The following is a 57671-nucleotide window of genomic DNA, read 5'->3' as shown; positions in this document are numbered from 1 at the left end:
GATTGCCTGTGTCTCGGGCACGTTTTGCGCGTTCCATACCTCCCGGATGGAAGCGCTGGAAGCGGCAAGAAACTTCAGCTGCTTCACTTGTCTGGTCGTTTCCAGGTTCCAGTGGGTGTGACCACTGAACAGAATGACGTTCGGGTGCGCATCGAGCAGCGCCCGCAGCTCCTCGTGCTGGACGACGCCCAGCTCCAGATCCGTGCCATCCAGCGTCTGCGGCAGCGGCTGGTGGAGGAATACGAACACGGGCTTGCCGGCATCCGCCGAGCCCGCGGCCGTTAGCCGCTCGCGCAGCCAGCTGAGCTGCTCGGGCGAGAGGAACGCATTCTCACCGTAGGATGCGTTCACGTCCCTGTACGCTTCCCCGCTAAGGAATAGGAAGCGGTAGCCCTCCACGATAAGCTCGTGATACGGCTTATCGTAGCCCATCATGCGGTCGAATAACGCGACCGCTTGCTTGCTCGACCATGTTGGATTCATCTTCGATGTATCCAACCCACCCTCCGTCGTGCGCCACACGCCGTAGTAATCGTGGTTGCCCATGGTCGCATGCACAGGGGCATGGTGCTGGCGGCCGAGCAGCGCCAGCAAGCTGCGATAGTCGGCCTCACTCCCATTCGTGAGGTCGCCGTTCAAGACGAGCAGCTTGCTGTCGGGGCGGAGCGCGTGATGATCGGCCAGCGCTTGACTCAGCCTCAGCTGAGCGACTTGATCGTAGGACGTGATGTGAACATCGCTCATCACGGAGAACGAAAACAAAGGCGCAGCCAGAGGCTGTTCAACCTTGCCACTAGCCAAGGTTGTGCCTCGCAACGGGGTCAATAATAGAAGAAAACTAAGGATAAGTATTCGCAGCTTTAATGATTTCATCTCGGATTCACCTTCCAATTAGACTTATCGATTGTCCTTATTTAGCTTGCTTAGCGATGATTGTACTGGTTGAGATTGTGGAAACATTCAAGCTCATATAGCGAATGATTTTCTTTCAGGCAATGGATTTTCTAGTTTTTATTTGAGAGTGAGTGGAGTAGAAGCCTTCGAATCTGTCAGTTCCCGCCTTTGTAATAAGGGAAAGTTGTACGGTGTACAACATTTTTGTCCAATTTTTCTCACCAAGCTGTAATTGTTGTAGTTTGTACAACAATACAGCTTTATTTCTGGTTATTTGGCTGTTTTTGGGCTAAATTGTTGTATTTTTTACATCATTCGCCGAAAACTCTCGGATTCGCTCACATAATGTTGTACAGAGTACAACTTTGCTAACCGTGGGAGTAAGATGGGGGTGCTTACAGCAAGCACGCACCCTAGTGGTATTCCCAGTTCCAAGGGAATTTATTTATTTTGCTGCCCAGCCCAAATATCAGTTTAAGTGTTGACTTTTAAGTCAGTTGGTTGTATGGTTAATTACATGAGTAACTAACCAATGTGGTGGTGAGAGAAATGGGACTAATGATGGACGATAGCCGCCCGATTTTTGTACAAATTGCAGAACGTATTGAAGACGACATCATTGAGTCAAGAATGCCAGAGGAATCGCAAGTGCCTTCTACGAATCAGTTTGCATCCTTTTATCAAATTAATCCGGCGACAGCAGCGAAAGGTGTTAATTTGTTGGTAGACCAAGGGATTTTGTACAAGAAACGAGGAATTGGCATGTTTGTAGCGGAGGGAGCGCGAACGAAGCTGATGGAGAAGCGGAAAGAACTATTTTATGAGCAATATGTGGTGACGATGGTGAAAGAAGCCGAGAAGCTCGGGATTACCGTAGAGCAATTGACGGAAATGGTGCGCAGAGGGGAGAAAGCGTGATGACCAACATTGTGGAAGTGAAAGGACTAACCAAGACCTATGGCCAAATGATGGCAGTAGATCATGTTAGTTTCACGATTGAAGCGAACAAAATCTATGGCTTGCTAGGCAGAAACGGAGCAGGTAAAACAACGATCATGCACATGATCTCGTCTCAACAGTTTGCTACAAGCGGCGAGTTGAAGGTATTTGGGGAAGAACCTTACGAGAATAGCCGAGTGCTCAATCAAATTTGCTTCATTAAAGAGAGCCAGAAGTACCCAGATAGTTTCCGTGTCATAGATGTAATCGAGGTTGCGAGAACGCTTTTCCCGAACTGGGATCATGCTTATGCGCATGCTTTAATTGAAGATTTCCGTCTGCCTTTGAAAAGAAAAATAAAAAAGCTATCCAGAGGGATGCTTTCTTCTGTTGGTATTGTGGTTGGTCTGGCTAGTCGAGCGCCATTAACCATCTTTGATGAGCCCTATTTGGGTCTGGATGCTGTGGCAAGAATCCTATTCTATGATCGCTTGCTTGAAGACTATGCTGAGTTTCCGCGGACCGTTATCCTCTCCACGCATCTCATCGACGAAGTAAGCCGTTTACTCGAGCACGTGCTGGTTATCGATAACGGCAAATTGATTATGAATGAAAATGCGGATGCTCTTCGCGGTCGTGCTTGCACGGTGTCCGGTCTAGCAACAGCGGTGGATTCATTCACACGAGGCAAAGAATTGCTTGAACGCACGGCGATTGGTGCGGCTGCATCGGCTACATTTCTAGGTGTTCTAAGTGAGCGGGATCGGAAGGAAGCAGAGACGTTAGGACTTGAATTCACACCGGTATCTATGCAGCAGCTTATCGTTCATCTGACGCGCACACCATCAATCGCGGGGAAGGGGACTGAGGAATAATGAATCGAGTAAACCAGGTAGTAAAGCTCCATTTGAGGAACAAAATGACATGGTTCGCTATCCCATGGTTCATTGTCGGTGCAAACTTTTTGATCAATTTGATTATTGCGACCTCGCTGGGAGTAAATGAGTCCATAAACACGGGAGCGATTATTTCGATTTTCATCTACACCCTTGTAGCAGGAACGGTCACTATTAAAGAAACCTTCCCATTTGCCTTGGGACTGAGTATTCGAAGGAAGGATTACTTCTTTGGAACGGCTGTGACAGCTATTATTGTCAATGCTTGCTCAGCCCTGGTACTTGCCATCCTGTCGATGATTGAAGAGGCCACCCATGGCTGGGGGGTTCGATTGCACCTTTTTAATGTTCAATTTCTAAACGATCTTTCACTGATAGGCACGTGGGGTATTTATCTCATCGTACTTCTTCATATGTATTTCCTCGGGTTCGCGATATCCAGCTTACACCGTCGTTTCGGCAGCGCTTCGATGTATATCTTTTTTGCATCCCTGCTTTTGATTGGTACCGTAGTTTCCTATACCTTCACCCACTTTGGGTTATGGGGCGGTATCTTGGATTGGATCATCCACAGTTATATGGATATATTCTGGTGGATGGTACCTATGGTTGTCGTGTATTTGGTGGCAGCTTATGGATTGCTTCGTAGAGCGACGGTTTAGAACTAAGAATAAGCCTGCTGCAGCTGCAGTGGGCTTATTTTGTTAGTTTCCTAATCGAGATCCGAGCCACGTATGCGGGTTGCCTGCCCAGCAACAGCCCAGCTTTGGCTTGCCGGCGCTAATCCATAAAGTGGTCACTTTGCGGTCGCCGCAGCTAGAAGCGAGAAGAGAGAAACCGTTATTTTTCTGTAAAATATCCGGGAAATGAGTAATCAAGCTCGCATACGCCTCAAGCAAAAACGCCACCCAAGCAACATACCTGAATCGGCAAGTGCTGCTAAAGTGGCGCAAAAAACATCTTTTAAACCGGCAAAAACGCTTATACGACTTTGGCTAAGTATGCATCGAGCTGATCGAACGTTCCGCCGAAGCCTTGTTTCATGGAATCATACATGCCCTCAAAGAACCTAAGTTCTTCCTCAGTTGCATTGATAGGCCCTCCGCGCATGATCAGTGTAGTTTTTCCTTCATTTTCAGTAAAAGATAACTTATTCATTATTTCTAGTGGAAAGCTTTCACTGAATGGTGCTCTGATAATGTTAGCCTCTGCATCAGAGAAGGAATTCACGAAGACGAGTTTCTCAGGTGAATTAATTTCATGGTAGACAAACTTACCCCACATTTCAAAGCCTTCAGCTGATTTCATGCTGTAGTGGAAGATGCCACCTGGGCGTAGATCTAAGGTGTGTACGCTTAATTCGAATCCTGTTGGTCCCCACCAGCGAGCTAAATGTTCAGCCTCAGTCCACGTTTTGAAGACGAGTTCACGTGGTGCGTTGAAGGTACGAGTAAGAACCAATTCGCCTCCTTCTACGGTGACATTGAAGTTGTTCCCTGCTTTTTCTTGAGTCATGTCTAATCCTCCAAATCAAATTGTTTTTTCTTTTCCTTCTCTAACATTAGCTGCAAATAATCGTCCAAACGATCAAATCTCTCTTCCCACATGCGGCGGAAAGAGTCTAGCCAGCCATCCAACTCTTTGAGCGACTGAAACTGCAGGTTATAGATTCTTTTATTCGCAGACGGTTGTACCTCGACAAGTTCTGCATCACTAAGCACGCGGAGATGTTTGGATACTTGCGGCTGCTGGAGCTCAAGCCGATCCGCTATTTCCCCGACGGTAAGAGGGCCGTCACGCAGAAGCTCGACAATGTGCAAGCGGTTTGGCTCGGCAAGAGCACTGAAAGTCTTATTCATAGACATAATATACTCCGAATGGAATATTCCTGTCAAGGAATATTTGTTAATGCAATCGCAATTTGTTGAAAAGCAAAAAGACTGCCACACCGGCAGTCTTTCCTTCTTTCACGTTCTTTCACATGTTTTAGTTTAAGCCAAGATTCGTTTTGTATACTACTTTATGCCTTCTTATTTCTTTACCCATTTTTTCTGTAGTAAATCGATAGACCATTTTTACTCGGTTTATAAGTTTTCATAGGGATCTTGCTCACTTCTTTTTGGATACTAGTACTATATGTTTCTCTTACGAGAGGGATTGTGTAGTTGTCCACATGTCTATCAAAATGAAAAAATTAATACGAGACGTATATAAATCATAGAATTGGACGAATCTAGTAGCTATAACTCTATTATTTTTTAAGAGGAGGAGATACTATGTTTCGTAAAATTCTTTATGTTACTTTGACGCTTCCGTTGCTGCTTTGTTTGTGGCAGGTGCAACCCGCCTATTCGTACCCTGAAAGTGAAGATGGGGGGGAATTACCTCCTACGTATAGTATGGCAAGAAATGCAGCTCCTGTGGAAGAAGCCGCTCAAGCTGAGCTTGTTCAGCCTAAGACGCAGTACCAAGTGGACCGCGGAGATACACTGTTCAAAATTGCACGTGATTTTGGCGTAACCGTAGATGACCTTATCAGCTCTAACAATATTCAAAATCCGAACCAGCTAACGATTGGTCAAAGTTTAACGATTCCGAAGACTGAATCAGAGATTGGTTTACCAAATGGTCAAAAGAAAATTATCAAAAAAGTGTTGAACACAACCCTTACAGCTTATACGGCTGGTGTTGAATCAACAGGTAAAAAGGCTTCCCATCCCATGTACGGCATCACATTTAGTGGTCTTAAAGCCAAAGAAGGACGTACGATCGCCGTGGACCCGGCTGTTATCCCTTTAGGATCTACAGTGTTCATTGACGGTATAGGTATTCGTAAAGCAGAGGATATAGGTTCGGCTATTCGCGGTTCGAGAATTGATGTATTCATGAATGATCTAAATGACGCTCAAGAATTCGGCGTAAAGAAGAATGTGAAAGTCTATCTGCTAGATAGAGAGAATATTTAAGTCAGAAATTTATCAGGGCAAAGGTCAACCGGGACATAAGGTTGGCCTTTTTTGTGTGATATCACACACTTTGTGCATGTATTTCCTCTTTTTTGTAGAAAAGTGTTGAATTTTGAAAAAACGTGGATTAATATGGAAAACAGTCAGTTCTATATAACTAGTTCCAATGAGTAAAAATACCTAAAAACCAAGCGATAATGAACAAAGGCAAATCCATCGAAAGGTGGAGACGCAAAGCCACGGGTCTAAGCCATGAGTCACGTTTCATGGGACGATAGCCGGGTTGCTCTATTGAGCTTGGTTTTTTGTGTTATTTTAACATGGAGATTGAGAAGGAGCGAGTGCGTGTGGGGTTTATAGGAAAGAAATTATGGGTGCTTATCTTGATGGTTGTCATCGGTGCAGGGTCTTTAGTTTTACTGCCAAAAAGCGCCTTCGCGGAGTTATTCACCTCAACGGACAAGCTTACCGAGTACACGCTACCTGAGTCTGAAGCGAAGATCACAGGCAATCAGATGGTGTACATAGGCAAAGATAATATAGGTTGGGAGCAGGTATTCAGTCGCAACCTAGAGACCGGAGAATTGAAGCAACTTACTGACACCAAGAAGTTTAAGAAATACTTATCTGCAGGAGGAGGCTACGCTGTCTATTTGGAGGACCAAAAGCATGTTATGCTTGTCAATCTTCTAACCGGTGAAGTAACCGAGACTGAAATCCCTCCATATCCCTATGATCAATTTGCCACTGATGGGAAATATGTTGTTTTCTACAAACCGCTTGAAGGGACGTTCAGGGCTTATAACTTAGAAACTAAAGTAATCAAAGAAATCGGAAAAGGCAGAAGGGCTTTAATTGAAAATGGTATTGTCGTCTATATTAGCGAGAAGGGAAGCTTAGAACGCTATAACGCAACGGATGGATTGTCCAGAACATTGTACAAGCCAACAGAAGGTTATATCAGGAATGATAAGAAATTTGCATTTGACGGCAAAAACGTTATCTGGATACATGCATTTACTTCCAAGCCAGATTATGAGACAAGGATGCTGAATGTCGAGGATATCGACACCGTACCAAAGGTACTAAGCACCTTCAAGGAATTAGGAGATCTTTTCTCGCAAGTATCCATTGGTACTGGTATAGCGGCATGGCCGGAGTTCAAAAATGGAGCTAACCATATTGTCGCTGCCGATCTTACTTCAAAACAAACGGGCATTGTTGGAGACAACGAGATCCTCGTTGGCATCTACAACGACCAGCTTGTACTGAGAATGAAGGACGAAACCATCCAACTTCGCCAGCTCAAAAAGACAGGTGAAGGTCAGGTAGCAGACACGCTTGTTTCGGCTGTTCCTTATTTCTATAGTGTCCCTACTGGTGTCAGAGAAAGTATCGGGAAATTGGGTTATATTAAAAAACTGTCTACACAGGACGATAGCGTAACCGTATACTCACCGAAAGACCCGGAATCTGATTTTTATGAAGCTGTCACAATTGACTTCAAGGATGATAAAGATTTAGCGCTTACCAAAGCACTTAAGCCTGGCCAAAAAATGGTCAGCTACCCGTGGGCTGTGTCCTATGAGTCGAGGGATGACGTCTTGAAGCTCTCGATGACTTATATGAAGGAAAGAGTTCCTGCAGGAGGTCTGAACAAACTGGGGATTTATCGACTAGATTCCGGCGTGTGGACTTACATGGGCGCTCTGCTAGAGGAGAATAACACACGGTTATTTACGGACATTTCTCAGTCAGGTGTTTATGCTGTGCTTTACTTCGATGTTCCGAATGAGTTTGTTCGTGATTATTGGATACAGAAGCGAATTGAACAATTAAATGCAGATAAACCGATTCGTGTTTTCTTGGACGGAGAAGAAGTGGTCTTCCATCAGTCCCCTGTACTGAAGGATGGATCAACGACGGTTGAATTTAGACCTATTTTCGAAAAACTGGGTTTAGACATTGAATGGAACGACTCCAAACAAAGTGTAACAGGAACGAATCAGGGTAAGTCGCTCTCCCTCATATTAGGACAGGATGAAGCGAACGTGAATGGCAGTACTACCTCAATGCCTACCGCTCCTTTTCTAAATCAGGGTTACACCTTCGTACCGCTGCGCTTTGTTGGCGAAGCAACGGGGCGCAAGGTGCTGTGGGATGCTAATCTGAAATCCGTTTATATCTACGATCCTGCAACTGAAGGAAAGCTGTACGGTGACAACGGCGCACTTCTATATGAAGGTCAAGTCAAGAATGGCCAAATGAACGGCAAAGGAAAGCTATACCGCGATAATGGCTCAGTTTGGTATGATGCCGTGTTCCATGATAATGAAGTCGTTGGACCAGGCGTCATCTATTTTTCAGGTAACCAATACGGTCGCGACCGAACAGGTGAAATTGCGATTGCGCAGAAGTTCGAGGACGGTCGTCAGACAGGCTATGTTATCAATATTGACGATAGTAGTTTCGTAGCTTACGAAGGTGAAACTAAATTAGGGGTTTTTCAAGGGAAAGGTAAGTTTTACATCGTAGATAAGCTTGTCTACGATGGCGAGTTTAAAGACAATTTGTATGACGGTTATGGCAAGTATTTTATAAATGGAATTCTTCGATACGAAGGCAATTGGGTTAAGAACATCCCTAATGGATACGGTAAGACTTATGAAAAATCTGAAGACAAGGTTTATCTCTATGAAGAGGGACAATATGCTGACGGAATGCTTAACGGGAAGGGAACTCAATATTATTCATCAGGTGCCAAATATTACGAAGGAAATTTCGTGAAAGGAGGTACGAGCAACGGCACCTACTATTACGAAGATGGAAAATCATGGATAGAACTCGCGCTTAAAGAAAATGGAACCTATTTCGGGACGATCTATTACAAAAATGGCGAACGTTATGTTGGCGAATATTCGAAAACTTACATGACACGTCATGGCCAAGGAACTACATACGATAAGGATGGTAAAGTAATCTTCCAGGGTAAATATAAGATTGACGTACCCCAGCCTTAAAAATCTACCAAAGCGGCTTGCTTGCATTTGGACTCAATTCCCGCAGCCCGCTTAGTGATTGAAACAGAGAGAATTCACAGTGGATTAACGGCAGGCAAAATAAGCGAATGGTTTTGCGAAGGTTTTTTGTTTTACTAAATTTCTAGGAGGTCCAAGATGGAAAAGTTAGTCTTTAAGGTGCAAGTTAAAAAAAAGATAGCTTCTGTTCTTATATTATTCTTACTATTCTTCACCATGAGTAATGTATTTTACCGTTCTACTAGCCATGCATCAACAACAACTATCAGTAATGTACTGAATAAAAGTGTTATTGACTGGAAGCTCGATGAGTCAGCTGGTTACATTTATGCGATTACAAGCGATACGAATGAGCTGCTGTTTATCCGTACAAGTGATCTTCAGGTTGTTAAACAATTGCCGATAGGTTCCGGCCCATCTGGAATTGCCATGGATAATGGGAAGTTGTACATTCCCTTATCGGGGGCGACGCAAATTAAGGTTGTCGACATCGCCTCACAAGCCATTTCATCGACGATTAACACAGCGGGCGGCCGATCTCCATTTCGTGTAGCTGTTGATGGGACTAAACTTTACTATGTAGTTAAGGACAACTCTAGTTTTATATACGATATTAATTTAACTTCCAATCAAGAGACACAAGTTGACGTATACCCAAATGATTACTATATGGCTGATCTCGTTGTGGATACAACAACTCACACGTTGTATGTGGGCGAAAGTGGTTTATCAGGTACCGATCTAGCTGCTTATAGTACCCAGACAGACACTTTAATACCTAATAATCAATCTACCTATTATGAAGGCTATGGCTTCTCCTACCCAAACCGTAAAGTTATCCTAGATGGTAACGACGTGTTTTTTGCAGGGCATAAATTAGATAAGAATAATTTAAAAATCATACATGGGGACTACAAAGATGGTTACTATGAGAATAAACTTCATTATGTAAAAGGTAGTTATGTATTTTCAGATTCCGCAGTGTATGATCGAGAGAACTTTACTAAAATTACGAACCTGCCATATACAACAGAAAGAGTACTGATGGATAGTGCGGATGCAGTTTATTTGTTCAATACGTTAACAAAGACGGTTGATAAGGTATCACTCAATCTGACACCTACAAATACGATTACGCAAGCAACCTATTTGGATAATAAATTAAGCTTTACTGTACCGATAACTGATATGGTATTCAGTCAAGAAACTGGTCTCGTATATGCCGTATCCCAAGATACGAATAAACTTCTATATATTAATCCTGCTACGCTTTCTATTGAGCATGAGATGTTCATAGGCTCAAAGCCAACAGATATTGATATTTATAATGGGAAGCTTTATGTGGCTTTGTTCGGTAGTACTAAAATTGCTGTGACCGATACTCAATACACAGGCGCCATTGCAAATCTGATCGTTAATGAACCACCATTCCATATCGCAATTAGCCCGGACACGATCTATTATTTACCGGAATACGGGGGAAGTGGTAATCGTAATTTGTATACGTATGATGTTGCTTCCGGGGTAGCTAAAAAGGTTGCGTTCAGTGATCAAATCAACACATCGTTTTATCAAGGTGACCTTATCTATAGTTCTGAATTAAACAAACTTTATATTGGGGAATCGCAGTCATCTCCTTCTTATTTATCGTTGGTAGGACCAGATCCCGCAAATGTTGGGAAATACAAAACATATGACAAATCAAACGGTTATTCACCTTCATCCAGACCTTTGGTGAAAGATGAAGCAGAAATCTTTTTTGCAGGGAAGAAGCTGGATGCGGGTAATTTGATGTCAATAAATGCCTCGTACGGAGAGCAGGTCATTTTTGCCCGAAATCAATATGTCTTCTCGAAGAAAGCCGTCTATGATCGAACCAATGCCAACAAGCTATTCGACCTTCCTTTTACAATTGATCACGTAACGATGGCAGATGACGGCAGTGTAGTACTCTATAGTCTAGCTAAAAATGGTATCTATCGTTACACAAGTGTTGAGGAGATTAAGATCCCTAGGGAAATTCCCAAAAGCTCAAGCTTTACTGACACGAACTACACATCCGGGCAAATACAGGGCAGCTTGAAATGGGCAGTACCGGATGATCAATCCTATATTACAAGCTATACTGCTTACTATTTGGATGCTCAAGGCAATAAGCTAGGTATGATAGGCGAACTAGCAAAAGGCGGTGCCAATGCCATCTCTGTGGCCAGCACAGCCATACCTGCTAATGCCAAGCAAATGGGTGTTTTCTCTAAAAATGCTTATGCGGAAAGCGTCAAATATACGGCATCACCTATTTATGATTCACCGAATTTCTTGGCCGGAAAGTTATCGTTCACTGAGGCCAATACTTCCACTGGATTATATAATGGCTCCCTACAGTGGTCGCCAGGCGATGAAACAGGAATTACAGGCTACGCAGTTTATTTTCTAGATGCAAATTTACAGGCCGTTGGTAATGCGATCACTAAGGTAAATGCTGGAACAGTTACGTATGGTGTTTACAATATCCAAACCGTGCCCAGTAATGCTGTAAATATTGGAGTTGTAGCTCTCAATCATTTGCAGCAGGAACTGAATATGATCAGTTTAATTAATGTTTGGGATAATATCTCTGCTGTGCCTGTAACAGTAGCCAATTCTGTTTATCTCCCAGCTCCTGGTGCAATATCCTTTACAAGCACGGAAACGGATACTGGCAAAGTGGGAGGCGCTCTTTCATGGAAAGCTGCTATTGATCAGTCGCAACTGACTGGATATAAAGTGTTTTTCTTGAACGCTAATAATGAAAAAGTGGGAAATTTAGCTATAGTTAAAAAAACAACAGGAAGTTCTTATCGAATTACGATTCCTAATGGAACTGTACTACCTTCTGGTGCTGTCAAAATCGCAATAGCAGCTGTGAATACATCCGGAGAAAGCAAAAATCTATCGGTATTGGAGAGTATTGAGACTATAGGGACTCCAGATCAGGGAACAGATCCAATTCATGTTCCAGATCCAAATCCAAATCCAAATCCAAATCCAGGTTCAGGATCAGATTCAGGTTCAGGTTCAGGTTCAGGTTCAGGAACGGTACCAGATTCAACTGTACCAAAAGTGGAGATAAGTACTAACGATAAGGGACAAATTGTAGTCAAGCTTACATTTACAAATAAACAATTGGCTGAAATCATTGCTAAGCAATTACTGAGTCAAGTGGATTCTTTGATTAAAACGGTTGTTATAGAGATTCAAGGACAAGGGGACTTTGCTCAAACGGAGTTAAGTGCATCTGCAATCACACAAGCAGCCTCCTTGAATGCCGAAACTATGATTCACGTTCAATCTTCAATAGGGGAAGTAAAGTTTAGTGCGGATTCGATCAAACAAGCAGTTGAACAACAAGGTCTAGCTATAGATACTACAAAAATCACAGTATCTTTAAGCAAAATTGATGCCGAGTTAGAAAAGTCTTTTGGTATCCTGCTTCAAAAATCCTCTGTAGAGCAAGTATTAAAACCAATTGATTTTACAATACAAGCGGTGTCTGGGGATAAACAAACCGAGATAACCACAGTAAACTCTTACATTCAGCATTCCCTATTGGTTCCTGGGCTGACGAACATTACTGCTATCAAGAATTTGGCTGGTGTGGTATTTGATCCCATTACAAATACTTACTATCCAGTTCCAACGTTTTTCACGGTTAGTGAAGATGGAACACTGCAAGCAAATATGATACGTAAGGGTAATTCCATTTATTCCTTAGTGAAGAATGTAAAAACTTTTGAAGATGTACCTTCGTCTCATTTTGCCAAGGAAGCAATTGAAACCCTGGCATCTAAATTCATTGTTTCTGGTTATGATAACGGTTCTTTTGGATATGATAGTCCAGTTACACGTGCTGAATTTGCTGCCTTACTCATAAGAGGGCTTGGCATTCAGCCAAAGAGTGGATTGCCTGCAAAATTTAATGATGTACAAACAAACGCATGGTATGCTGCGCCCGTATATGCTGCTGTTGAGGCTGGTTTAGTAAGTGGATATGAGGATGGTACCTTTAAACCAAACCAACCGATTACCCGTCAGGAAATGATGAAAATGGTTCACAGTATGCTGCAAGCAGGCGGATACACAAAACAATTAACGGAAACGGAAAAGAACGCGGCTATTAACAAATTTGGAGATCAATTGAGCATTCAGCCATGGGCAAGAGAGGCAGTTGCAGTTGGTATACAGGAAGGCATTGTTAATGGTCTTACCGATTCAACCTTCTCCCCTGCAACACCTGCGGATCGAGGACAAAGTGCTAAGATACTGTATCAATCTTTGAAAGTTTTAAAATTTATTAATTAAATGTAGCAGGCGAATTTGGCGACCGTACCCTAGTTGGGACGGTCGTTTCTTATTTGGAGGATGGATATCAGTACGATGGTAGGGTATGAATGTAGAAGGGCGTAACGCCAAGAACATTGTTCTACCTAAACTTTTTTGTATGAAATCACACACTTTGTGTACGGATTCCCTCTCTTTTGTAGAAATATGTTGAATTTCATTATTTTATGGAATACCATGGAAATAGATAGTTCTTTACAACTAGAAATAATCACTGAAACACACCTAATATCAAGCAATAATGAACAAAGGCAAATCCATCGAAAGGTGGAGACGCAAAGCCACGGGTCTAAGCCATGAGTCACATGTCATGGGATGATAGCCGGGATACTCTTTAGGGGCTTGTTTTTTTATTGCCAAAAAAGAAAGGAGGGTCCCAAAATGGCAACATATCTTATGCTGATTAAAGTATTCGACGATGCCGAAAAGGTCATATACAAATTTGGTCCAACAGAAGAAAGTTTGGGTGAAATTGAATTTAATCTAGTTCAAGAAGAATTTCGGCAGCTAGAGAGAGTCCCGGGTACAACCAAAGACCATATGTTCATGAAGGCTGCTTCAGCTATTGCAAGATGTTATGCAGAGGGAGACGGTTTTCCGGATAAAACTTTTTTTGCTTCATAGCAATAATTGAATTTGATAGAAAAAACAATGTATAGGCGATCTATTCTCTGGATTATCGGGGAATGGACGCCTATTTCTTTTAATCGTGCAGTCGAGACCAGTAATGTAATAATGTCTTTAGTCCGACAATCGTCTGTAAAATATGTCGAAATATAAGATAAAATATCTTTAAATAATTAAATTCAGCATCTATAATAAGAATAATAGGTATAAAGTCCTGAAATGAAATTAAAAGACTAAAAACACCATAAGGAGCTAAACTACGTGAAATTAACCCCGAAAAACAAAGCTGTTGTTGCTACCATGTTACTGTCAGCCGCTATGAGCCAGACTACTGTTTTCGCTGAGCAGCCTAACAAAGATTTGAAGTACATAGATGAAGTGAAAAATGATGGTGTGCTAAGCGCATTACAACGTGGACTCATGGATGGTTATGAGAATCAATCATTTCAATCGGATAAGAATCTTAGCCGTGCTGAATTTGCTGCGCTAATTACGAGAATTTTCCATATTGAAGTGAAGGCAAAAGGAACAAGTTCATTTAAGGATGTTGTGGCTTCTTCCTGGGCGTCTCCGTACATTGAAGCCCTCTATGAGAAAGGTTGGATGACAGGTACAGGTAATTCGTTTCAACCGAATGAGTCGATAACCAAAGAACAAGTGGCTGTTGTATTAACCAGAGCGTTGGGCCTAAAATCAGAACATACAGGCGTAACGACGCCAAGCGATTTATCTACTGCAAGTAGTTGGGCACGAGAAAGTCTGCTCGAAGCTATTCAAGCTGGAATCATAAAGACGGATAATGGTAACGTTCACCCACAGAGCGGATTGATCCGACAGGAAGCAGCATCAATTGCCGTATTTGTTTCTAACCTGCTGCCTCTTGTGATTGAAGACATCACAGATAGCGGACAAATTAAAGTATCCGGTATAAGCTATACAGCTAAAGATGAAGTGAAAGGTATTTTTGCTGCGAAAAATCGCAACGTATTACGTGGTGCCAAGCTGACAGCAGTCATCCGTGATCATCAAATTCAGTCCATCCAACAGCTTGAGTTAGTTGCCCCTGGACAAGCAGCTTCACAGGGAAGCGCAGAATTCAGCGCAAACCTTAAGTTAGATGGCGATAATGCGACGATAGGTCATTTAAAGGTGAATGCTGACTATGTATCTGTAGTCAATGTTAAAGTGAACGGTGATTTGGAAATAGGTACCGGGCTGCAGCACGACTTCTATTCGAATGGTCTAGTGGTTGGAGGAATCACACGCGTTCTTGGCGGGGATGACAATACCGTAGTGTTTGATAATGCTAACTTGAAAAATGTTGTAGTGAATAAACCTGACGTTCGCGTAGAAGCAAAAGGGAAAACAACAATCGGCGAAGTTACGGTTAACAGTAATGCAACCATTGAAGCTAATGCTGAAGTCATTATTCCTAAACTTACAATCGGTGAAGGTGTGGCAAAAGTTCAAATTAACTCGAACGTTGAAACGCTTGAAATTCTAGGAAGCAAATCTTCCCTTACACTTGGAAGCAGTGTAAAGGTTCAGAACGTGAAACTTCCTACAGGCGGAAATATCAAAGATATTATTTCGAATTTTGACCAAGTAACGGGTAGTATTTTAATGATCAACAATGTACAGAATCAGAGCTCGTCTTCTTCGTCTTCATCTAATTCATACACATCGCCTTCGGTGTCAGCGGATAAAGCTGAGCTATATGATAAAATCGGAGAAGCAAATACACTATTAGCGGGAGCTACAATTGGCACAAACTTGGGTCAATATCCGCAATCAGCAGCAGTTACCTTAACATCAGCTATTTCTGTCGCTCAGGATGTATATGCAGATGTATCCGTGTCGCAAACTAATGTAAATGGAGCCGTTGTTAAGTTAAACCAAGCTCTTGTCACTTTTAAACAATCTATCATTGTGGACAAAGGCACTCTCTATACACAAATCGGTGCTGCATCTGATTTGTTACAAACATCCGTAATTGGGTGGGATGTAGGTCAGTATCTACAATCGCAAGCAACGATATTAGGGGATTCAATTACAGTGGCTCAAGCTGTGTACGATAATACGACTGTTTCACAAGTCAACATAACTACAGCAGTTACTGACTTAAACCAAGCTATTGTCACTTTCCAGCAGTCCGTTATTGGAAATAAAGACACCTTATATGCACGGATTGGTCTTGCATCTACTACATTACAAAATGCCTCAATTGGAACAGGTTATTTTCAATACCCGCAATCGGCAGTAGATGCCTTAACAATTTCAATTGGAGTAGCACAATCTGTTTACGGAACTGTTTATGCATCGCAAAGCGTTTTAGATAGTGCCGTTATTACATTAGATCAAGCTGTCTCAAGTTTCCAATCGTCAGTCATGATGCCGCCATTCAAAACATTACCAACAATTACAGCCTACAAGCAAGATTTTAAAAAGCCGGAATCTCTACAATACGATGAGATCACAGATACATTCATTCGAATTGTTTAGTTTTACAGACATCATGAACTAGGAGTTGGCAGTGGGTATGGCAGAAATTATAGAAGTAAAAGAGTCGGCATTAGCATTTCTGCCATTAGTCTCCCCACATGTCGCGCATTTGCTTGATCCACTGCCTGCAGGATTCATCGCGTTAGCAGCAATGGCAGACGGCACCCGCGCTGGTTTTGCCTTGGCGAATGTGAATGCGGTGCGTAAGGAAGGGATTGTTCATGCTCTGCATGTGATGGAGCCCTTTCACAATCTTGGGATAGGTACACGCTTATTAATGGCTTTAGAAGTTCGATTAAGGGAAAAAGGTTGTATAACGATTATCATAGATGTCGTTGAAGAACCTAGTGCCGTGGAGTCCAATTCTTTTCTTAAAAACCGTGGTTTTTCATTGCAATCCGCGATGTATCGAATGTTTGCGATACGGTTGCCAATGATAATGCAGGAACCATGGCTCGATCTTCTCCAAATGTCTGAAAGTTTCACCCTGTTTCCATGGGGCGAGCTTGGCAAAGAAGAACGAGAGAAAATTCTATTAAGCCAGAGCTATCCAGATGAGCTTTCCCCTTTTGTAGAAGAAGGAATGATTGATCCCACTTACAGTACGGGATTAAGATATGGCGACGAGATCATAGGCTGGCTAATAGTACAGAAGTTAGCAAGCAATACGATTCTTTTCAAAAGCTTGTTCGTAAAAGCTGAATTTCAACATACCGGAAGAAGTATTGCGCTAGCTGCTGAAGTCATTTGTAAGCATTCTTTAGCTGACAAGTATCCTTACTTGATGCTAAATGTAAACAATAGGAACAGGACGATGCTTCGTTTTGTTGAGAAGCGGTTATCCAATTCCTTACTACGCACTAAGGATTTTGTTCGATTACAAAAATTACTCTAAATAGTATCGTATTTTTATAATAGAACATTGTATAAAAATGCTCATTCTACCTTGCGTTCTCGCTTGGTAGTTTTTTATTTTCCCTCATAATGTTTCACAAATACCGGCTCAATCCACCTCTGCTCCGAATGCTCACGCCCCTGAATCACAATACGGTCCGTATAAACGTCCACAACGATGCTCTGGCTAGCCGCGCTGCCTTCAGGCTCATTATTCGAATTCCAAATTTCGTGGACAGCGGCACTAGATACCGCAAGGAACTCCAGCTGTTTAATCTGCTTAGTAGTCTCCAAATTCCAGTGGGTATGTCCACTGAAGAACACAACATTCGGATATGCATTCACAATCGCCCTAAGCTCTTCATGCTGGACAACTCCGAGCTCTTGATCCGAGCCGTCCACGGTATGAACGAGCGGTTGATGCAGGAAGACGAAAATAGGCTTGTCCGGCGCTGCAGCCGCAGCTGCCTTCAATTTTTCCTGAAGCCAAGTAAGTTGTTCGGTGGATAGATAGGCATCTTCTTTCACGTTAGGATCCACATCGCGATAAAATTCACCTCCAAGAAATAGAAAGTGATAATCCTCCATTACGAGCTCATGGTAGGGCTTTTCATAGTTAAACATTTGATGGAATAGGTCAATTGCCTTTTGGCTTGTCCAATTCGGATTCAGATTGCTGGTATCCTGACCGCCATTCTCCGTTTGCCACATTCCATAATACTCATGATTACCAATCGTTGCATGAACGGGAGGCAAGGCGTGTTCGCTCATAATGCTGACTAGACTACGATTATCTGCTTCATTGCCATTGCTGAGGTCACCATTCAGTACCATAAGTTTGCTTTCAGGTCGGATGAGATGATGATCGGCTAAAGCCGCACGGAAGCGCTTTTTTGAATCTTCGTCTTCTGCACCAACATGTACATCACTCAGCACGGAAAAAGAAAAGAGGGGTTCGTCACTTGCTGTTGACGTTTTTTTGGGAATAGTACGAAAGAGTTTTACCATAGGCAGTGGCTCTTTATTAGGAAACGCCATAATTGATTCCGAAACAGGCGCTATCGCCGTTGCTTCCCAAGCATAGGTAGGGAGTAATAGAAGGAATAAAGCAGATAACAGGATGCGTATAGTTAACGTTTGTTTCCGTTGTTTCATATAAGTTAAACCTTCCTTTTCCCATGATAAAAGCGTGGGTTACCAAGTTTGTTAAGTATTTAACCAAAACGTCTGTCGTATAAACACTGTTTTTTGCCTGACACAGGTCTTAGATGCGCCCCGACTAAGGTCTAGGAACAAATACCGTCGTTAGTCCGTTTTGGAAAGCTTCGTTTTTACCTAAAATAAAGACATGAACAAGAGCACAGCAAACAACATAGCAAACAACGAAAGGCGGTGACGAAACGATGAAAAGAAATACGGGCTTAGCCGCTCTGCTAATCGCATTCGGTGCACTGATTCTGTTAAATAAGCTAGGCGTTCACATGGGACCATTTATTGGCTCGGTGATGGGATACTTGATTCCAATAGGAATGGTTGGCCTTGGTTATGTAGGCATACAGAACGGCAGCAAAATCGGTTGGATTATTGCAGGGCTTGGCGCTATCATCCTGATTGGTAAGTTAGCTGGTTGGATCATCATTTTACTGGCGATTGGGTTGATAGGTTACGGAGTTTCGATGTTGACAAGAAGAACGGTGTAATGAATTGAAACGAATACAGAGAGTGAAAAAGGTGGTATGAGAGATGAGCCTATTTAGGCGAATGAGAGACATTACCGTAGCGACACTGAATGAACATCTGGAACGATCGGAAGACCCGGTCCGCTTGATTGACCAGTACTTAGCAGCGCAGCGTGAGCAGCTTCAACAGTCAGAGAGACTGTACCAGCAATGCGTCACTCATGCAGCGTCCCTCCGGCAGCAATATCTGACGGCGCTGGAAACCAAAGAGAAGCGCGAGCATCAAGCGCTGCTGGCTCTGAAGGCCGGCGAAGAACATATGGCAAGGATCGTGCTTCAAGAGAAGCTGCAAGCCGAAGAGAAAAGCGAGCAGTATCATGAATTGTACGAACAAGCGAAGCAGTCCATCCTTGATCTGGATGAAGAGCTGCAGCAGCTCAAAGCCGATTACAAAGAAGTGGCAGACAAACGCAGCTACTACTTAGCGCGAATGGAGTCCGCAAGGTTACAGCAAAGATTGCATGCTCGCAGCAGTGTGGCGCAGGATGCGACACCACGGATGTTCGGTCGCTTGGAAGAGCGCGTATCCGATATGGAGCTTCATGCCAGAACGCTCCGCGATGTAAGACGAATGGGGCGCGAAAGCTACTATAGCGGGGGCAACCCGGCCGTAGATGCTGAAATGGAAGCTCTGAGAAACAGACTGCAGCAGGAGGGAGCCAAGTAATCATGAGCAAACTATACCGCTCACGAAGAGATAAGAAAGTTACTGGTCTGTGCGGCGGACTCGCCGAGGCCATGAATGTAGATGCAACGTTATTACGTTTGTTAGTGGTAATCACCACAATCTTCACTGGAGGAACGGTCATTTTCATCTACTTTGTAGCTGCACTTGTTATTCCGAAGGAACCTGGGTATGATCAGCCTCCATTTGATCCTTATGCTGGCTCATATGGCCGTCAAGGCTATAATGGCGGGGCATGGAACGCTCACAAGCCGCACCACCCTAACCATGCGCCACAACATACGGGCTACAATGCTCCGTACGACGCTGGGAAAGTAAACAACATCGATGAGATGATGAAAGACATTGAAAAGAAAGCTCTGCAAAGAGAAGTAGAAGAACTGAGAGCCAAAGTCGCTCGCTTTGAACAACAACCAATTGATATTAAAAAAGGAGACGTGTAAACCATGGGAGTATTTACAAGAATGAAGGATATGACAAAAGCATCAATTCACGAGGTATTGGATAAAATTGAGGATCCGATTGTTATGTTGAATCAATATTTGCGGGATATGGAGCAAGAAATTGCGCAAGCTGAAGTTACTGTTGCTAGACAAATCGCGAATGAGCGCAAGCTGAAGCAGCGTTTGGAAGAGTCTGTTCGTCTTGTGGCTGACCGCGAAGCTAAAGCTTCCGCAGCGATCAAAAATGGCCAAGAGGCTATCGCTCGCCAAGCCGTTGAAGAAAAATTGTACCACGAAGATAAAATTGTTGAGTACACAGATCTATATGCCGCTTCCAAAGCACATGCTGATGAGCTAACACAGCAGCTGCACGAAATGAAAGATGAGTTCTACAAACTGCGTAACAAACGCAACGAGCTTGTGTCCCGTGCTCAACTGGCTAAAGCCAAAAAACAAATGGCACAAGTATCCTACAATGGTGTAATCGAGAGCGGCAACGCATCCCGCGGCTTCCAACGTATGGAAGAGAAAATTATCCAACTGGAAGTTGAAGCGGAAATCGCTCGCAAGCCGTACGTGCCAGCAGGTTCAGTAGGCAGCTACACACCTGTTGATGTTGCAAAGCAAGCTAAAGTTGATGAGCAGTTGAATCTGCTGAAAGAGAAATTAAACGGTAAAGAAGCCGAGTAACGAACTTTGTTTGATCGAGAAGCCCCTCCTTGTGAGGGGCTTTTTTGTGTTTGCAATTCGGGGACTGATTCGACTTATTAGTTTGGAATTAGGAGGTGTGGTGGGAAAGTTGTACAACGTACAACAATTTCGGTGCTTTTTTCTCGCCAAACTATAGATGTTGTATGATGTACAACAATTTATCCTTATTTCATCCAATAGCGCTGTTTTTGGCTGAAATTGTTGTATTTTTTGCAACAATCGCGGGGATTACGCTGATTTGTCTGCATAATGTTGCACAAAATACAACTCGATTTGGAACAAGCGTTTTTTCTCAGGACCGTTTATGATTTTTCAAAATCATAAGATTTTCAACTTTTTTGAAGAGATTTATCCACTCTTTTTCCAGCAGATTGCAGATAGAATAAGCACATGAGCACGAAGGTTAAAACAAAGCACGAAATGTTAAAACGAACACGAGGTGAGGTTATGAGTGAAGCTCTGGTCCGGATGGAAGGAATTGAGAAGCATTTTCCTGGTGTGCATGCCCTCCATCAATGTCGTCTGGAGTTGGCAGCCGGTGAAGTGCACGCGCTTGTTGGCGAGAACGGTGCCGGAAAATCCACGTTAATGAAAATTGCCACGGGTGTCTATCAGAAAGATGAAGGAAGAATCATCCTTAAAGGCAAGGAAGTGAACATTCCCAATACGAGAGCAGCTCAGCAGCTTGGTATCTCGATGATTCATCAAGAACTGAACTTAATGCCGGATTTGACGATTGCCCAAAATATATTTATTGGGCGCGAGCCGAGGAAGGGAATCAAGCTGTTCGTCGATGATCGGAAACTGAACGAGCAGGCGCAGCAGCTGCTGAACGAAATGAACCTCCAGCTCGATCCACGCACAAAGGTGTCGGAACTGACAGTCGCCAAGCAGCAAATGGTGGAAATCGCTAAGGCATTATCATTTCAATCCGAAGTGCTCATCATGGATGAGCCGACGGCGGCACTTACCAACGCGGAAATCGAGGAGCTGTTTCGGATCATTGAACAGCTGCGCGGGCGTGGTGTAGGCATCGTTTATATTTCTCACCGGATGGAAGAGTTGAAGCGAATTACCGATCGCATCACCGTCATGCGTGACGGTCGTTATATCGATACTGTGCAGACGAAAGATACGACCATTGATCAGATCATTGCGATGATGGTTGGTCGCGAACTCTATGTCAGTACGCAGCAGATTACCGTCGATGCTTCAGAGACAAGAGTGCTCGAGGTTACGAATCTGAACCGCGGATCTTCGGTGAAAGATGTCTCCTTTCATTTGGCAAAAGGCGAGATTCTTGGCTTCGCCGGTCTTATGGGAGCCGGTCGTACCGAAGTGGCGAGGGCCATTTTCGGTGCAGATGCAATTGACTCGGGCGACATACGCATCCACGGGCACAAGGTCCAGATCAAAGCCCCGCATGATGCCGTGAAGCATGGAATCGGTTATTTATCCGAGGATCGTAAACGTTATGGGCTCATGGTGGATATGGACGTGAAGACGAATATCGCCGTTGCCTCTTATCGCAAAGCGAGACGTCTACTCGGGTGGATGCATGACGGCAAAATTGATCAGTCAGCCTCCCACTATGTGGAAGCGCTTCAAATTAAGACGCCGAGCATTCATCAGCAAGTTAAATTTCTTTCAGGTGGCAATCAGCAAAAGGTCGTAATCGGTAAATGGCTGCTGCGGGACTGCGACATTCTCATCTTTGATGAGCCCACACGAGGTATCGATGTTGGCGCGAAGACGGAGATTTATAAGCTGCTGGATGAGCTAGCCGCACAGGGGAAATCGATCATTATGATTTCGTCCGAGCTGCCCGAAATATTACGAATGAGCCATCGCATCATGGTCATGTGCGAAGGGCGCATTACCGGTGAGCTTCGTCAACAGGACGCCACCCAGGAAGCGATTATGAAATACGCTACGATGCGAATCAGTTAGCGGATGTTTAGGAGGAATCATGATGTCAACATGGCTTGTACGTAAAAAAATAGTGCCCACGATGTCGAGTCAAACTGGCGCGGCACAGAAGCTGCTGGCATTCGCCAGCTTGATTATGCTGGTTATTATCTTCTCGGTATCTTCCAGCAATTTTTTTCAATTCAATAACATCGTAGCCATTATGCTCTCAACGGCCGTTATCGGCGTGCTTGCTCTAGGTTCAACGTTCGTTATCATCACCTCGGGAATTGATCTAGCCGTCGGAACCGTTATGACCTTCTCCTCGGTGATGGCGGGAGTGATCATCACAACGTGGCATTTACCAATGCCGCTTGGCATTATCGGAGGTATTGCTACTGGAGCCGTTTGCGGTCTCATCAGCGGGCTTCTCGTAGCGAAGATGAAAATTCCACCATTCATTGCAACACTAGCTATGATGATGGTGACCAAAGGTCTTTCTCTCGTCATCTCTGGGACGAAGCCGATCTATTTTAACGATACGCCCGCATTCTCGCAGATTTCGATGGGGTCCATTCTTAATTCAATCATTCCTGGCTTCGAAATTCCGAATGCCATTCTCGTCTTCTTCGGCGCTGCGATCATTGCCAGCATTATTTTATCGAGGACGATCATTGGACGTTATAACTTTGCCCTAGGAAGCAATGAAGAATCCACAAGGCTCTCCGGCGTTAATGTAGACTATTGGAAAATTGTCATCTACTCGCTGACTGGCGTGTTCAGCGGTATCGCCGGCATTATGATGGCCTCCCGTCTCAATTCGGCTCAACCCGCGCTCGGCTCTGGCTATGAGCTGGAAGCGATTGCGGCTGTGGTCATCGGCGGCACTTCCTTAAGTGGTGGCAAAGGATCCATTCTCGGAACTGTCATCGGTGCCCTCATTATGAGCGTGCTCACGAACGGGCTGCGAATCTTATCAGTTAAACAAGAATGGCAGACGGTTATTGTAGGTGTTGTCGTTGTACTGGCGGTCTACGCGGATATGATCCGACGCCGTAAGACATAAACTTCGGTATTCACTCCAAGTCGGAGTCACATACAACAAACTATAAGTAAGGGGAGATTAGATTGCATAAACGGACAAAGAAATTTGCGGTAGCATCATCGCTATTATTATTAACGACGATAGTACTTGGGGCATGCGGTGCCAAAACGACGGATACGAAAACAGCGGCGACAACGGCTGCGCCAGCAGCATCAACAACTGCGGCGCCTGCGGCGGCCAAATCGGATAAAATTTATATTCCGGTCATCTCAAAAGGATTCCAGCACCAATTCTGGCAAGCTGTTAAACAGGGCGCTGAGAAAGCCGCCAAAGAATTTAATGTAGAGATTACGTTCGAAGGTCCAGAGACGGAGACGCAAGTGGATAAGCAAATTGAAATGCTGCAAGCTGCATTAGGTAAAAAGCCAGCAGCCATTGCATTCGCTGCACTGGACAGCAAAGCTGCTACGCCGCTGCTGGAGAAGGCAAAAGCAGGCAAAATCCCCGTCATCGGCTTTGACTCCGGTGTAGACAGCGACATTCCGGTGACGACGGCCGCCACCGATAACAAAGCTGCCGCCGCGCTGGCAGCGGACAAAATGGCATCGCTCATCGGCAACGAGGGTGAGATCGCCCTTGTCGTACACGACCAAACGAGCCGTACGGGCATTGATCGCCGGGATGGCTTCACGAATCGGATCAAAGAGAAATATCCGAATATCAAAATTGTTGATACGCAGTACGGCGGAGGCGATCAACTCAAATCCACAGATTTGGCCAAAGCCATTATCCAAGCACATCCGAGTATTAAAGGTTTCTTCGGTGCGAACGAAGGATCCGCAATCGGTGTTATCAATGCCGTGACAGAGCTGAAAAAAGATGGAAAGATCACTGTCATTGGCTACGACTCCGGCAAGCAGCAAACGGATGCGATCCGCAGCGGTAAGATGGCTGGTGCCATTACACAGGATCCGATCGGCATCGGTTACTGGTCAGTGAAAGCAGCCGTTCAATCGATTAAAGGAGAGACTGTTCCTAAATCGATCGATACAGGCTTCCACTGGTACGACAAAACGAACATTGATGCTGCTGATATCAAGCCGCTGCTCTACGAATAAGTATGAAGAGGCTGCGCCAATACGGGCAGTCTCTATTGTCATTTAATGAAACTGCTGTGTACAATACACATAGAGCTAAATTCGATTTCGCCAGAGGTGACCCATAATGTACAAAATCATCATGATTGACGATGAAGATGAAGTCAGAGAAGGCATCAAGCGGAAAACGAATTGGGAGGCGTGCGGCTTCCAACTAGTTGGAGATTTCGATAATGGCAGAGATGCCTATGAGGCGCTGGAGAGTCTGCAGCCGGATGCCGTCATTACAGATATTTGCATGCCGTTCATGGATGGCCTTCAACTGACAGAGCTCATTGCCGCGAATTACCGGGATGTTAAAGTTATTATTGTAACCGGTTACGAGGATTTTGATTATGCGAAGCAGGCGATCAAACTCAAGGTCAAAGATTATTTACTGAAGCCGATCAACGCCGCAGAATTCACCGAATTTCTTCATAAGTTAAGGATAGAGCTGGATGAGGAGCGCAAACAAAGGGAAGATGTCACCTTTCTCCGTCATCAGTTTCACGAAAGCATGCCGCTTCTTCGAGAGCGATTTCTTGAACGGTTAGTTACTTCCTGTATGAGAAAAGATGAAATTGATCGCAAGTTCCAGATGTTTGGACTGTCTTTAGGCGGTCCTAGTTTTACGGTACTTGCTCTTGATATTGATGAATTTCACCGTGAGTTCCACAGTGACCCAGTGGCTGAGGAGGAGCTGATACGCTTTGCAGCCTACAACATTTTTCATGAAATTATGGAGAAAGAACAAGGCGGCATCGTATTCCGAACGCGTGATGACAAGCTTGTCGCACTGCTTTCTGGCGATTCGGAAAGGATCGAATTGACCTGTCAAACGCTTGCCGAACATGTGAGGCACAGTATCGAGAAATATTTGAGCATGACGGTAACGATGGGAATTGGTCGCACTTACAGCGATCTGCGAGACCTGCCAAAAGCATTTCAGGAAGCGCTTTCTGCGTTAGATTACCGTTTTTTGCTCGGGAAGAACCGGATTATTTCGATTGGGGATATGGAATTTGGGAGCAGCCTGGACAATCTTAGTTACATCCATATGGAGAAGAAGCTGATTTCTGCCATTAAAACAGGTGAAAAGACAGTCGTAACGCTTACGCTGCAGGATTGGATCAATGAAATGAAGAAGGGCTCCTGCTCGATGGACAAATGCTACGGCAAACTGAATAAACTGCTTGTCGCCTTAATGAACGTATTGGTGGAGACTGGTTTCGAAGAAGCTGCGGTGCTTGGCGATCATTCTTTTATGCAGTTATATGCGAGGAAAACCTTAGATGATGTGCGGTTCTGGTTAGAGGAAATTTGTCTAGCGCTCGTGGACTTGCTGGCTGAGAAACGAACCAAAGTGTCTCAAGCCCAGATGGAAGCCGCGGTCGCCTATATTCATGCGAATTATGCGGACGAACAGCTCTCGCTTCAGCAGGTGTGCAATCATATTTATATGAGCATGAGCTACTTCAGTGCCTTGTTCAAACCGCATACGGGCGAGACTTTCGTCGAGTACGTGACCCGTTACCGTTTGGATAAAGCCAAAGAAATGCTCGCTGCTTCGCAGCTAAAAACCTATGAGTTGGCCGCCAAGGTTGGCTACAGTGATCCGCAATATTTTAGTGTTATTTTCAAAAGAAATACAGGCATGACCCCCAAAGAATTCCGAGCAGCGCACAAAGGTCAGCCGAGCCTATGAGAATCTGGCAGCGTCCTATTCAATTCAAAAGCATTCATACGAAGATTGCACTGGCGTTTTCATGCTTAATCCTTTGCACGACCATCATCCTAAGCTACAGCGCTTACCGACTCTCTACAGTGGCTGTTACGGATACTTCATTGGAATACACCAAGCAGCTTATCGAGCAGGTAAACAAAAATATCCAAACCTACATTGGTAACATGGAAAGTATATCTGCGCTATCGCTGAGCAATGCTGATTTGAAAAGATACTTGGCGTTGAATAACCCGAAGGGAACAGAGGGAGTGCAGCTAGCGAGTCAGATCAGCAGTTATTTTCATGCCATTGTTGCTTCACGGAACGATATCGCTTCCATCGTATTTGCGGGCTCCAATGGAGCCGTCGTATCGGAACGCATGGATGCAAATTTCAAATCGTATGCCGAGTTAATTGCGCAAGAATGGTACAGCAAGGCTAGTAAAGTCAATGGCGACGTGGCCATTTCTCCCTCACACGTTCAGCACCTATATAAGGATGAGTACAAATGGGTCGTATCGATCAGTAAGCAAATGCCTAATCCATTGCCTGGTGCAGCAAGCGGTGTTCTGTTGGTCGATTTGAATTATAACGTCATTAATGATCTATGCAATCAAATTCAGCTTGGGCAAAGAGGGTACGTGTTCATACTCGACCAAGCAGGCGATCTGATTTATCATCCTCAGCAGCAGCTTATCTACTCAGGGCTGAAATCAGAGGATATTCCTACACTTTTGCAGGCGAAGGACAGCACTTTCCATACGCAAGAAAAAGAGCAAAGTAAAATCTACACCGTCCGTACTACGAAATTTGGCTGGAAAATTGTTGGGGTTACCTACGCTGGAGATCTAAGCGGAAATAAGAAGGGCATGCAGCTCACTTCTGCGATGTGGGGCGGCATCTCGTTAATCATTGCCTTAGCGATTTCCATTTTGTTATCGGTCACCCTAACCAAGCCGATTAAACAACTGGAAGTCCATATGAAGCAGGTGGAAAAAGGCAACTTCGACATTCGCGTCGATGTAGAGGGTGCGAATGAGATCAGTAAACTGTCACGTACCTTTAATCTAATGATCAGCAAAATCAAAGAGCTCATGAACCAAACTTTGAAAGATCAGGAAGTCAAACGAATCAGTGAGCTGAAAGCATTACAGGCGCAGATTCAGCCCCATTTTCTGTACAATACACTGGATTCTATCATTTGGATGGCTGAAATGGGTAAGGTGGATGAGGTGGTTACGATGACTTCGGCCTTGTCCAAACTCCTCCGTTCGAGCATTAGCAAAGGGGAAGAACTCATACCAATTGCGGTTGAATTGGAGCACATTCAGAACTATTTGACGATTCAGAACATCCGTTATCGGAATAAATTTACGTACGAAGTTGAAGTAGAATCGGACATTCTCAGCTGTCGAATATTGAAGATTATTTTGCAGCCTCTGGTTGAAAATGCCATATATCATGGAATGAAGCATCTACCTGAACGCGGTCATATAAGAATTACGGGACGTAGGATCGAAGGAGATATTGAGCTCAAGGTCATGGATAACGGTGTTGGGATGGGCGAAGAGAAATTGAAAATGTTGATGCTCAAAACACGTCAAACAGAGTCAGGCAAAGGCTTCGGCTTGCATAACGTGAATCATCGCATCCAGCTTTATTTCGGGGAGCTGTACGGATTGCAATTTGAGAGTGAGCTGGAAGAGGGCACGACGGTAACTGTACGTATTCCGGCAATACCCCCAATCCATTTCGATAATGAGAATTGAGGTGTGAGGTTGAAAATTAGAGCAAGCTACGTAACGATTGCAGTCATACTGGTCCTGCTCATGACGACTGCGTACCTCGTCGTGTCAAAGGGCATGGAGGCAAAGGATAGGCCGCTTATCCTCATTCCAAAGACGATCGATCCTCATGTGGAATTTTGGCGGGTTTTGAACCAAGGAGTGACTACGGCGGCCAAAGAGTACAATACAGAGGTGATAGTGATGGGTACGCCGTCCGAATCCGACATTGACGAGCAGATAAAGTTGGTGGAAGAGGCGATCGCATTGAAGCCAAAAGCCATCATTTTGGCGGCAACGGATTATAACCGGTTGGTGCCAGTTGCTCAAAGAGTAATAAGTTCCGGCATTAAGCTAATTACCGTAGACTCGGGTCTAGAGGGCAGTGTTTCTACCAGTTTGATTGCAACTGATAACTATGCAGCAGGGAGCAAAGCAGTTGAAGCAATGAATCGCTATGTACAGGGACCTGCTACCTATGCAATCGTTAGTTTTGTCAAGAGATCCACAACCCAGCTGGATAGGGAGAATGGGGTGCGAGACCATTTGAAGAATGATCCTTCCGTGCAGATTTTAGACACTTTATATAGTAATGGTTATGAAGACAAAGCGTATGAGCAAACGAAACAGCTCCTTGCCGAACATTCGGATATTCGCGGCATTTTCGGATTGAATGAAGTATCTACGGTAGGGGCTGCGAGGGCGTTAAAAGAGCTTGATCCGGAGCATAACATTAAGCTGGTCGGCTTCGATAGCTCAATGAATGAAATAGCTTTTCTGGAGGCTGGGATCCTGCAAGCGACTATTGTGCAAAAGCCTTTTAACATGGGATATTTAGCGGTGAAAACAGCACTTCAGGTTTATAGTGGGGAAAACGTCAAGGCGTCAATAGATACTGGCTCTGAGGTTATCACGAAAGAAAATATGTACACAAGAGAAAATCAAAAGCTGCTGTTTCCATTCGTTGAGAAATAAAAAGTGTGAGTCGTCTTATGAAGAAGCTCCTCCTTGTGGGGGGCTTTTTCGACACTCTGCCGACGAGCTTCAGCTCAAATAGCTCTCGCTGTAAGCGCGGTTTTCGCGCTTATTTATGTTATTTAGACGAAGAAAACAGCACTTTTACAAATTTCCCGGGAAATATTGGGTTTAATGTCGAAAGCAAAGGAAGCCATAATAAGAACGGATTCTAATGGAGCGACTATTCGCGATGGAGAAGAGAGTTTCAGATCCAACAGGGGGGAACTTGAATGGGTAACATGATTCGGATAACAGGTGTACTTGTAACGATGTTTCTGAGTGGATCTAGCTTAATTGGATGCTCGACGCCCGAATTACATAAAGGGAAGGAACCGAAATCAGTATCCATCGAGACATTTCCACTTTTACCAAATGGACCAGAGAAGACATCCACGGCTTCCACAGCGACTTACGTAGACGACGAAATCGTGGAAACGCAGCATTCCTACACGGGACCTCCACATATCACTTCTTCTGGTAAAATTGCATACCTCACTTTCGATGACGGACCCTCTGAGAGTACGAGCAAGATACTTCATATTTTAAAAAAATTCGGTGTCACCGCCACTTTCTTTGTTGTCGGCGCGGATACGAGCGAGGGGCGCGCGCTTTATAAGCAAATCGTCGCTGCAGGCCATGCCCTAGGGAATCATACATACTCACATGACTATAATCGTATTTATAAATCCCCTGAAGCTTTCATGAAGGATGTTCGTAGGTTGGACCAGCTTTTGGAGGAAACGGTAGGCTATCGTCCTGATATTCTACGATTTCCGGGAGGTTCGAATAATCACTTGAGCTGGAAGCCAGGAGGCAGAGGCATTATGAGTAAAGTAGCTAGCGTGGTGAAAAAGGAGGGGTACCAGTATTTCGACTGGAATGTGAGCTCAACCGATGCGGCTGCTCCTGTGCAAGATAGGGAAATGATTATCGATTCCGTGCTTAGCGCAAGCCGCGGCAAGAAGAGCATTATTGTGCTGATGCACGATAACACCTACAAGACAACAACCTTAGAAGCGCTGCCTATCGTGATCAAAAAGCTGCAAGCAGCCGGCTTTCATTTTGAGAAATTGAAGAAATCCTCATTCACGTTCCAATTCTTGGAGCCTTAACAGTTGCAGATGCCTCTTACTTTGACTAGGATAAAGATAGTCGAATGAGAGAGGCTGGCGTTATCTATGCCTGATGTGTTACAGATTGGACCGTTTCAACTGCAAGGAAGATTACTGGCACTGCTGCTGGCGTGTGCGTTGGGACTGTGGCTAATTCGAAGGGTATCGCAGCGTTTGCTGAAAGATAACCAAATCGTGATTGCCAAGCCTATTGAGGATCTTGTTTTTAACAGTGCTATTATCGTTTTGCTGACCTGGAAGCTAGGGGTCATTGTGACGCAGCCATCCCTATTGTGGAATAATCCATTAAAGCTGCTTTTGGTGTCTGGCTCGGGTACGGAGATTGCTTTAGGTGTGCTGATTGCTTGTATCTACATGTACTACCAAATTCGTAAAAATCGAACTCCACTCTTACTTGTACTGGATGTTATCGCAATTGGAATGACGGCTTCTGGTTTCCTATTCTGTGCACTGATTCCCGCATATGGACTGCTTACAACGGTTCCTTGGGGCATTGGGGTCGAAGGTACGGTATCTCGTTTTCATCCTTATCATGCATATATTTCGCTGCTTCTTGTGCCACTGCTTATTTGGCAGCATGTTATAGAGCCGCGTAAGAAGACGCTTGGACAAGGCGTACTGCTCAAATATTCGCTGTTGTATGGGGGATCGGTGGGGATGCTAGCTAGCTTTTTTAGTGCTGCTAAACCGACACTGCTGTATCTTAGCTCAGCGCAGCTATTGTTTCTATTCATGCTTATCGTCGGAATGCTTCTCCCCGTTTTGACACATAATACTAGCAGAAAGGAGCTGAGTGCAATGAGTCAAAACGATTCCAAGACGCAAGTCCAGCAAGAACAGCAAAACCAAGAGCGCGAGAAGGCCGCAACACCAGCAGGGAAAGAGGGCTTTGTTGATAAGAAACTGGACGGTCCGAACCGACCTTCCACATGAGTCCAGACAAGAATAAGATGGCCAAATCAGCTCAGGACCAGAGAAATCAGAATCAAAGCGATCTCGATCCGTTCGAGATTGAATTTCTCCCTCAATTCGAGCAGGGGCGCGGTCCGCGAGAAGCTTTTGTGAATGAGCATGGCGTCGTTATCGGTGATCATGAGTATGAATCGGACAATTCCCCGCTAGAGCAGTGGACGGCAGAGACAGACCCTGAGGTCATGGCCGGAGATGAATGGGTTCATCCTTTTAAGGATGTTGGTTTCCAAAGCGCCGAGAATCGAGAATATTTTGAAAAAGGCATCGTGCCGCAAAGCGGAATTTTCACGCATCCGGATAAAGATGTTTCCTATGAGCCTGGACAGGCTTCAAGTAAGAAGAACGAAGATGAAGCGGAAGCGTAAAAGCTTTCGCTTTATTTCTATTTGGGACATAAGACTTTGCTTTCATGGCTATCGGATGTATAATATAAGTGGTAACGATTACGTTTTGAGAGTAACTAATAAATCCTAAGGGGTGGCACATATGGCAATGTCTTTTGATTCTTACATGAAAGATATGGTTAAACCGATGAGAGAAGATTTGACTCGTCTGGGTATTACAGAGCTTCTTACACCTGAGCAAGTAGAAGAAGCGATTGAAAAATCGAAGGATGGCACGATGCTGTTAGTCGTCAATTCCGTTTGTGGTTGCGCAGCCGGCCAATGTCGTCCAGGTGTAGCCAAAGCACTTCAAAACGATACACTGCCAACATACACATACACCGTGTTCGCTGGACAAGAGAAGGATGCAACTGCGAAAGCACGTGAATTCTTGGCGCCATACCCGCCATCATCCCCTTCCATCGCATTATTCAAAAATGGTGAACTCGCACACTTCATTCAACGTCACCAAATCGAAGACCGCTCCGCAGATATGATTGCTGGCGACTTAATTAGTGCCTTCAATGAATTCTGCAAATAATAAATAGCATAAATAGGATTAGAAAGACCCGCCTTGCAGTATTTGCAAAGGTGGGCTTTTCTTTTTTGGATCCATGTTCGATGGATTTGTCTTTGAAATTTCAGGAATGAAAGTCTATACTAAATCTTAAAGAATGAATGGTTTCAAACTATAGAAAAGGTGGAGAGATGCATGAGTTTGCAAACAGAAATTATCGCGAAGCTCGGCGTTAAGCCGGAGATTGATGTGGATGAAGAAATCCGCAAACGTGTGGACTTTCTGAAAAACTATGTGCTGGGTGCGAATGCAAACGGCCTGCTGATTGCCATCAGTGGCGGCATTGACAGTGCTGTAGCTACGGGTTTATGCAAGAAAGCGACGGACGAGCTGACGGCCGAAAAGGGCAAAGAGTACAAAACAGTTGGTGTGTTTCAACCATACGGTCAGCAAGTGGATATCGAGGACAGCTACGCGGTGGCCAAAGCTTTCGATTTGAAGTATCAAATCGAGAATAATATTGAAGAAGCTGTCGACGAAATCGCCATTGAAGTCGAGTATGGTCTCAAGCATATCGGTGTTCATCAGCATGTAAGCCGCGGCGGCAAAGGCAACATCAAAGCGCGGACACGCATGGTTATGCAGTATGCGCTTGCTTTTGAACTTGGCCTGATCGTTGTAGGGACAGACCATGCATCTGAAGCGATCACTGGCTTCTTTACCAAATATGGCGACGGTGCGGTCGACATTACGCCGCTGAGTACGCTGAACAAGCGTCAAGTTCGTTCACTAGCCTCGAAGCTTGGCGTACCGCAAAGCGTGTTGGATAAAGCTCCGACAGCTGGACTCTGGGACGGCCAAACGGATGAGAACGAGCTGGGTATTACATACGGAGATAACAGTGACTACCTCGAAGGCAAGCAAATTGATCCGTCTGTGCAGGAGAAGCTGGAGAAGCAATATTTGAAAACGGAGCATAAACGAATCCCGATTCCGGGTGTGTAAGGCTCGTAAAGACATAAAACAACCCCCGGCCAAGAAGGTCGGGGGTTGTTTTCGTGAATTGCGTCTATGGCATCTCTTGACCGCGGGAGCTTGTATAAAGGGTGTACCACTCTTCGCGGGTCAGGGATTCGGCTACTCTCACGGCGTCTTTGCAAGCGACAATCCGTTCTGCGGAAGATGTACCGATAACCGGTTGAATGCGAGCAGGGTGCTTCATGAGCCATCCGAGCACGATGGATTCTGGTTTAGTTTCATATTTGTCGGCTAATTGTTGCACGAGAGCCGTTGTTTGTCTTACGGTTTCAGGCGCATCATCTAGACTGCTGCCAGAGAACTTCCCATTGGCAAGAGGGCCCCAAGCCTGGATTTGAATATCTTGCATTTGGCAATGCTCCATGATGCCGTCTGCGAAATTGGTGTCCAAGCCAGCCTTTTGGTTGACTGAAATGCCTTGATCCAGCCAGTCTAGACGGGCCAGGCTCATTTCCAGTTGGTTCACAACGAGCGGTTCCGGCAGTGAATTTTGAATGAAACGAATTTGTGCGGAAGACATGTTGGATACACCGAAATGACGCACTTTTCCAGCTGATCTCAATTGATTGAAAGCTTCAGAAATCTCTTCCGGTTCCATAAGCGGGTCTGGACGATGCAGTAAGAGAATATCCAGATGTTCCACGCCAAGACGCTGCAGAATCCCATCAACCGAGCTTATGATATGGCTTTTGGAGAAGTCAAAGCGAGTTGGAAGCACGCCGTCACTAGGGCGAATTCCACATTTGGATTGCAGAATGATTTGGTCGCGCAGATCAGGTCTTTTTTTGAGGATTTCTCCGAAAATAGACTCGGATTTGCCTTTTCTATAAATATCAGCATGATCGAACATCGTAATGCCAATCGACAATGCAGCTTCTACAGCTTTTTCAGCGATGATGATATCTTCTTTTGTATAAGGAGTCGAATTCCATTCCCCACCAATTCCCATACATCCATAGACGACTCGGCTATTCGATATTCCACGTTTCTCTAGCGGCATGATTCTCATTATGTTTGGCCTCCCAGCTTTTAAATCTATACACAGTATACCCCTAGTCGAGGCTCGGCAGAAGAGCTGAAAATAGTGTAACTTACTTACCTCGAAGTAAGCATTGGGGGGGAAATGAAGAGCTGGGGAGAATAACATGATCCAATTCACATCCATAAGAATGAACAAGGATAGACTAGGGGCAAGTACAGACAAGCTCTTACTCCCCCTTGACCGCAAGCAAGGAATCATGTAAATTGTACGCACAACGTTGGAAGAAAAGTGGGGCTCAGGAGTCTATGATTATTGGGGTCGGAACGGATTTAGTTGAAATTGCACGGCTTCGCAAAATGTTAGAGGGTTCTACGGGCGAAAGGTTTCTTGAGCGGATTCTGACGCCTCAGGAGAGAGAGTTGGCGCAGAGACGGCGAGGCCGACTTGCTGAGTTTGCTTCAGGCCGGTTTGCTGCTAAGGAGGCCATTGTCAAAGCGATTGGCTGCGGCATTGGCAAACAAATTGGCTTTCAAGATGTCGAGGTGCTGCCGGATAAACTTGGCAAACCGGTATGCCATGTGAACGAGGCTGCGCTGCTGCGGGCAGGCTTAATAGGCAGCCACCGCATCCATATTAGTATTACACATACGGAATCGATGGCTGCCGCCTATGCAATCGTGGAAAAGCTCTAAAGCGGCGACTATTTCTTCGAATTGAGCCACTCGGATAGAAGTCCGATTTCCTCTTCGGAAATCGTGGTTTTATAGACTGGCATGCCGCCTCCGCCATTCTTAATCTTGTTCGCGATTTGCTCGCTGCTCAGTCTGCTGCCGACCTTTTGCAAATTCGTCTTAGGGCCGACTTTGCCAGCAAGATCAATGCCGTGGCAGCTGATGCACTTGTTCGTTGTGAAGAGCTCCTGCGCCTTCACGAACGCAGGGTTGCTCTCAGCTGCCGCGGTTGCTGCCGGTGTCTTCGTGGCGGCGCTGCCACCCGAAGTACCGCCGCCGCACGCGGCGAGCGCTAGAACCATCGGCGCAATGACGAGCGCGCCGATTAGATATTTATTCTGGCTTGCGCGAGTGCAAGCCTTTTTGTTTTGTTCCATAGCGAGCTTCCTCCTATGTTGGGGTTTCGTCCCACAATCTACCTGTTGGGTAGCACCAAACAGCAAATAATCATTTATTTTCTGATTTGAAGAGTTATCATGCATTTTGTGCATCAAATTCCCGCACTCTAGCCGAAAATAGGAGCTATCCGCCGAATTAGATGCACTTTTTGCATGATCTCTTCTGAAATGGGAGGTGTAAGTTAGATTTTGATGCGCTTTTTACATCATTTCTACTTTATCCTCATTCCACTTACCGTCCCCAAACGCGCAGCATATACCCGCTTAGAATAAGGCTAATGCCGCCCATTCCTTCCAGAACAACACCGGAGTAACCTAAATACCACACGCCCATCAGCGCAGACAAGGCGAACAGCCACAAGCCAAGGTAAACAAGCGGTTTACCTAGCAGGAGTCCGACCTGCACGAACCCGATGGCGAGAATGAACGCTCGCAACACTGGTGCGAAGAGCGGGCTAACAGCACCAATGGCCTCGAGCAGAGCAACGGCTGCAATGAGCATCGCTGCAGGCAGCACTAGAAGCGCTGGATGTCCCCAGCCACTGTGCTCACCAGCACTAGACCCTGCACCTGCATGTCCACCTGAGCTAGCTGATCTTTCACGCGCGCCTTCAGCAGAGTCAGCCCTAAATTCCTTACGCAGGCTCCATATTTGAATCAAGCTGGCCACAACCGCTGTGATAAAAGCCGCCTGCTTCAACCAATCCAAGTCGCGCCAATAAATCGCTACATCGACAATCGCGCTGAACATCCATTCCGCGCCCCAAATGAACAGAAGCGGGATTAATGCGTTAGCTTGACCGATCCAGGCTTTTCTTTTATTCGCCAAGTCCTGCCGATTCGTATTTGCCAGATCTGTTTGTTTTGAGTTTTGCATACATTCACCTCTAGTTTTATGTTCCACACTTCTCGTATAATGGAAACATGTCCATTCATTCATTATAACTGGAACGTGTCCCATAGAGAAGGAGAGCTCATGTACAGCGAAGAACAGAAGGTTTATTTTTCCAAAAATCTATTGGATTGGTACCAAACACATAAACGGGATTTACCATGGCGAAGAAGCAAAAACCCTTATTATATATGGATTTCCGAAGTCATGCTGCAGCAAACCCGGGTGGATACGGTGATTCCGTATTTCCATCGCTTCGTCGATCAATTTCCGACGGTTGAAGCATTGGCGACTGCACCAGAGGAGAACGTGCTCAAAGCGTGGGAAGGGCTCGGCTATTACTCGCGCGCTAGAAATCTTCAAACGGCAGTCAGAGAAGTTCACGAGCGCTATGACGGTATCGTCCCCCAAAATAAAGAGGAGATATCCTCGCTCAAAGGCGTCGGCCCATACACATCAGGAGCGATCCTCAGCATCGCCTATAATAAACCTGAACCTGCCGTGGACGGCAATGTTATGCGAGTCCTGTCGCGCTATTTTCTAATAGAAGAAGATATTATGAAGCCTGCAACACGGACCAAAATGGAGAAGTTGGCACGCGAACTCATCCTTGAAGGTACGGCAAGTGATTTCAATCAAGCATTGATGGAGCTTGGGGCTATGGTATGTACGCCTCGTTCACCGCACTGTTTGACGTGCCCTGTTATGGCGCATTGCTCCGCGCGTGAAGCTGGTATGGAAGAAGCCCTACCCATCAAAAAGAAAGCTAAACCTCCGCGTCCAGAACTGCGTGCAGTGGCTTTGGTAGAAGGTACGGGTGAGAACGAAGGGAAATGGTTGATTAGGCAGCGCCCGCAAGAGGGGTTGCTCGCTCGTATGTGGGAGCTGCCACATGTGGCCTGGAAGTCTGAGGGATGGAATTCGGATGAGGATAATAGGAGCGAGCTCCGTCAAGCTCTTGTGGATCAGGAACAAATCGGTATCGAACCTAACGAGTGGTTCATGGATACAGAGCATATTTTCAGTCATATCGTTTGGAAAATGAAAGTATACCGCGCCAAACTAAGCAACGCGAACCGCCCGAGTCATGGGGGAGAATGGATCCCTTTTCATTATCGCTGGGTAGGCCCGGACGAGCTCGATCAATACGCTTTTCCGAACGTTTTTATACGGATTATGAAAGAGTGGCAGGAGAGAAACGAGGAGTAACTTCCTCTGCTTTCTCTTTTTTTACCACATAATAAAGTATAAGTTTTCGGTTCCCGAAAACCGCTTTCTTATTGGCGATAAAACTTACATTTAAACGCGGTCGCTCATCCTTGAATGGCCTCGATAGAGGTTTTCTCATCGAATTTCGCCCTTAATGGCATCTACATTTCTTAATGTGATTAACTTTTTATCAATTTGTATAAGTTCGTCGTCGAGGAGCTCTTGCAGCACCTTGGTTACGGACTCTCGCACAGTGCCAACCATATTAGCTAGCTGCTGATGTGTAAGTTTTACATTAATCAAAAGACCTTCAGATGTAGGGACACCATGCTGCTCAGATAGACGGATAATGGTCTTCATGATACGAGAGCGAACCCCTAAGAACGTAAGGTCGTAGATTTGATCATTGGCTAGACGCAGTCGTCCCATCGTGGTTTCTAGGAGCTTTAAACATAGTTTAGGGCTCTTCTCCATGAACTGAGTGAATAGCGTACGTTTAAGGATATAGAGTGTACAAGACTCCATCGTTTCGGCGGTTGCTGACCGAGTATGACCGCTGCCTATCAAGGACATTTCACCGAAAAAATCCCCATCACGAAACAAAGCTAGAATAATTTCCTTGGCTTCATCCAAGCGATATATTTTCACGACACCAGATTTAATAAGAAATAATTCCTCACCTTGGTCACCCTCGAGAAAAAGAATTCCGCCCTTTTTTGCTTTTTTTTCTATGAATAAAGGGGCAATTGCCTGTAAATCTTCTTCCGAAAGCTCTTGAAATAAGGGGACATTTTGGAGTAAAGAAACGATTGTTTTCACCAGGCATTCATCTCATTTCGGCCATATTAAACGACCAGCTGTTCTTGCCTAGGGGGATATCGCGACGTTGCCGACGGAACAGCTTGACCATGTCTATATCGTACAGCTTTCCAGTGTATGCGTAAAGAACTTCCAGTGCATGATGTACGGGGATGGTTTAGAAGTTGAAAAAATTAAAATCTTTCTATATACAACTTGCTTGAATGTGATAAAATCGTAAAAAAATGGGGGGTGCGAATATGTATGGAATAATTAATTATGAGGTATTTTTGCTAACTGGAATTCTTCTGAATCTTATTCCTGGTGCTGACACAATGTATATTGTGGGAAGAAGTATTTCGCAGGGGAGAAATGCGGGTATTTATTCGGTTTATGGCATTATTAGTGGCTCTTTAATTCACACCTTATTAGTTGCTTTTGGTTTATCAATCATACTAACAAAATCACTTCTCCTATTCAATATCATTAAAATAGTGGGAGTCATCTATTTAGTTTATCTTGGCATTCGAATGTTACTTGATAAATCAAATGTAAACTTTAGTGCTGCTGCTGAGTCTAATAAACAAAACATAAGCAAAATATATATGCAAGGGCTTGTGACCAGTCTTACGAACCCAAAAGTTTCCTTATTTTTCATTGCCTTTCTCCCGCAATTTATTGACAAAAAGGCTTCTGGTCCTATCCCATTTATCATTCTAGGGCTTACATTTACGTTCACTGGATTGCTATGGTGTCTCTTTATTGCCTATTTTTCTTCGCACCTTACAAAAAAAGTAAGAGGAAGCGCAAAGATTGGTACGGTTTTAAACAAAATAACGGGTGTTATCTTTATTGGAATGGGATTAAAGCTGCTTCAAACAAAGGCTCCTCAATAAATCTCCTCTTGCTAATAAAATAGAGTTATTCAAAAAACGACCCCTCAAGGGTCGCTTTTTTGATTTCAAGAACTGCTTGGTGGACTCACGTTTGATGCAGTAGTTGCGAATCAACGCTATTTGTTATAAAAAGCAAAGGTGTATGGCTGGATGGATAAAATAAAGCATTGATCTATTGAACGATTGAACGATTGAACTATTGGATTTTATCCAGTGTTGTTCCATACAGGCCTAACAATGACATCAACCATTGGATGTTATCCAATGTCTTTCCCGTACAGGCCTAACAATGACATCTACCGTTGGATTATTTCCAATCGAACTGCATCCAAATGCTAATTTTCATGGAAAAAGGTTAGCTCCTATTGGATTTTCTCCAATGGAAGTAGGATATTCAAAGCCTGAATAGGTGTTTAATTGGATTTTATCCAACGGGAATTCCAATACCTCAGCCTAAGGATGTCCAGTTTGATCTATGAGCTTCATGACGCGCGGTATAGCCACACTTATGCTAAAAGTGTTCCGTATCATAGCAAAAAAAAAGCGACCCCGCGGGGTCGCTTTCTCTATGCACAGATATTACTTCGCAGCGTCGTAACGTTTGCCAACTTCGTTCCAGTTCACAACGTTCCAGAAAGCCGCGATGTAGTCAGGGCGTTTGTTTTGGTAGTTCAGGTAGTAAGCATGCTCCCAAACGTCAAGACCAAGGACTGGCGTTTCGCCTTCCATGATCGGGCTATCTTGGTTAGGCAAGCTGTATACTTTCAATTTGCCAGCTTTGTCAACAGCTAGGAAAGCCCAGCCAGAGCCAAAACGTGTTGTAGCTGCTGCAGCGAAGTCTGCTTTGAACTTGTCAAAACCGCCAAGCTCGCTCTCGATAGCTGCTGCTAAAGCGCCAGTAGGTGCTCCGCCAGCTTCTGGTCCGATTGTTTCCCAGAAAAGGGAGTGGTTCGCGTGTCCGCCACCATTGTTGCGTACAGCTGTACGGATATCTTCAGGAAGGCTGTTCAGGTCAGCGATCAGGTCGTTTAAGGATTTGTCATGCAGAGCAGGGTGTTTGTCCAGAGCTGCATTCAGGTTAGTTACATAGGCGTTATGGTGACGATCGTGGTGAATTTCCATTGTTTTTGCATCGATGTGTGGCTCAAGTGCGTTGTTCGCGTACGGAAGAGCTGGTAATTGATGTGCCATTGTATAAATACCTCCTAAAATTATGTAGTTTCAACTTCATTATGAAGGAATTTCGATAATAAAGCAACATGTATGTTTACTAAGTCAGACGCCGCGGCGCTCAATTTCCTGGATGATTTGACTGTGAATATGGGTTCCTTGTTCATTGAGCCAAGGAGATAAATCGCTCATGGCACTGTGATTGTATCGAAGTTCGATCTCCGTCCATTCGCTAGGTTTTATGGAGCTCAGTACCTGAAAATCACGTATCTTTCGTGGGTATGAGTCTCCGATCTCTTCATTGTTTGACATGAATTCACCTCCCATTCTTTGCTCATCCTTCTATAAAATCCGACGTTAGTACGAATTTTATACATGAGGTCCATATCTTTTAGACAATAAATATGCTAAATATTTGAAACAATTTGTTGAAAACGCTTGCATTTAAGCGCTTTCAAGAGTATTTACGAAAAAAACAAAGTTTTTTGTGAATTTTGACACATTTTTAGCAGGATTCCGCACTTTTTTGTCGTATTTACTACTTTACCAAAAAAATTATTCCTAACAAATAAAAGTGGAATTGGGAGAGAACCGTATGCACGTTCGTTCATTTCAGCTTGGTGATACCTCTTCGGTGAAGACGCTTCTGCAGGATGTTTTATCGGAAACCTGCTATGAGGAAACGATTGAAGCATTTGCACGTCAGCTATCATGGGATACAGAACTTGTTTTAATCGCTCAAGAAGAAGAGCAAGTTGTAGGCATGATTATCGGTACGATTGATAACAACAATGGCTACTACTATCGGATCGCAGTTGCAACAGAGTATCAACGCAAAGGTATCGGTAAAGCTTTGATCGAAGCAATGAAGCAAAGGTTCCTTCAACGGAACGTGAAGAAGATTATGGTGACGGTGGATATCCATAATGAAATGGTGCTGCCTGTTTACGAGTCTGCTGGTTACAGCACATCGGACTTTTCCCGTACCGCACATCGTCTCAGCATTGTGAAGAAAGTCAGTGTTTAACTGATCATTCGGATGTCCATGAAATGAATAGATTTGGAACGAGGGAAGCATATCTGTGCCGCCATTGCAATTGGGGGTCAGATATGCTTTTCTATATAATATGGGAACTTTTCGGCAGCTGTGAATAGAGGAGCTTTGGACATGGATAACTTTGCGCCGTATGTGATAAAAAGCTTCAAACATGATGGACATCTTCACCGGATGTGGCTGACGAATTGGCGAGTACCACAGCACATCCTTCATGCCGATCATCATCAGCAAGAAATGATGGTGTTTATTAACAGCCAGACCAAGATTCAGGAAGCAGACGGCAAGGAGTGGGTTAGCCGCATTCCAGGGGTATCTTTTTTTATTCCTAAAATGTGGTTTAATATTGTTGCACTTATAGAAGAAACAGGTGTTAGATACTACTGCAATGTCGCATCTCCACTGTATGTGACCCAGCAAGTACTGACTTATATTGACTACGACCTTGATGTTATTCGAATGCCGGATCGTTCCGTGCATATCGTAGATCAAGATGAATATGAACGCCATAAACTGAATTATCACTATTCTTCTCTTGTGGAAACGAAAGTGAAGGAAGGTCTTGCAGCTTTACTCGCGCTGGTGAACGCGGACAAGCCGCCGTTTCAAGATGATATGGTTATGTATTATTACGAGCAGTGGGAAAAGTATAAGAACGGAGGAGCATAAATGAGCTTCTTTGTAGGACGCAGTGAATCGAATAAGGCAGCTTCTCAGCCTAAGAACTATCATGAGGCTAAAAGCCTAACCCATGAGCTATGGGATTGGACGAAATCCATTCTTGTAGCTCTTCTTGTCGTTATCCTCGTACATCAATTCGGATTCAATCTCTCCACGGTTCGAGGTCACTCCATGCAGCCCACCTTGCAGGAAGGGGAGTGGTTGTTTGTGAATAAGGCCATTACGTACTTAAAAGCACCCAAACGCGGAGAGATTGTCATTCTCAAAGAGTCTGAGGAGTTTGTCACAGTGACACATCCTTTTTTGGTTAAAAGGATTGTCGCGATTGCGGGCGACGAGGTGCAGGGCCGAGCCGGCTTTCTTTATGTAAACGGCGACAAGGTCGAGGAGCCGTATACAGATACGCTCATCGAGGACGGAGACTTTGGACCGACACGCGTCGGGCAAGGCCACGTCTTCGTGATGGGCGATAACCGCCATGCGGCGGCAAGTGGCGACAGCCGCAGGTTTGGGGCTGTTCCTATCGGCCAGATCCAAGGACGGGCCGAGTATGTGCTGTGGCCATTCGCGATGGCCAAGAAGCTTTAAATTTAACGGACGCGAAAGAAGAGAGAGGTGAGAGGGTTGGCGGTTTCCATAGCAGCAGGAACAGATGCGGACTGGCGCAGGCTACAACAAGAGATCGTGGAAGCCGCGTCGTCCCTCGGTATTGATAAGATCGGCTTCACGTCAGCGGAGCCGTTCACAGAACTGAAAGAGATCCTTCTCCGCCATAGGGAGAAGGGGTTTGAATCCGGCTTCGAAGAGCCGGATATCGAGAAGCGGGTACATCCAAGCTTAAGCTTCGACGCGCCGCAGTCGATCATTTCCATCGCTGTTGCGTACCCGTCGAAACTGCCAAACCCTCCCCGATCCGAGCCTGGGGCTTATCGGGGGATTATTTCGCGCTCCTCGTGGGGGAGCGACTACCACGACGTGCTTCGCGATAGACTCGCGAAGCTGGAGGCTTTCATCGCGCAGCGCGTGCCTGACGCAAGGCTAATGAGCATGGTCGACACTGGTGCACTCGTCGACCGCGCCGTAGCCGAGCGGGCTGGGATCGGCTGGACTGGCAAAAACTGCGCCGTCATCACCCCCGAGTGGGGATCGTGGGTTTATTTGGGCGAAATGATCACGAATATACCGTTTACATCCGATACATCTATTATGGATCAGTGCGGGGACTGCACGATTTGTATCGATGCTTGTCCCACGGGAGCGCTGGTCGGACCAGGGCAGCTGAACTCAAGCCGCTGCATCTCCTTCATCACGCAGACCAAAGGTTATGTCGATGATGAATTTAAGCTCAAAATCGGCAACCGCCTCTACGGCTGTGACACCTGCCAGATCGTCTGTCCGAAGAACAAGGGGATGAACTGGACGCATCATCCCGAGCTCGAGCCTGACCCCGAGAAGGTCAAGCCTTTATTAATCCCCTTGCTGACCATGTCGAACAAGGATTTCAAAGAACAGTACGGGCGCATCGCAGCGTCCTGGAGAGGCAAGAAGCCGATCCAGCGCAATGCGATTATCGCGCTAGGGAATTTCAAGGACAGGACGGCTGTACCTGTCCTGAGAGAGCTACTGCTGACAGATCCGCGCTCTGAGATCAGGGCTACAGCAGCGTGGGCGCTAGGGCACATTGGCGGCGAAGACTCGGCGGCTGCTCTCGATAAAGCGCGAATAGCCGAGCAGGAACCCGCTGTTATGCAGGATATCGAGAAGGCGCTCGACGTTGTAAGCCATTCAACAGCTGATAAGGGGGAGAAAGAGCAGATATGACACAGCAAACACAAGCTGCGATCGTCCTTTCCTATACGGAGGTTAATTCTCCAATAGGTCCTCTTGTTCTTGTATCGACCTTACAGGGGCTCTGCAAGGTCGATTTCGGCACCTACGAACAGAACCGAGAGAAGTTACAGCAATGGGCTAACCGCTGGTTTGGCAGGCATGAGCTGCAAGAGAATGCAGCACTTCTCGAACCGATTGTGGAGCAGTTGGAGCAGTATTTTAGAAGAGAACGTGTAAGCTTTGAGAGTGAACTGGATTTACATGGAACTGATTTCCAGAAACAAGTCTGGACAGCACTGCTTTCTATTCCATATGGAGAGACAGCTTCCTATAAACATATTGCAGAAGCCATAGGCTCACCGAAAGCCGTCAGAGCGGTTGGTGGAGCTAACAATAAAAATCCAATTCCCGTCATTATCCCCTGTCATCGCATCATTGGCGCTAGTGGTGACCTTGTTGGCTACGGTGGAGGTCTCCCAATTAAAGTACTCTTGCTCGATTTGGAACGAAGCTCGAATACGGTAATAACTAATAAATAAAACGTGGAGTGAATCCTATGAAATATGTGCATTTGGATTCCGTTGAGCCGGGTCAATTTTTGGGCCGAACGATATTTGCCAGCAATGGAGCTATTTTGCTTTCAGAAGATGTGCAATTGACGGTGTTTATGATTAACACGCTTAACCGAATCGGAGTCACAATGATTTACATCAAAGACCCGAACCTAGAGGATGTAGAAATCCCGGAAATCCTTTCGGATGAAACCAAACGTATCGTTATGCAGCAAATGGGTCAAACGTTCGCGGCTATCCAGTCGGGTAAGGAATTTAACTCGCGTGCTATGAGTATTTCGATTAATACGCTGCTCGATGAGATCATGAAAAATCGTGATGTACTTGTGCAGTTGACGGATATTCGTACGGAGGATAACAAGATGTATGTCCATGCAACGAATGTCTGTATGATGGCCGTGCTCATTGGGATTAATATGGGATTCAATGGAACCCAATTGAAGGAGCTCGCCATTGGTGCGCTTCTTCATGATGTGGGTAAGCTGGAGCTTGTTTGCGATGATGAGTCGCCCGACATGAAGAAGCATCATACTTGGCGCGGCTTCGAGCTTCTGAAGAACAAGCGGGAATTCAGCCTGCTCATTGCCCATGTGGCCTTCCAACATCATGAAACGCTTAACGGGCAAGGGGTTCCGAGAGGACTTATGAGTGAAGAAATTCATATTTATGCGAAAATTACGGCCGTCGCGAATATGTACGATAATTTGCTGTTTGATGTCTCCTTAGGGCGCCGTATGCTGCCGCATGAGGCTTGCGAGCATATGATGGCGGTAGCGGAGACCCAGCTTGATCGCGATGTCTTGATCCAGTTTCTGAAGATCGTCTCGATCTATCCGACGGGAGCTTCCGTGCGTTTGTCCAATCGGGAGACCGGTGTTGTGGTTGGACAGCATAGAGGACTGCCAAGCCGTCCGATTGTGCGAATCGCGAAGCAAAATACGATGGATAAAGAGCTGGATATCAAAGAAATTGATCTGGCCAAGCATACGACCATTTTTATCGAACAGGTTTTGTAATAAAGGGGTAGTCATTTGTAAAAAGATGAACAGAAATGATATGATAAGGCAAGCAATCGATACCAATTTGTACATGCAGGGGGCATAATTATGTGGAGTTATCTGATTCCCATTCTCACGTTAATTGTTGGCTTGGTCGGTGGGTTCTTCATCGGCGTATTCTATTTAAAAAGACAGCTGGAATCCATGCAGAACAATCCAGAAATGCTGCAAAAAATGGCCAAGCAAATGGGCTACAACATGAACAAGCAGCAGCTGAACAAAGCACAGCAAATGATGAAAAACCAAAAGTGGAAATAAGACGTAGGGTTAGAACAACCCTTCAAAAGGGCTTTGCTGTTTAACCGTACGAACGGTGGGCAGCACGAGCCCTTCCTAATATAGGGATCTTTGAGTGCAGCTCAAAGTCTCTCCTAATGTGAGTGTAGCTCAAAGTAGGACATACCAGTACTATTCAGAGGTGGCTCAAGCGATGGCTAGCAACAAAGACCGCATCATGGAAGCAGCCATGGATTTATTTCATGATCATGGTTTCCAAGGAACGGGTCTGGAAGATATTTTGACGAGCAGCGGGGTATGCAAAAGCAATTTTTACTACCATTTTAAAAGTAAAGAAGAACTAGGTTTGAAAGTTATTGAGCGCAAGGTGCAGGAGATGCGGCAATCTGTGATGGAGCCTAGTTTGGGTAATGCGCAATTATCGCCGAAGCAGCGGGTACTGGCATTGTTTGAACGCATGCTGGCCTTTTGTGAGGAGTATGAATGCCGCAGAGGCTGCTTCTTCGGTAATCTGGCCTTAGAGCTGAGTGATAGCTCTGAGGAGCTGCGTAAGCCGTTGAGCCGCTTTTTCAGTGAGTTGGAGGCTGAGGTAGAATCCTGTTTGCAGGAAGGTAAGAGACGAGGCGAGCTGCTGCTGCAGGGGTTAACCCCAGTAGAGCTGGCGACCCCGATAGTATCCCTTCTGCAGGGTGGGATGCTGCTCACCAAAACGCACAAAGACAGCAGAGCGCTGCGCGACAGTATCAAGGTTTTGACCGTTTGTATGGGGTAGAGGATAAGAAAGAGGAGTGATAGAAATATGGCGTCCATTGACTACAAAAATACAAGAGTTGCTGAGAATCGGGAGCTGATTGAACAGCATGTCCGAGAGATTTTACGGCTGATTGGCGAAGATGTAGATCGGGAAGGCTTATTAGACACACCTGCTCGCGTAACCCGTATGTATGAAGAAATTTTTTCGGGCTATGAAGCGAATCCACGCGATGTGATGGGTGTAACTTTTGATGAACAGCACGAAGAGCTGGTAATTATTAAGGATATTATTTATTACAGTCAATGCGAACACCATATGGCGCCTTTTTTCGGGAAAGTGCATGTAGGTTACTTACCTAGCGGAAAAGTGGCTGGACTTAGCAAATTTGCTCGTCTCGTTGATGTGGTCACTCGTAAGCTGCAGGTGCAGGAGCGGATTACTTCTGAAATCGCCGACATTCTAGATGATGTGCTGAAGCCGCATGGCGTCATGGTAGTCGTTGAGGGAGAACACATGTGCATGTGCTCCAGAGGCGTGAAGAAATACGGAAGTCAAACGATTACCTCAGCTGTTCGCGGTTCTTTCCGCTCAGACTCGACTCTTCGTGCCGAATTTCTGTCTTTGTTAAAATAAGTAGTGCTTACGAGGGATGTGCATGGAGACAATAGTCTTGTGCATCATCCCTTTTTTTGTTCAGGAAGCGCGGCATGACTTGTTGCGAGGTAGTCGATATAGTATTATTTTACCACATAAGAAAGTTTGAGATTTTCGGACCTCGAGAGAGATTTATCCAACTTAATACAAGATCCCCAGGGACTATCGTACATGCTGTAGCATAAACTGATAGGAAACAAGAAGAGGTTTACGGAGTGGCTAATTGAACAAAGAGACTCAGAACTATACCGGGCGTCCGGCAACAGCACTAGAGGAGGCAAACTTATGAACAACATACGAAAATATCGGCCAGGTGAGGCCGGTTCCTCTAAATTGAGTGAAGAACGGGATGAATTTGAGCGGGATTATGCGAGGTTAATTCAATCTCCGACCTTTCGTCGGCTGCAGGGTAAGTCGCAGGTGTTTGGCGCAGGATCAGGTGATTACTATCGAACACGTCTAACCCATTCGCTCGAAGTTGCCCAAATCGCCAGAGAAGTAGCGAAGCGGTTAGAACGGACGAATCCTTTTTTGAGTAAAAGAGAGCATCCTGGCTTGATCATTGATCCTACCGTCGTCGAGTGTGCGTCGATTGCTCACGACTTCGGTCACCCGCCATTCGGTCATAAAGGGGAAGAGGTTCTGAATCATATTCTGATGAGGGATCATGGCTTAAAATATGAAGGCAACGCCCAAAATTTCCGTATCCTGATGTTTCTCGAAAAAAGAGCAGGCAGTGAAAGCGGCCTGGATCTTACAGCTGCGGTGCTTCTTGGAATTAATAAGTATCCATTTTTGATCGAGGAAGAAGGCCGACTTAAGGGTGTCTATGCCTCAGAGTGGGAAATCATTCGTGATCTGCGCTCGCAATGGAACATGCCGGAGGGTTGTTCGACCTTGGAAGCTCAACTGATGGATTTATGTGACGATATCGCGTACTCCACCCATGATATTGAAGATGGTATTCGTGCTGGCAAAATTCAAATGAATGCAACCTTTTTTGAGGATCAAAGACTGATGCGTCATGTGGTCATGGAAATATTAAATGATCCCAACAAGCATAAATTCGGCTGGGAGCAAGTTAATATTGAGCAAATGGTCAGGCAAGTTCTGTCGGACTATCTGGAGCAATGGGAGCAAATTTTCTCAGAGTGCAACGGGGAAGAATCGCGTACGCGCAGAGAGATGAAAGCACGCTGGGTGAGCTCTTTCGCGAGCAGTCTGGACATTATAGATGACCCTGACCGAAGCTGGAAAAAGGTTGCGCTCGTGAAAGACGGAGCCGAGGATATGAATCTTTTGCGCACGATGGAAATTCTTAAGAAGCTTGCGTGGGTCACGCTGATCAAAGACTTCCGTGTGCTGCGCCTGCAAAAACGCAGCGAGATCATCGTCGAGCGTCTGTGGGACAGCTTCATCGACAAGGAGAAGGGGCAGTGGATCATGCCTCCCGACTGGATAGATAGCTACGAACGCCGTAATGCCACCTGGAGCTGGCCGCGTTTCGTCGCGGATTACATTTCCGGTATGACTGACGCCTACGCGGAGAAAGTCTACGCCGAATTGTTCGCCAGCAAATCCGGCTCGATTTATGAGATGGATTAGTTGGGGGTTAAGATTCAGACCCCAAGTGGCTGATTGGACCAGCATATTACCTTAAAAGTGACTGGTTAACCACAGATGAATGTTGAGAGCACCGAAAGGGACTTCCCATCGCTGGAAAAGTAGCAAAGTGTTGCTGAGAAGTCCGAAAAGGACTTCTTGGAGCAAGGATGGCAGAAAAAAGCTTGTATAGGCAAAAAAATATCGGCCCTCGAGGGGCCGATTTTATAGGGAGGAGGGAATACCAAGGTTAGCTTGCATAGGAGTAGTCGTGATACCGTTAAGGAAATTCATCGTTCGGCGCATATACGTTTTCGGCTCTGCTCGGTACAGCAGCTCATGCTGCGCTTTTGGGATAATCCAAAGCTTGGATTCGGAGTCTTTTTGCTGCTTGAACATATCCTCTACCATGCCATAGGGTGCTTTGTAATCTTCCGTTCCATGGATGAAGAAAATCGGCATCGGATAAGCTGTTGAAGTTACTTTGTTGTAAGGGACTTCTTGCAAGCTTACGCCATTGAGCAAAGGGAAGAATAAGCGTACGAGCGGTAGAGATGGAAATTTTGGCACATTAACGACTTGCTTCATATTATGATAGAGTGTGTCTGGATTGAGCAAAAAAGTGCTGTCCAGAATCATCCCCGAAATATCATTGCCACTTAGAAGAGCAGTCTGTAGTGCTGTTCCTGCTCCCATAGAGAAGCCCCAAATATAGATAGGACCGCTGGATACCTGCTTGATATAATGGATGGCGCCAAGCAGCTCTTGCGATTCTTGAATGCCGCCGGTCATAATTCGTTTGCTGTTAGGGTGCACATAACCATAGTCGAACATAAGTACATTGTAGTTTTGCAAATGAAGTTCGCGGGCTAAGTTGTAAATGGGAACCCAAAGTTCTTCGCGATTGCCGCCGTAACCATGGGAGAAGATGACGGTTTTGTCGGATTTGCCAGGTATGAACCAACCGTCTAGGTTTGACGTGCCATTCAGACTTGGGAAGGTCACACTGCTGTAAGGAAGACCAACGGCTCTCATCGGATCCGAATGAAGCGGGTCAATATGTGGCCGAGCTAGCGTCCATGCAATATAGGCGTGAAAACCAAGAAGTAAAGAAGTGCATAGGATTAGGAATGAAGTGAGGATGGTGAAAACCAGCCTTTTTTTGCGTAAAAGCGGTCGGGTGACCACTTGCTCCAGTGTGGGTTGTAGTGAACCAGTTCCAGGGGATAGAGATGTTGTTGACATCGTAGTACCCTCCCTCCATTAAAATTAGTGTGATTATGCTGCTGCGGGTTAGAGGTTAAAGGGAGAATAAATTATTTAAATATTCAGATAAGTGTTCTATTAACTTAATAGTATTCTGAATGCGCTTACAAGTCAATGAGGTTGCGCTAATTGTAAGCCCTTTGTAATCGTCCTGTAACAATGAGAAAACGGCCGTTTGACCATATATAGGGATCTTTGGTCAAGACAAAAATTCTCTCCTTTATAGGCATCTTTGATGACCAAAGTCTCTCCTTTACGGTTTACGCGAGTTTCGTTATACTGAATATAACTGAGTTTCATATAGTGAAACTTTTTCACACGGATGAAAGTGGTGAAAAACGATGGAAGATGGCAAGCTGACGGTGCGTGCTGTAGAGCGCGCTTTAGATATTATGCTTTGTTTTACGGGGGCGTCGGAATTGACGCTGACCGAAATAGCAAGTCGTGCTGGGCTTCACAAAAGCACGGTGCACCGCCTTCTGGCATCCCTAGAAGGCAAAGGCTTCATCATGCGTGATGGCTCGACAGATAAATACAGACTCGGTTATCGGTTATGGGAGTTGTCCGCTAACCTCTCCAAAGAGGGAGACCCCGGCGTCATTCTGCTGCCGGAAATGGAACGGCTGCGCGATCAACTCGGCGAGACGATCTCGCTGTACGTGCAGGACGGCCTGGTGCGCGTACGCGTCCAAGCCGTACAGAGCAACCACGCCATTCGCCGCGTTGCCCCTGTCGGGGCGCGAATGCCCCTATACGTCGGCGCCTCGAGCAAGGTGCTCGTCGCCTTCGCTGAGCCAGCGCTGCAGGAGCAGCTTCTAGCCTCGGCCGATTGGCCGACTGGGCTAGATAAGACTGCGTTCCTGCAGCAGCTCAGCGACACCCGACGCGCAGGCTTCGCCACGAGCGTCGAAGAGCGCGAACCCGGTGCGGCGGCTGTGGCCGCACCGGTTCTGGACCGCGGCGGCCGGCTTGTCGCCGCCCTCGCGGTCTCGGGTCCAGCGAACCGGCTCACGCTGGAGCTGATGCAAGAGCAGGCGCCGCTCATTGTTGAGGCGGCGCGGCGTATGGGAACGATGCTGCGCTGACGCATCGTCCTTTTTTTGCGGCTTCGTGCTGGCGCGAAGCCGCGGCCCTACCCGTCATCCGTGGTCAGGATGACGGATGCTTTGCTTCTAGGAGGTCATACTAGAAGAGGGAAAGGGAGTGGCAAGTAATGAATAAGACAGCCTCGATGCTGGCGATCTGGATCAGTCTTGCCAGTAATATCGTGCTGACCGCCATCAAAATCATCGTCGGCCTCAATTTCAAAAGCCAAGTGCTTATCGCCGACGGCATCCATAACGCGGGAGATGTCATTGCGACCGCAACGGCTTATAGCTCGATGCGCGTTTCCTCCAAACCAGCGGATGTTGATCATCCTTACGGGCATGGCAAAGCCGAAGTGCTCGGAGCCTTCATTGTCGCTATCATCTTAGGTGGAGCAGCCATTTACATGGGCTACCACTCTATTCATGCGCTATTTGAGCCAGCGGGAGAGGCGCATATTATTGCATTTATCGCGGCGATCATCTCGCTAGTTTGGAAGCAAATTCTTTATGTCTACACGAAACGTATCGGCAATAGGGTCAATAGTAAAGGATTAATAGCCACTGCGTATGACCATTTGGCTGATGTATATGCTTCGATTGCGGCTTCGGTTGGCATAGGTTTGGCCTTAATCGGGGATCACTACAACTATGATATATTGGCTTATGGCGACCCCGTGGCTGGTATCATCGTTTCTTTTTTAGTGTTGAAATTGGCGTACGAAATGGGCAGCGAATCTTTCGACATTCTCATGGAGCGCAGTGTAAGTACGACATACATTGAACAATACGCGGCATTGATCCGATCTGTACCAGAGGTCAAACGGATCGACCGCCTGCGCGCACGCGAGCACGGTCATTACATATTAGTTGACGCCAGACTTGCTGTTTCGGGGAAATTAACCATCCAAGAAGGCCATGACATTAGCCGTCGTATTAAGCAAAAGATCAAAGAAGCGCATAGTGATGTGGATGAGGTGCTGGTGCATTTGAATCCTTGGTATGAGGAGTCTACTAAATCGGGCGAAAACTGATCTTAACTCTTGATCTAACCTCTTGAGCCACCAATTCCCATATCTATGTAAAAATACCTCTACGCGAGGTCGCTCATTATGGAGCGGCTTTCGGTAGAGGTATTTGTTTTTCTTACATCTTTTTCTTTGATTACCTAGCAAAAATATGATGCCCAATCCGCACAGTCTGCGGACGTGACCAGATCCATTTGCTAGTTGCTGTTTCAGGGTTAAAATAATACAAGGCACCCTTGGTAGGGTCTAAGCCCCGGACAGCATCCTGTGCTGCCATGTAGGCTGTCGAATCCGGCTTCAGCCAATATTGGCCGTCACTAACGGCTGTAAAAGCCCCAGGTTCAAATATAATGCCTTGGATGGAACTCGGGAACTTACTCGATTGTAGACGATTCATGACAACGGCCCCTACGGCAACTTGTCCCTCATAGGATTCACCGCGAGCCTCGCTGTAAATCACCTTCGCCAACATATCTAATTCAGCTTGATTCACTGAATAGTTACGTAAAGCCTCCCATGTTTTCGCTCCAATCATGCCGTCAACGGTTAGACCATAATTATATTGAAAATTGCGAACAGCAGCGGCCGTAATCGGACCATATTTACCATCCACAGATTGCTGGTAGTAGCCTAAAGTCTCGAGTCGGAACTGAGCGTCCCAGACATCACCGTTTTGACTGCCTTGCTTCAATGTCGTTGCTGCAGAAGCCGGCAGGCTCCATTCACTTACAGTAAAACCTAGACCCATTGAAGCTAACAGCACGACAAGGACGAGTTTTTTTATCAACTTCATCTTCATCTCCCCTTTCGTTCTATCAGTATAGGTGCCGAGGAGGGGAGGCTCAACCCGCAGTTATTGGAAATGTACCCCAAACGCTTGGCGCTCTAAGGGAATTTAGTTTGTAAATATGGCTCGAAAATTGTTGATTTGGTCTTTTTATAAAAAATAAAAGCCCGAGATCGCCAATAAGGCAATCCCGGACTTTTGCTGTGTGTAATGCGTTTTTTTGTGTGTTTTGCTGTATTAGTTTTTCTCGGCAAGGATTGAACGAAGAACGGTTTGCAGAATACCACCATTGCGGTAATAGTCTACGTCCACCAAGCTATCCAAACGCACAAGTGCGGTGAATTCGAAGCTTGTGCCATCTTCACGAGTAGCTGTTACTTTTACAGTAGAACCTGGTTGTACATCGTTGCTCAAACCAGTGATATCGAATGTTTCACGACCTGTGATACCTAGTGTTTTCCAACCATTCCCTTCAAGGAATTGAAGTGGAAGAACGCCCATACCAACAAGGTTACTGCGGTGAATACGCTCGAAGCTTTCCGCGATAACGGCTTTGACGCCAAGTAGGAATGTACCTTTTGCCGCCCAGTCACGGGAGCTTCCAGTTCCGTACTCTTTACCCGCGATAACTACGAGGTTTTGGCCTTCAGCTTGATACTTCATGGAAGCATCGTAGATGGATTCAACTTCGCCAGTTGGCAGGTAAGTTGTTACGCCGCCTTCTGTTCCTGGTGCCACTTGGTTACGAATACGGATGTTCGCGAACGTTCCGCGCATCATCACTTCGTGGTTACCACGACGGGAACCGTAGGAGTTGAAGTCTTCTTTTTTCACACCATGGTTAATCAGGTATTGGCCTCCAGGGCTGTCAACCTTGATGTTACCAGCAGGGGAGATATGGTCTGTTGTAACGGAATCTTCCAAGAGTGCCAACGTTTTTGCATTGCGAATATCTGCGATATCATCCAAAACCGTGCCCAGATCTGTGAAGAACGGAGGCTCTTGAATGTAAGTGGAATTGTTGTCGAACTCGTATAGATCGCCTTCCGGAATTGCGATTTGGTTGAAGCGCTCATTCGCACGGAATACGTTGCTGTATTTATCACGGAACATGTCAGCACTCATTGCAATGCCAAGAGCTTCTTGAATCTCTTGGTTTGTAGGCCAAATGTCTTTGAGGTAGACAGGTTGATTGCTTTGGTCGTAGCCGATTGGATCGTTAGCCAAATCAATGTTCACTGTTCCTGCAAGCGCATAGGCAACAACAAGCGGAGGTGATCCTAGGTAGTTTGCTTTTACTTGAGCATGTACGCGGCCTTCGAAGTTACGGTTACCGGAAATAACGGCAGCCACAGTCATATCGTTGTCGATGATTGCTTTGCTTACTTCTTCTGGAAGCGGGCCGGAGTTACCGATACAAGTTGCACAGCCGTAACCTGCAACGTGGAAGCCTAGTGCTTCTAGAGGCTCAAGCAAGCCTGCTTTAATCAAGTACTCGGTAACAACCAGGGAACCTGGTGTCAATGAGCTCTTAACGAATGCTGGTTTTCTCAAACCGCGAGCTACCGCTTTTTTCGCTACAAGTCCGGCACCTAGCATAACGCTTGGGTTGGATGTGTTGGTACAAGAAGTGATTGCCGCGATGACAACTGCGCCTGTACCCATTTTGACAGTTTCGCCGTTTGGATAAACAACATCAACGACTTCTTCGATTTTCTCATCAGTAAGACCATAGCCGCCTTTGTCGATAGGTGTACGGATGATGGAGTTGAAAGACTCCTTCATGTTCGTAAGCTCGACACGGTCTTGTGGACGTTTAGGACCAGCTAAGCTTGGTACTACAGAGCCAAGATCAAGTTCAATTACATCTGTGAACTGAGGATCTGGTGTGCTGTCTGTACGGAACATACCTTGAGCTTTGTAGTAAGCTTCTACGAGTGCGATTTGATCTGCGTCACGACCTGTACTTCTCAGGTAGTTCAACGTTTCGTTGTCGACTGGGAAGAAACCGATTGTTGCGCCGTACTCAGGAGCCATGTTCGCTACCGTTGCACGGTCAGCCAAGGAAATGTTGCTCAGACCAGGACCGAAGAACTCAACGAATTTACCAACAACGCCTTTTTTACGTAAAATTTGTGTAACAGTCAGAGCCAAGTCAGTTGCTGTAGCGCCTTCTGCCAGGTGGCCTGTCAATTTGAAACCAACAACGTCTGGAGCTACGAAGTAAAGCGGTTGTCCAAGCATACCAGCCTCAGCTTCAATACCGCCTACGCCCCAACCTACAACACCAAGTCCGTTGATCATTGTAGTGTGGGAATCTGTACCTACGAGGGAATCAGGGTAAACAACAGTTTCGCCATCGATCGTTTTCGTAGCTGCTACGGAAGCTAGGTACTCCAAGTTAACTTGGTGAACGATACCTGTTGAAGGTGGAACAGCACGGAAGTTATCGAACGCTGTTTGTGCCCAACGTAGGAAACGGTAACGCTCTTCGTTTCTTTCGAACTCTAGGTTAATGTTGTAGTCAAGTGCATCCGGGGATCCGAAAGCATCGACCATAACAGAGTGGTCAATAACAAGGTCTACAGGAACGAGTGGGTTGATCCGTTTTGGATCTCCGCCTTCACGAGCCATCGTCGCACGCATTGCCGCAAGGTCAACAACGACGGGTACGCCTGTGAAATCCTGAAGAACGATACGAGCAGGAATGAAAGGAATTTCTTTGTTTTCATCGCGGCCTTCAGCCCAACCAGCGATTTGTTTAACGTGTTCACTTGTAATAGCACGACCGTCGAATTGACGAATAGCGGCTTCGAGCAAAACGCGAATGGAGACAGGCAGATTGCTAACGGTTCCGTGGCCTTGATTTTCAAAGTCAGGAAGACTGTAATACTGGAACGATTTCGTTCCCACAGTTAACTGCTTACGCACAGAAAAAGAGTCCTTATTGGACATGGGTAATTCCTCCTCAAAATATGTTCATCCATTGGTTTCATCTAGTGAAACTCAATTTCATTAATCCCTCTACATTAAGTATAGCGTTTTGGTGTGTATGAGTAAAGATTAATTTCAATCATTTTTACCGTCAAAATGTCATATATTGAATCAATTCAAAGCAATTCGGGCTCGTCCTAAGGAGGATACCAAGATGTCCTGGAAAACAGCGCTCTATAACTACGTTCACGCTAAGAACCAGGCAGAGATCGAAGGCTCTGCTGCACCGTTGGAAGCTTATGTCTCAGACAGCGCTTATGTACGGAAACAGGATGTCAAGGTACGTAGGCTCTTGAACAGTTACCGCGACCGTGATGCTAAATTGCTGCGCGGAGAAACAAAGCTGCGTCTTACTGGTGTCAAAGAATCACCCCAAGTGATTATCGCGGATATCCAATTACATCGATTTCTAAATTATCGGATTGGATCCATCGAACATCTTGAGGAACGCATTGAACCTGAACGTGTGTTCATAGATAGCGCGGAGAACCGCTGGCAGGTCCGGTACACAGAACCTCTCCATGGAGAAAAGTCGCTTCCGAGCAAGCAGCGAGGCGTCTTTTTGCCTGACCATGAAGGTTTTGTGGATGGAATTCGCAGAGCGCCCTCACTTCCTTATATCAATCATAGTATACTCAACAGCGGTGCTCAGGAATCAGCTCCTCGCAAAATCATTTATAATCGCGCCAAAGCGGCCCATTATGCAGAAACTTGGTGGCAAACCCCGAATCCGAAATACGAGGAATTTGAAGTCGACTGTACGAATTTTGTATCGCAATGCCTCTTTGCAGGCGGGGCTCCAATGGACTATACTGGGAAAAGGGATTTGGGCTGGTGGTATGCTGGCAAAAGAGGCAATCAAGAGCTTTGGAGCTTCAGTTGGGCTGTTGCCAATAGCCTACAAACATTCCTCTCACATAGCCGCAGAGGATTGCAAGGTCATGCGGTAGATGATCCTAGCGAGCTTCAAATGGGAGATACAATTAGCTACGATTGGGATGGCGATGGCCGCTATCAGCACAATACGATTGTGATAGGCAAAGATGCCAACGGGATGCCGCTGGTCAATGCGCATACATATAATAGCCGTAATCGCTATTGGGCTTATAAGGATTCACCTGCTTGGACAGAAAGGACGAAGTACGTTTTCGTTCGGGTTGCTGATTATATGTAATAGGAAAAGAAAATGCAAATACTAAACGGAGGTACGTAATGAGCCGCAAAATACGAATTGGACTAATTTATGGGGGGAAATCCGGAGAGCATGACGTGTCCCTGCAAACAGCATTGGCGGTTATGAAAGCTGTGGACTTCAATAAATATGAGATCACACCGTTTTATATATCCAAAAAAGGCGAATGGAGAAGCGGTGCACCCCTATTAGGTCCGGCTGAATCCAAGGAAGTATTGACTTTTAGCAGTGGAGAAACCGCTGCTGCCGCACCTGCTTCCAATGCTTTGGCACCCATATTCGGGGCCATTCAGACAAAAGGCGATGTGGCTATTGCTGCAACGAATACAGCTGGCATGAAGGACACTGGCTTAGACGTTGTTTTCCCTCTTTTACACGGCACTTTCGGCGAAGATGGGACCATTCAAGGATTACTTGAAATGGCGAACATT

Annotated in this window: 55 protein-coding genes and 2 riboswitches (2 of these 57 cut by a window edge); of the genes, 41 read left to right on the top strand and 14 right to left on the bottom strand. The window is 45.5% G+C overall.

Annotated elements, in window-relative coordinates; genetic code table 11:
• Positions 1–873 carry the 5' portion of a metallophosphoesterase family protein gene (locus GC102_RS38370; protein WP_171694178.1) on the bottom strand. The gene continues 114 nt to the left of window position 1, outside the view, so 873 of the gene's 987 nt are visible here — the first part of the coding sequence; the start codon lies at positions 871–873; its stop codon lies off the left edge, out of view.
• A 570-nt stretch (positions 874–1443) separates the two neighbouring features.
• Here GC102_RS38370 and GC102_RS38365 point away from each other — a divergent pair.
• Genes GC102_RS38365 through GC102_RS38355 form a run of 3 tightly spaced genes read left to right on the top strand, consistent with a single transcriptional unit; the run spans position 1444 to position 3391 of the window.
• A complete protein-coding gene (locus GC102_RS38365) occupies positions 1444–1812 on the top strand; it encodes a GntR family transcriptional regulator (RefSeq protein ID WP_047678668.1) in 369 nt (122 codons plus the stop codon).
• Positions 1812–2708, top strand: a complete 897-nt coding sequence (locus GC102_RS38360) for an ABC transporter ATP-binding protein (RefSeq protein ID WP_171694177.1) — start codon at positions 1812–1814, stop codon at positions 2706–2708. Before GC102_RS38365 ends, GC102_RS38360 begins: the two co-directional genes overlap by 1 nt.
• Complete coding sequence (locus GC102_RS38355) at positions 2708–3391, top strand: hypothetical protein (protein WP_171694176.1); 684 nt, start codon at positions 2708–2710, stop codon at positions 3389–3391. Before GC102_RS38360 ends, GC102_RS38355 begins: the two co-directional genes overlap by 1 nt.
• Positions 3392–3433: 42 nt before the next feature.
• On the opposite strand, the gene GC102_RS38350 is transcribed toward GC102_RS38355, so the two are convergent.
• The 3 genes from GC102_RS38350 to GC102_RS38340 form a co-directional block, all read right to left on the bottom strand.
• Complete coding sequence (locus tag GC102_RS38350) at positions 3434–3628, bottom strand: DUF5701 family protein (RefSeq protein WP_171694105.1); 195 nt, start codon at positions 3626–3628, stop codon at positions 3434–3436.
• A gap of 82 nt (positions 3629–3710) precedes the next feature.
• Positions 3711–4244: an SRPBCC family protein gene (locus GC102_RS38345; RefSeq protein ID WP_171694175.1), complete on the bottom strand. Its 534-nt coding sequence runs from the start codon at positions 4242–4244 to the stop codon at positions 3711–3713.
• 2 nt (positions 4245–4246) lie between these two features.
• On the bottom strand, positions 4247–4588 hold the full coding sequence (locus GC102_RS38340; protein ID WP_171694269.1) for an ArsR/SmtB family transcription factor: 342 nt from the start codon (positions 4586–4588) through the stop codon (positions 4247–4249).
• A 417-nt stretch (positions 4589–5005) separates the two neighbouring features.
• On the opposite strand from GC102_RS38340, the gene GC102_RS38335 reads away from it, so the two are divergent.
• From GC102_RS38335 to GC102_RS38310, 6 genes are all read left to right on the top strand, one after another.
• Positions 5006–5695: a 3D domain-containing protein gene (locus GC102_RS38335; protein WP_171694174.1), complete on the top strand. Its 690-nt coding sequence runs from the start codon at positions 5006–5008 to the stop codon at positions 5693–5695.
• A gap of 196 nt (positions 5696–5891) precedes the next feature.
• Positions 5892–5986, top strand: a riboswitch (cyclic di-GMP riboswitch).
• A 56-nt stretch (positions 5987–6042) separates the two neighbouring features.
• Entirely contained in the window at positions 6043–8715 is a 2673-nt protein-coding gene (locus GC102_RS40480) for a stalk domain-containing protein (protein ID WP_171694173.1), read from the top strand.
• Positions 8716–8871: 156 nt separating this feature from the next.
• Positions 8872–13074 (top strand): S-layer homology domain-containing protein, encoded by a 4203-nt coding sequence (locus GC102_RS38325; protein ID WP_171694172.1) that lies wholly within the window; start codon positions 8872–8874, stop codon positions 13072–13074.
• Positions 13075–13353: 279 nt separating this feature from the next.
• Positions 13354–13448: riboswitch (cyclic di-GMP riboswitch) on the top strand.
• A 46-nt stretch (positions 13449–13494) separates the two neighbouring features.
• Positions 13495–13737 (top strand): hypothetical protein, encoded by a 243-nt coding sequence (locus tag GC102_RS38320; RefSeq protein ID WP_171694171.1) that lies wholly within the window; start codon positions 13495–13497, stop codon positions 13735–13737.
• A 264-nt stretch (positions 13738–14001) separates the two neighbouring features.
• Positions 14002–16242, top strand: coding sequence for an S-layer homology domain-containing protein (locus tag GC102_RS38315; protein ID WP_171694170.1), 2241 nt, complete (start codon positions 14002–14004; stop codon positions 16240–16242).
• Between the two features lie 37 nt (positions 16243–16279).
• Complete coding sequence (locus tag GC102_RS38310) at positions 16280–17137, top strand: GNAT family N-acetyltransferase (protein WP_171694169.1); 858 nt, start codon at positions 16280–16282, stop codon at positions 17135–17137.
• A gap of 74 nt (positions 17138–17211) precedes the next feature.
• Here GC102_RS38310 and GC102_RS38305 read toward each other — a convergent pair whose 3' ends face one another.
• Complete coding sequence (locus tag GC102_RS38305; protein WP_171694168.1) at positions 17212–18291, bottom strand: metallophosphoesterase family protein; 1080 nt, start codon at positions 18289–18291, stop codon at positions 17212–17214.
• Positions 18292–18539: 248 nt separating this feature from the next.
• Here GC102_RS38305 and GC102_RS38300 point away from each other — a divergent pair, with 248 nt between their 5' ends.
• The 15 genes from GC102_RS38300 to nadE all read left to right on the top strand — a co-directional run bounded on the left by GC102_RS38300 (position 18540) and on the right by nadE (position 33337).
• Positions 18540–18836, top strand: a complete 297-nt coding sequence (locus GC102_RS38300; RefSeq protein ID WP_060646866.1) for a LiaF transmembrane domain-containing protein — start codon at positions 18540–18542, stop codon at positions 18834–18836.
• A gap of 43 nt (positions 18837–18879) precedes the next feature.
• Entirely contained in the window at positions 18880–19542 is a 663-nt protein-coding gene (locus GC102_RS38295) for a PspA/IM30 family protein (RefSeq protein WP_171643110.1), read from the top strand.
• 2 nt (positions 19543–19544) lie between these two features.
• Positions 19545–20003, top strand: coding sequence for a PspC domain-containing protein (locus GC102_RS38290; RefSeq protein WP_171694167.1), 459 nt, complete (start codon positions 19545–19547; stop codon positions 20001–20003).
• Positions 20004–20006: 3 nt separating this feature from the next.
• Positions 20007–20693, top strand: coding sequence for a PspA/IM30 family protein (locus tag GC102_RS38285; protein WP_171643108.1), 687 nt, complete (start codon positions 20007–20009; stop codon positions 20691–20693).
• A 468-nt stretch (positions 20694–21161) separates the two neighbouring features.
• Positions 21162–22664, top strand: a complete 1503-nt coding sequence (locus GC102_RS38280; protein WP_171694166.1) for a sugar ABC transporter ATP-binding protein — start codon at positions 21162–21164, stop codon at positions 22662–22664.
• A gap of 19 nt (positions 22665–22683) precedes the next feature.
• On the top strand, positions 22684–23688 hold the full coding sequence (locus GC102_RS38275; protein ID WP_171694165.1) for an ABC transporter permease: 1005 nt from the start codon (positions 22684–22686) through the stop codon (positions 23686–23688).
• A gap of 62 nt (positions 23689–23750) precedes the next feature.
• Entirely contained in the window at positions 23751–24785 is a 1035-nt protein-coding gene (locus GC102_RS38270; RefSeq protein WP_171694164.1) for an ABC transporter substrate-binding protein, read from the top strand.
• Between the two features lie 106 nt (positions 24786–24891).
• Entirely contained in the window at positions 24892–26508 is a 1617-nt protein-coding gene (locus tag GC102_RS38265) for a response regulator transcription factor (RefSeq protein WP_171694163.1), read from the top strand.
• A complete protein-coding gene (locus tag GC102_RS38260; protein WP_171694162.1) occupies positions 26505–28295 on the top strand; it encodes a cache domain-containing sensor histidine kinase in 1791 nt (596 codons plus the stop codon). The genes GC102_RS38265 and GC102_RS38260 overlap by 4 nt, the downstream gene beginning before the upstream one ends.
• A 3-nt stretch (positions 28296–28298) precedes the next feature.
• Positions 28299–29285, top strand: a complete 987-nt coding sequence (locus GC102_RS38255) for a substrate-binding domain-containing protein (protein WP_312883502.1) — start codon at positions 28299–28301, stop codon at positions 29283–29285.
• Positions 29286–29557: 272 nt separating this feature from the next.
• Positions 29558–30439, top strand: coding sequence for a polysaccharide deacetylase family protein (locus tag GC102_RS38250; protein WP_171694161.1), 882 nt, complete (start codon positions 29558–29560; stop codon positions 30437–30439).
• A gap of 66 nt (positions 30440–30505) precedes the next feature.
• A complete protein-coding gene (locus GC102_RS38245; RefSeq protein ID WP_171694160.1) occupies positions 30506–31393 on the top strand; it encodes a prolipoprotein diacylglyceryl transferase family protein in 888 nt (295 codons plus the stop codon).
• Positions 31390–31797, top strand: coding sequence for a DUF3905 domain-containing protein (locus GC102_RS38240; RefSeq protein WP_376769441.1), 408 nt, complete (start codon positions 31390–31392; stop codon positions 31795–31797). The genes GC102_RS38245 and GC102_RS38240 overlap by 4 nt, the downstream gene beginning before the upstream one ends.
• A gap of 121 nt (positions 31798–31918) precedes the next feature.
• Positions 31919–32356, top strand: coding sequence for a BrxA/BrxB family bacilliredoxin (locus tag GC102_RS38235; protein ID WP_029194512.1), 438 nt, complete (start codon positions 31919–31921; stop codon positions 32354–32356).
• Between the two features lie 171 nt (positions 32357–32527).
• Positions 32528–33337, top strand: a complete 810-nt coding sequence (gene nadE / locus GC102_RS38230; protein ID WP_171694159.1) for an NAD(+) synthase — start codon at positions 32528–32530, stop codon at positions 33335–33337.
• Positions 33338–33401: 64 nt separating this feature from the next.
• On the opposite strand, the gene GC102_RS38225 is transcribed toward nadE, so the two are convergent.
• Positions 33402–34379: an aldo/keto reductase gene (locus GC102_RS38225; protein ID WP_171694158.1), complete on the bottom strand. Its 978-nt coding sequence runs from the start codon at positions 34377–34379 to the stop codon at positions 33402–33404.
• 278 nt (positions 34380–34657) lie between these two features.
• On the opposite strand from GC102_RS38225, the gene acpS reads away from it, so the two are divergent.
• On the top strand, positions 34658–35044 hold the full coding sequence (gene acpS, locus GC102_RS38220; RefSeq protein ID WP_171694266.1) for a holo-ACP synthase: 387 nt from the start codon (positions 34658–34660) through the stop codon (positions 35042–35044).
• Positions 35045–35052: 8 nt separating this feature from the next.
• On the opposite strand, the gene GC102_RS38215 is transcribed toward acpS, so the two are convergent.
• A complete protein-coding gene (locus GC102_RS38215) occupies positions 35053–35460 on the bottom strand; it encodes a c-type cytochrome (RefSeq protein WP_281367751.1) in 408 nt (135 codons plus the stop codon).
• Positions 35461–35713: 253 nt separating this feature from the next.
• Positions 35714–36358, bottom strand: coding sequence for a hypothetical protein (locus tag GC102_RS38210; RefSeq protein WP_246321360.1), 645 nt, complete (start codon positions 36356–36358; stop codon positions 35714–35716).
• A gap of 99 nt (positions 36359–36457) precedes the next feature.
• Here GC102_RS38210 and mutY point away from each other — a divergent pair, with 99 nt between their 5' ends.
• Positions 36458–37582, top strand: a complete 1125-nt coding sequence (mutY, locus tag GC102_RS38205) for an A/G-specific adenine glycosylase (protein WP_171694157.1) — start codon at positions 36458–36460, stop codon at positions 37580–37582.
• 135 nt (positions 37583–37717) lie between these two features.
• On the opposite strand, the gene GC102_RS38200 is transcribed toward mutY, so the two are convergent.
• Entirely contained in the window at positions 37718–38401 is a 684-nt protein-coding gene (locus GC102_RS38200) for a Crp/Fnr family transcriptional regulator (protein ID WP_171694156.1), read from the bottom strand.
• Positions 38402–38640: 239 nt separating this feature from the next.
• On the opposite strand from GC102_RS38200, the gene GC102_RS38195 reads away from it, so the two are divergent.
• Complete coding sequence (locus GC102_RS38195) at positions 38641–39276, top strand: LysE family translocator (RefSeq protein WP_171694155.1); 636 nt, start codon at positions 38641–38643, stop codon at positions 39274–39276.
• A gap of 579 nt (positions 39277–39855) precedes the next feature.
• Here the strand turns inward: GC102_RS38195 and GC102_RS38190 are convergent.
• Positions 39856–40467, bottom strand: a complete 612-nt coding sequence (locus GC102_RS38190) for a superoxide dismutase (RefSeq protein ID WP_029194504.1) — start codon at positions 40465–40467, stop codon at positions 39856–39858.
• A gap of 84 nt (positions 40468–40551) precedes the next feature.
• On the bottom strand, positions 40552–40758 hold the full coding sequence (gene yfhS / locus GC102_RS38185) for a mother cell protein YfhS (RefSeq protein ID WP_036632516.1): 207 nt from the start codon (positions 40756–40758) through the stop codon (positions 40552–40554).
• A 283-nt stretch (positions 40759–41041) separates the two neighbouring features.
• On the opposite strand from yfhS, the gene GC102_RS38180 reads away from it, so the two are divergent.
• From GC102_RS38180 to GC102_RS38135, 10 genes are all read left to right on the top strand, one after another.
• Positions 41042–41473, top strand: coding sequence for a GNAT family N-acetyltransferase (locus GC102_RS38180; protein ID WP_171641230.1), 432 nt, complete (start codon positions 41042–41044; stop codon positions 41471–41473).
• A 141-nt stretch (positions 41474–41614) separates the two neighbouring features.
• Positions 41615–42169: a DUF402 domain-containing protein gene (locus GC102_RS38175; protein WP_171694154.1), complete on the top strand. Its 555-nt coding sequence runs from the start codon at positions 41615–41617 to the stop codon at positions 42167–42169.
• On the top strand, positions 42170–42769 hold the full coding sequence (gene lepB, locus GC102_RS38170; RefSeq protein WP_171694153.1) for a signal peptidase I: 600 nt from the start codon (positions 42170–42172) through the stop codon (positions 42767–42769).
• A 36-nt stretch (positions 42770–42805) separates the two neighbouring features.
• Complete coding sequence (gene queG / locus GC102_RS38165) at positions 42806–44002, top strand: tRNA epoxyqueuosine(34) reductase QueG (protein WP_171694152.1); 1197 nt, start codon at positions 42806–42808, stop codon at positions 44000–44002.
• The gene (locus GC102_RS38160; RefSeq protein ID WP_171694151.1) at positions 43999–44550 is read left to right on the top strand and encodes a methylated-DNA--[protein]-cysteine S-methyltransferase; all 552 of its coding nucleotides are present in this window, start codon (positions 43999–44001) and stop codon (positions 44548–44550) included. The genes queG and GC102_RS38160 overlap by 4 nt, the downstream gene beginning before the upstream one ends.
• 17 nt (positions 44551–44567) lie before the next feature.
• Positions 44568–45599, top strand: coding sequence for an HD-GYP domain-containing protein (locus GC102_RS38155; RefSeq protein WP_171694150.1), 1032 nt, complete (start codon positions 44568–44570; stop codon positions 45597–45599).
• A 90-nt stretch (positions 45600–45689) separates the two neighbouring features.
• Positions 45690–45899: a YneF family protein gene (locus GC102_RS38150; protein ID WP_036632513.1), complete on the top strand. Its 210-nt coding sequence runs from the start codon at positions 45690–45692 to the stop codon at positions 45897–45899.
• Between the two features lie 172 nt (positions 45900–46071).
• A complete protein-coding gene (locus GC102_RS38145; protein WP_171694149.1) occupies positions 46072–46650 on the top strand; it encodes a TetR/AcrR family transcriptional regulator in 579 nt (192 codons plus the stop codon).
• Positions 46651–46677: 27 nt separating this feature from the next.
• Positions 46678–47265 (top strand): GTP cyclohydrolase I FolE, encoded by a 588-nt coding sequence (gene folE, locus GC102_RS38140; protein ID WP_171694148.1) that lies wholly within the window; start codon positions 46678–46680, stop codon positions 47263–47265.
• 306 nt (positions 47266–47571) lie between these two features.
• Positions 47572–48891, top strand: coding sequence for a deoxyguanosinetriphosphate triphosphohydrolase family protein (locus tag GC102_RS38135; RefSeq protein ID WP_171694147.1), 1320 nt, complete (start codon positions 47572–47574; stop codon positions 48889–48891).
• A gap of 222 nt (positions 48892–49113) precedes the next feature.
• Here the strand turns inward: GC102_RS38135 and GC102_RS38130 are convergent, their stop codons facing one another.
• Complete coding sequence (locus GC102_RS38130; RefSeq protein WP_171694146.1) at positions 49114–50133, bottom strand: alpha/beta hydrolase; 1020 nt, start codon at positions 50131–50133, stop codon at positions 49114–49116.
• A gap of 362 nt (positions 50134–50495) precedes the next feature.
• Here GC102_RS38130 and GC102_RS38125 point away from each other — a divergent pair, with 362 nt between their 5' ends.
• Both GC102_RS38125 and GC102_RS38120 read left to right on the top strand, forming a co-directional pair.
• On the top strand, positions 50496–51239 hold the full coding sequence (locus GC102_RS38125) for an IclR family transcriptional regulator (RefSeq protein WP_171694145.1): 744 nt from the start codon (positions 50496–50498) through the stop codon (positions 51237–51239).
• Positions 51240–51367: 128 nt separating this feature from the next.
• The gene (locus GC102_RS38120; protein ID WP_171694144.1) at positions 51368–52273 is read left to right on the top strand and encodes a cation diffusion facilitator family transporter; all 906 of its coding nucleotides are present in this window, start codon (positions 51368–51370) and stop codon (positions 52271–52273) included.
• Positions 52274–52403: 130 nt separating this feature from the next.
• On the opposite strand, the gene sleB is transcribed toward GC102_RS38120, so the two are convergent.
• Together sleB and acnA are read right to left on the bottom strand one after the other, a co-directional pair.
• Positions 52404–53060 (bottom strand): spore cortex-lytic enzyme, encoded by a 657-nt coding sequence (gene sleB / locus GC102_RS38115; protein WP_171694143.1) that lies wholly within the window; start codon positions 53058–53060, stop codon positions 52404–52406.
• Between the two features lie 231 nt (positions 53061–53291).
• A complete protein-coding gene (acnA, locus tag GC102_RS38110) occupies positions 53292–56009 on the bottom strand; it encodes an aconitate hydratase AcnA (protein WP_171641254.1) in 2718 nt (905 codons plus the stop codon).
• 193 nt (positions 56010–56202) lie between these two features.
• On the opposite strand from acnA, the gene GC102_RS38105 reads away from it, so the two are divergent.
• Positions 56203–57222 carry an amidase domain-containing protein gene (locus GC102_RS38105; protein WP_171694142.1) on the top strand — a complete coding sequence of 340 codons (1020 nt, stop codon included), beginning with the start codon at positions 56203–56205 and terminating at the stop codon, positions 57220–57222.
• Between the two features lie 38 nt (positions 57223–57260).
• On the top strand, positions 57261–57671 hold the 5' end (the start) of the coding sequence (locus GC102_RS38100) for a D-alanine--D-alanine ligase (protein ID WP_171694141.1). It continues 738 nt past the right edge of the window; only the first 411 of its 1149 coding nucleotides appear in the window; its start codon is at positions 57261–57263; its stop codon lies off the right edge, out of view.

It is taken from the genome of Paenibacillus germinis, assembly GCF_013141785.1.
GTDB classification, from domain to species: domain Bacteria; phylum Bacillota; class Bacilli; order Paenibacillales; family NBRC-103111; genus Paenibacillus_E; species Paenibacillus_E phytorum.
Note: the sequence above shows the minus strand (reverse complement) of the source record. Positions and strands in the feature narration are given on the sequence as shown.

Bases quoted from the DNA above. Each gene is read 5' to 3' on its own strand.
- GC102_RS38365 (WP_047678668.1), top strand. From the start codon at position 1,444: ATGGGACTAATGATGGACGATAGCCGCCCGATTTTTGTACAAATTGCA.
- GC102_RS38360 (WP_171694177.1), top strand. From the start codon at position 1,812: ATGACCAACATTGTGGAAGTGAAAGGACTAACCAAGACCTATGGCCAA.
- GC102_RS38355 (WP_171694176.1), top strand. From the start codon at position 2,708: ATGAATCGAGTAAACCAGGTAGTAAAGCTCCATTTGAGGAACAAAATG.
- GC102_RS38345 (WP_171694175.1), bottom strand. From the start codon at position 4,244: ATGACTCAAGAAAAAGCAGGGAACAACTTCAATGTCACCGTAGAAGGA.
- GC102_RS38340 (WP_171694269.1), bottom strand. From the start codon at position 4,588: ATGAATAAGACTTTCAGTGCTCTTGCCGAGCCAAACCGCTTGCACATT.
- GC102_RS38335 (WP_171694174.1), top strand. From the start codon at position 5,006: ATGTTTCGTAAAATTCTTTATGTTACTTTGACGCTTCCGTTGCTGCTT.
- GC102_RS38325 (WP_171694172.1), top strand. From the start codon at position 8,872: ATGGAAAAGTTAGTCTTTAAGGTGCAAGTTAAAAAAAAGATAGCTTCT.
- GC102_RS38320 (WP_171694171.1), top strand. From the start codon at position 13,495: ATGGCAACATATCTTATGCTGATTAAAGTATTCGACGATGCCGAAAAG.
- GC102_RS38310 (WP_171694169.1), top strand. From the start codon at position 16,280: ATGGCAGAAATTATAGAAGTAAAAGAGTCGGCATTAGCATTTCTGCCA.
- GC102_RS38305 (WP_171694168.1), bottom strand. From the start codon at position 18,291: ATGAAACAACGGAAACAAACGTTAACTATACGCATCCTGTTATCTGCT.
- GC102_RS38300 (WP_060646866.1), top strand. From the start codon at position 18,540: ATGAAAAGAAATACGGGCTTAGCCGCTCTGCTAATCGCATTCGGTGCA.
- GC102_RS38295 (WP_171643110.1), top strand. From the start codon at position 18,880: ATGAGCCTATTTAGGCGAATGAGAGACATTACCGTAGCGACACTGAAT.
- GC102_RS38290 (WP_171694167.1), top strand. From the start codon at position 19,545: ATGAGCAAACTATACCGCTCACGAAGAGATAAGAAAGTTACTGGTCTG.
- GC102_RS38285 (WP_171643108.1), top strand. From the start codon at position 20,007: ATGGGAGTATTTACAAGAATGAAGGATATGACAAAAGCATCAATTCAC.
- GC102_RS38280 (WP_171694166.1), top strand. From the start codon at position 21,162: ATGAGTGAAGCTCTGGTCCGGATGGAAGGAATTGAGAAGCATTTTCCT.
- GC102_RS38275 (WP_171694165.1), top strand. From the start codon at position 22,684: ATGATGTCAACATGGCTTGTACGTAAAAAAATAGTGCCCACGATGTCG.
- GC102_RS38265 (WP_171694163.1), top strand. From the start codon at position 24,892: ATGTACAAAATCATCATGATTGACGATGAAGATGAAGTCAGAGAAGGC.
- GC102_RS38260 (WP_171694162.1), top strand. From the start codon at position 26,505: ATGAGAATCTGGCAGCGTCCTATTCAATTCAAAAGCATTCATACGAAG.
- GC102_RS38250 (WP_171694161.1), top strand. From the start codon at position 29,558: ATGGGTAACATGATTCGGATAACAGGTGTACTTGTAACGATGTTTCTG.
- GC102_RS38245 (WP_171694160.1), top strand. From the start codon at position 30,506: ATGCCTGATGTGTTACAGATTGGACCGTTTCAACTGCAAGGAAGATTA.
- GC102_RS38240 (WP_376769441.1), top strand. From the start codon at position 31,390: ATGAGTCCAGACAAGAATAAGATGGCCAAATCAGCTCAGGACCAGAGA.
- GC102_RS38235 (WP_029194512.1), top strand. From the start codon at position 31,919: ATGGCAATGTCTTTTGATTCTTACATGAAAGATATGGTTAAACCGATG.
- nadE (WP_171694159.1), top strand. From the start codon at position 32,528: ATGAGTTTGCAAACAGAAATTATCGCGAAGCTCGGCGTTAAGCCGGAG.
- GC102_RS38225 (WP_171694158.1), bottom strand. From the start codon at position 34,379: ATGAGAATCATGCCGCTAGAGAAACGTGGAATATCGAATAGCCGAGTC.
- acpS (WP_171694266.1), top strand. From the start codon at position 34,658: ATGATTATTGGGGTCGGAACGGATTTAGTTGAAATTGCACGGCTTCGC.
- GC102_RS38215 (WP_281367751.1), bottom strand. From the start codon at position 35,460: ATGGAACAAAACAAAAAGGCTTGCACTCGCGCAAGCCAGAATAAATAT.
- GC102_RS38210 (WP_246321360.1), bottom strand. From the start codon at position 36,358: ATGCAAAACTCAAAACAAACAGATCTGGCAAATACGAATCGGCAGGAC.
- mutY (WP_171694157.1), top strand. From the start codon at position 36,458: ATGTACAGCGAAGAACAGAAGGTTTATTTTTCCAAAAATCTATTGGAT.
- GC102_RS38195 (WP_171694155.1), top strand. From the start codon at position 38,641: ATGTATGGAATAATTAATTATGAGGTATTTTTGCTAACTGGAATTCTT.
- GC102_RS38190 (WP_029194504.1), bottom strand. From the start codon at position 40,467: ATGGCACATCAATTACCAGCTCTTCCGTACGCGAACAACGCACTTGAG.
- yfhS (WP_036632516.1), bottom strand. From the start codon at position 40,758: ATGTCAAACAATGAAGAGATCGGAGACTCATACCCACGAAAGATACGT.
- GC102_RS38180 (WP_171641230.1), top strand. From the start codon at position 41,042: ATGCACGTTCGTTCATTTCAGCTTGGTGATACCTCTTCGGTGAAGACG.
- GC102_RS38175 (WP_171694154.1), top strand. From the start codon at position 41,615: ATGGATAACTTTGCGCCGTATGTGATAAAAAGCTTCAAACATGATGGA.
- lepB (WP_171694153.1), top strand. From the start codon at position 42,170: ATGAGCTTCTTTGTAGGACGCAGTGAATCGAATAAGGCAGCTTCTCAG.
- GC102_RS38160 (WP_171694151.1), top strand. From the start codon at position 43,999: ATGACACAGCAAACACAAGCTGCGATCGTCCTTTCCTATACGGAGGTT.
- GC102_RS38155 (WP_171694150.1), top strand. From the start codon at position 44,568: ATGAAATATGTGCATTTGGATTCCGTTGAGCCGGGTCAATTTTTGGGC.
- GC102_RS38150 (WP_036632513.1), top strand. From the start codon at position 45,690: ATGTGGAGTTATCTGATTCCCATTCTCACGTTAATTGTTGGCTTGGTC.
- GC102_RS38145 (WP_171694149.1), top strand. From the start codon at position 46,072: ATGGCTAGCAACAAAGACCGCATCATGGAAGCAGCCATGGATTTATTT.
- folE (WP_171694148.1), top strand. From the start codon at position 46,678: ATGGCGTCCATTGACTACAAAAATACAAGAGTTGCTGAGAATCGGGAG.
- GC102_RS38135 (WP_171694147.1), top strand. From the start codon at position 47,572: ATGAACAACATACGAAAATATCGGCCAGGTGAGGCCGGTTCCTCTAAA.
- GC102_RS38130 (WP_171694146.1), bottom strand. From the start codon at position 50,133: ATGTCAACAACATCTCTATCCCCTGGAACTGGTTCACTACAACCCACA.
- GC102_RS38125 (WP_171694145.1), top strand. From the start codon at position 50,496: ATGGAAGATGGCAAGCTGACGGTGCGTGCTGTAGAGCGCGCTTTAGAT.
- GC102_RS38120 (WP_171694144.1), top strand. From the start codon at position 51,368: ATGAATAAGACAGCCTCGATGCTGGCGATCTGGATCAGTCTTGCCAGT.
- sleB (WP_171694143.1), bottom strand. From the start codon at position 53,060: ATGAAGTTGATAAAAAAACTCGTCCTTGTCGTGCTGTTAGCTTCAATG.
- acnA (WP_171641254.1), bottom strand. From the start codon at position 56,009: ATGTCCAATAAGGACTCTTTTTCTGTGCGTAAGCAGTTAACTGTGGGA.
- GC102_RS38105 (WP_171694142.1), top strand. From the start codon at position 56,203: ATGTCCTGGAAAACAGCGCTCTATAACTACGTTCACGCTAAGAACCAG.